Origin of the sequence: Mesorhizobium loti (assembly GCF_003148495.1) — a bacterium.
Classification (GTDB): domain Bacteria; phylum Pseudomonadota; class Alphaproteobacteria; order Rhizobiales; family Rhizobiaceae; genus Mesorhizobium; species Mesorhizobium loti.
In genome coordinates, this window is the sequence record NZ_QGGH01000017.1 from 1 (window position 1) to 57,671 (window position 57,671).

A 57,671-nucleotide genomic window follows, 5' to 3' on the forward strand; every position below is an offset into this window, starting at 1 on the left:
TGCGCATTGGTCTCGTTGGGCACGCCATGCGTCGCCCAGCGTGTGTGACCGATGCCGATCGTGCCAGCGAGTGGATCGTCCTTGAGCCGGCGCTCGAGATTGATCAGCTTGCCTTCGGCGCGGCGGCGGCCAAGCTCACCATGCTCGATAGTGGCGACGCCGGCCGAGTCATACCCGCGATATTCCAGCCGCTTCAGCGCATCGACGATGAGCGGCGCAACCTGCGAATGGCCGACGATTCCAACAATACCGCACATGCAGACAGTCCCCGATTCCCCGTGGAAAACCAGCGCTATTTAGGGATGGCCGGCCTGCCGCGAAAGTCACATTGCATTTCGTCCCGTATAACGGAACGATTTGTGCACGCATGCACTATGACAGACCGCTCTTGCAATCGGGTTACCCAAATTGTTCGGCTTTTCACCGCTGCGGTGGTCGACCATTCATCTTTTGCGGTAGCCTTGCTCGTCGTCTAATGGTCGGAGCCGGTAGCCTTCTTCTTCGCAGCCGCGGCCGAAGCAAAGCGCTCGCGCAATTCTTTGCCCTTGCCAGGAATTGTCTTCTGGCGGGCACGGCCGAAGGCCAGCGCGTCTTCTGGCACGCTCTCGGTGATGACACTGCCCGAGGCGATGTAGCCGCCCTTGCCGATGGTGACAGGCGCCACCAGCGACGAATTCGAGCCGACAAAGGCGCCCTCGCCGATGTCGGTGAAGAACTTTGAATAGCCGTCATAATTGCAGGTGATGGTGCCGGCGCCGATATTAGCGCCCGCGCCGACGCGGGCGTCGCCGATATAGGTCAAATGGTTGACCTTAGCGCCCTCCTCGATAACAGCCTGCTTAACCTCGCAGAAATTGCCGACCTTGGCCTTCCGCTTGAGATCGGCACCCGGCCGCAGCCGCGCGAACGGCCCGACATCGCAATTCGAGGCGATGGTGGCGCCCTCGATATGGCTGAAGGCATGGATCTTGGCTCCCGTGGCGATCTTTACCCCCGGACCGAACCAAACATTGGGTTCGACGATCGTGTCGGCGCCGATCTCGGTGTCGTGCGAGAAGTACACGGTCTCCGGCGCGATCAGCGTCACGCCCGATAGCATCACTTCGTGGCGGCGGCGCGCCTGCCAGATGCCCTCGGCTTGCGCCAGTTCGGCGCGGTTGTTGATGCCGAGCGCGCTCTCGAAACTGGCTTCGGTGGCAATGACATCGAGGCCTCGCGCGCCGGCGATCTCGACAATGTCGGTGAGATAATACTCACCCTTGGCATTCTTGTTGCCAACCGCGTCGAGCAGCTTCAGCGCGTGGGCACCGGCCACCGCCATCATGCCGGCATTGCAGAAGGTTATTTTCCTCTCCTCCTCGGAGCAATCCTTCTCCTCGCGGATGGCGACCAGCTTGCCGTCCTTCTCGATCAGCCGGCCATAACCGGTCGGACTGGGCGGGCGGAAACCGATCACCACGACGGCAGCGCCTTCCGCCAGTTTCAGCCGCGCCACGGTCAGCGCATCCGCGTCGATCAGCGGCGTGTCGCCAAACATGACGAGAATATCGTCATAACCCTTTGATATCGCATCGTGCGCGGCCAGAACGGCGTGCGCAGTGCCAAGGCGCTTTTCCTGCACGAAGGTCTCGGCCTTTGGCGCAAACTTTGCCGCCGCCTTGCGCATCTCGTCCGCGCCATGGCCAATCACCAGCGCCTGGCTGCCGGCGCCGGCTGCTTCGGCTGCCTTCACCACATGGGCGACCATCGGCAGGCCGGCGATCTGGTGCAGCACCTTCGGCAGCACGCTCTTCATGCGCGTGCCTTCGCCGGCGGCGAGGATGACGGACAGGCAGGATCTCTGGCTCATGGATGGACAACCATATGAAAGGGTTGGGAATCAAAACATGCTAGCAGTGGCGCCATGCTGCACCAATGCGGTTAAATTCCGATGAGATCGGATGAGCAACTTACTTTTAATCAGTAGTTCAACGATCCATTCGAACGCAGAAAATGCGTTCGGCATCCGAAAAAAAGCTACCCCAGCCGCCCCAGCACCGGAAAATTCTCCAGCAGCCAGTAGGACACGGTCTGCACGCCACCGGTGAGGAAAAACACGCCGGCGACCACCAGCAGCGCACCGATGGCCTTTTCGACGCGGCCGAGATGGACGCGGAATCTGCTGAGAAAGCGCATGAAGGCGCCGGAAAACAGCGCTGCGATCAGGAACGGGATGCCCAGCCCAAGCGAATAGGCGGCTAGCAGCAACGCGCCCTCGCCCACCGTCTCGCGGCCGCCGGCCAGCGTCAGGATCGGCCCCAGCACCGGGCCGATGCAGGGCGTCCAGCCGAAGGCAAAGGCCAGTCCCATGACATAGGCCGCGATCGCACTTGCCGGCTTGCCTTGCGACTGGAAGCGCGCCTCGCGCGACAGCAGTGGGATGCGCAACACGCCGAGGAAATTCAGGCCCATCAAGATGATCAGCACACCGGCGCCCATCGCCAGCGGCTCCTGCCAGACGCGCAGCAGCCGGCCGATGGTCGAGGCGCCGGCGCCCAGCGCGACAAAGACGGTCGAGAAGCCGAGCACGAAGGCGATCGAGGAATAAAGCAGCGCACCGCGCGCGCCTTCCCTCGCCGTAGTTCCCGCATTGCCGCGGAAATCGTCGACCGAGACGCCGGCCATATAGCAGAGATAGGGCGGCACCAGCGGCAGTACGCAAGGCGACAGGAACGAGATGGCTCCCGCCCCGACCGCGCTGACATAGCCGATGTCCAATGCCATTTCCAAGAACTCCAATACCGTTACGCCGATATAGCGACGCGCAGCCTTGTCCACCAATCACCATTGTGTTGGCAAGATCATCCCTTGATCATCCCTGGCCGACGCACCTGCCGGGGAAGAAACGGCAGCCCGCAGGCGTTGATACAGTGAGGCCGCGATTTCCCGCGCGTCTCCAGATATCAGTCAGGGAGATTTCCATGAAAACCATAACCGTAGGGCTGGCAGCGCTTTTGCTCAGCACCGCCGCATCTTTCGCGGCCGACGCGTGGAAGGAAGCCGAGGTCAATGGCACCAAGATCTACACCGATGCCAACGGCATGACGCTTTATACTTATGACAAGGACGAGAAGGGCAAGACCAATTGCTACGACAAATGTGCCACCAATTGGCCGCCGCTGAAGGCCGAAGCCGGCGCCAAGGCGGACGACGAATGGAGCGTTGTCGACCGCACCGACGGCACCAAGATGTGGGCCTATGACGGCAAGCCGGTCTATACCTTCATCAAGGACAAGAAGGCCGGCGACGTGGCCGGCGACGGTGTCGGCGAGGTCTGGCATATCGTCAAGGCCAACTAAATACGCCATTCCCGCATGGTGGCGGAACAAGGGCTGGTCGCCGGGCATCGCTCCATGCAGCCGGCGGCCAGTATCAATCAGCCTGTTATAATGTCGCCCGTTACGGATCGGGGCAGCATTTCAGCGACTCGGTGGAAAAATGAATCGGGTCGTTTCCGCTGGTTCAGGCCCACCATCTCCCTTTCCCAAAATTCTGTGATTTTCTCCATACACTCTAAGAGTGTATTGCTGCGGACAGCCTCGCAATTTGGGCGCTTCCCCTTGACCGGATGCAAAAGCGCGGCCATGTGAGCAACAAATAGAACGAGATTTCGTCGCGCGCAGCGGAATTCTTCTGCCGCACCACAGCTGATATGAGACCTCATGGACGTCGTCGTCGTCGAATCGCCGGCCAAGGCGAAGACAATCAACAAATACCTCGGCAAGAACTACAAGGTTCTGGCCTCGTTCGGCCATGTCCGCGATTTGCCGGCCAAAGATGGTTCGGTGCGTCCGGATGAGGATTTCGCCATGTCCTGGGCGGTCGACACCGCCTCTGGCAAGCGCCTCGCCGACATCGCCAAAGCGGTCAAAGATGCGGACGGCCTGATCCTCGCCACCGACCCGGATCGCGAGGGCGAAGCCATTTCCTGGCATGTGCTGGAAGTGCTGAAGCAGAAGCGCGCGCTGAAGGACAAGCCGGTTAGCCGCGTCGTCTTCAACGCCATCACCAAATCGTCGGTGCTGGAGGCGATGGCCAATCCGCGCCAGATCGATGCGCCGCTGGTCGATGCCTATCTCGCCCGCCGGGCGCTGGATTATCTCGTCGGCTTCACGCTGTCGCCGGTGCTGTGGCGCAAGCTGCCGGGCGCCCGCTCGGCCGGCCGCGTCCAATCGGTTGCGCTACGTCTGGTCTGCGACCGCGAATCCGAGATCGAGCGCTTCATCCGTGAGGAATACTGGCAGATCGCAGCTCTGCTGGGCACGCCACGCAACGAGAATTTCGAAGCGCGGCTGACCGCCTTCGATCGCAAGAAGCTGCAAAAGCTCGACATTTCCAACAAGGCACAGGCCGACGACATCAAGTCGATGCTTGAAGGCGCGACCTTCAAGGCAGTGTCGGTCGAAGCCAAGCCGACCAAGCGCAATCCCGGCCCGCCCTTCACCACCTCGACGTTGCAGCAGGCCGCCTCGTCGGGCCTCGGCTTCTCGGCCAGCCGCACCATGCAGGTGGCGCAGCGGCTCTATGAAGGCATGGAGATCGGCGGCGAGACCACCGGCCTCATCACCTATATGCGAACCGACGGCGTGCAGATGGCGCCCGAGGCAATCTCGGCCGCCCGCGACGCCATCGCCAAAGAATTCGGCGCAAAATACCTGCCGGAAAAGCCGCGCCAATATACCGCCAAAGCCAAGAACGCCCAGGAGGCGCACGAAGCGATCCGCCCGACGGATTTCATGCGCACCCCGGCATCGGTCAGGCAATATCTCGATTCCGACCAGATGCGGCTCTATGAATTGATCTGGAAGCGCGCCATCGCCAGCCAGATGCAGTCCGCCGAGATCGAGCGCACCACCGCCGAGATCGAGGCGGTCAATGGATCGCGCACCGCTGAGCTTCGCGCCATCGGTTCGGTTGTCCGCTTCGACGGCTTCATCGCCGCCTACACCGATCAGAAGGACGACGATGCGGAAGACGAGGAAAATCGCCGCCTGCCCGAAATCCGTGCCGGCGAACAGCTTGCCCGTCAGTCGATCAACGCCACCCAGCACACCACAGAGCCGCCGCCGCGTTATTCCGAAGCCTCGCTGATCAAGAAGCTGGAAGAGCTCGGCATCGGCCGGCCTTCTACCTATACGGCGATCCTGAAGACGCTCGAAGACCGCGACTACGTCACCATCGACAAGCGCCGGCTGGTGCCGCAGGCTAAGGGCCGGCTGCTGTCTGCTTTCCTCGAAAGCTTCTTCAAGCGCTATGTCGAGTACGACTTCACCGCATCCCTCGAGGAAAAGCTCGACGAGATTTCCGACGGCAAGCTCGCCTGGAAGGACGTGCTGCGCGATTTCTGGAAGGATTTTTCCGGCGCCGTCGCCGACATCAAGGAACTGCGCGTCACCGATGTGCTCGACGCGCTGAATGAAGAACTGGCGCCGCTGGTGTTTCCGGCGCGCGAAGACGGTTCGAACCCGCGCATCTGCCCGAAATGCGGCTCCGGCAACCTGTCGCTGAAGCTCGGCAAGTTCGGCGCCTTTGTCGGCTGCTCCAACTATCCCGAATGCTCCTTCACCCGCCAGCTCGGCGACGCCGCCAACCCGAATGGCGAGAATGGCGGCGGCGAGGACGGCACCAAGGTGATCGGCAAGGATCCCTACACGTCAGAGGAAATCACGCTGCGCAGCGGCCGCTTTGGCCCCTATCTGCAGCGCGGCGACGGCAAGGAAGCCAAGCGTTCCAGCCTGCCCAAGGGCTGGACGGCAGAGTCGATCGACCACGAGAAGGCGCTCGCCCTGTTGTCGCTGCCGCGCGATGTCGGCCAGCATCCGGAAACGGCCAAGATGATCTCGGCCGGGCTCGGCCGCTACGGCCCGTTCGTGCTGCATGACGGCACCTATGCCAATCTCGAAAGCATCGAGGATGTGTTCTCGATCGGCCTCAACCGCGCCGTGTCGGTGATCGCCGAGAAGCAGCTGAAGGGCAAGGGCGGCCGCAATGGCGGCACTGCCGCTGCGCTGAAGGAGCTTGGCGACCATCCCGATGGCGGCGGCAAGATCGTCGTGCGCGACGGCAAATACGGGCCTTACGTGAATTTCGGCAAGGTCAACGCCACCCTGCCCAAGGGCAGGGATCCGCAGTCGGTGACGATCGAGGATGCGCTGGCGCTGATTGCCGAGAAGGAAGCCAAGGGCGGTGGCGGCAAGAAGCCGTTCCGCAAGGCGGCAGCGGCTAAGGCACCTGCTGCCAAGAAAACCACAGCCAAGAAAACGGCGGCCCAAAAGCCGGCTTCGAAGAAGCCGGCCGCGAAGAAAAAAGGGTAGGACAGCGTGGCGCGCAGGATCACCGGTAGGAGCCACGGCGATCCGCGCACCGCCGACACGAGGGCCAAGGTCAAGGACGACTATCGGCCATCGCGTGACGAAATCCTGCGCTACATCGCCGAAAATCCCGATCGCGCGGGAAAACGCGACATTGCCAAGGCGTTCGCGCTGCGCGGCGACGACCGCATCTGGCTGAAGGACATTTTGCGCGACCTGCAGGACGAAGGCGTCCTGACCAAGGAGCGCAAGCAACTGGCCCGCGTCGGCGCCCTGCCCCATGTCGCCGTGCTCGACATCTTCGGCCGCGACGGCGATGGCATTTTGCTGGCACACCCGGCCGAGGCCGTGGGCACGGGCGAACCGCCCGTCGTCTCGATCCGCGTGTCGCGTGGCGGCAGCGGCCCGGCGCCCGGCATCGGCGACCGCGTGCTGGCAAAAACCTTTCCGACCAACGAAGCGACCGGCCCCGCCTACACCGGGCGGGTGATGAAGATTTTCGAGAAGCGCACCGATGCCGTGCTCGGTGTCTTTCGCATCCTGCAGGACGGCACCTTCCGCATCGAACCGGTGGAACGGCGTCAGCCCGAACTGATTGTCGACAAGGAATTCCAGAACGGCGCCAAGAACGGCGACCTGGTCGAGGTCGAGCCCGCAAGGGCCTCCCGCTATGGCTTGCCGAGAGCCAAGGTGCTCAACGTGCTGGGTTCGCTGACCAGCGAAAAGGCGGTCTCGATGATCGCCATACACGCGCATGACATTCCGCATATTTTCCCGACCGACGTCATCGCTGAATCCGAAGCCGTCAAGCCGGCGACGCTTGATCACCGCGAGGACTGGCGCGACCTGCCGCTGGTCACCATCGATCCGGCCAACGCCAAGGACCATGACGACGCCGTCTTCGCTACACCCGATCTCGACGAGAAGAACCCGGGCGGCGTGGTCGCCACTGTGGCGATCGCCGACGTCGCCGCCTATGTGCGCTATGGCACGGCGCTCGATCGCGAAGCGCTGAAGCGCGGCAATTCGGTCTATTTCCCCGATCGCGTCGTGCCGATGCTGCCCGAACGCATCTCCAACGATCTCTGCTCGCTACGCGAGGGCCAGGACCGGCCGGCGCTCGCCGTGCGCATGGTTTTTTCGGCCGAGGGCCGCAAGCTCAGGCACTCCTTCCATCGTGTCATGATGAAGTCGGCGGCAAAGCTCGCCTACCAACAGGCTCAGGCGGCGATTGACGGCGTGCCTGACGAAAAGACCGGTCCAATCCTCGACACGGTGCTGAAGCCGCTGTGGGACGCCTATGCGATCCTCAAGCGTGGCCGCGATGGCCGCCAGCCGCTCGAACTCGATCTGCCGGAGCGCAAGATCCTGCTCAAGCCGGACGGCACCGTCGATCGCGTCATCGTGCCGGAACGGCTCGATGCCCACAAGCTCATCGAAGAATTCATGATCCAGGCCAATGTTGCCGCCGCCGAGACGCTGGAAGCGAAGAAACAGGAACTGGTCTACCGCGTCCACGACGCGCCGTCGCTCGCCAAGCAGGAATCGTTGCGCGAGTTCCTGCAGACGCTTGGCCTGTCGCTCGCCCGCGGCGCGCAGATGCAGCCAAGCCAGTTCAACGGCATCCTGGAGCGCGTGCGCGGCGCCGACAATGAAGGCTTGGTCAACGAAGTGGTGCTGCGCTCGCAGAGCCAGGCCGAATACTCGCCCAAGAACATCGGCCATTTCGGTCTCAACCTCAGGCGCTACGCCCATTTCACCTCGCCGATCCGCCGCTATGCCGATTTGATCGTTCATCGCGGACTTATTGCCGCACTCGGCCTGGGCCCGGGCGGGCTGACGCAGGACGAAGCGGCACGGCTCGAAGATGTCGCGGTGCTGATCTCAGGCACGGAACGCCGCGCAATGGCGGCCGAGCGCGACACGGTCGACCGTCTGATCGCCGCCTATCTCGCCGAGCGCATCGACGACCGGTTCGATGCCCGCATCTCCGGCGTCACCAAATCAGGACTATTTGTCCAATTGCCGCAGTACGGCGCGGATGGTTTCATCCCGGTGTCAACATTGAACGGCGATTACTATATATACGACGAAACGGCCCGCTCCCTGTTCGGAGAACGCTCGGGCAAAGGCTACCAGCTCGCGGACCGCGTCGAAGTCCGACTCGTCGAGGTGGCACCGATGGCCGGCGCGATGCGCTTCGAGATGTTGACCGACCCGAAGCCTTTGCCGGGCTCCAAACGGTCGTTTCACAAGGCCAAGGGCCGCGCCCGCGCGTCGCAATCGCGACCGGGTTCGCGCGGCAGGAGACGATGATGACAACAGCCATTGAAGAACAGGTTTTCGGCGGAGAACATCACTCGGGCCGGGTCGCCCGCCCGCTGTGGACGGCGATGAAGCGCGGCCTGCTCGGCCGCTGCCCGCATTGCGGCGAAGGCAAGCTGTTTCGCGCCTTCACCAAGACCGTCGACACATGCAGCGTCTGCGGTGAGGAACTGCATCACCACCGCGCCGACGACCTGCCTGCCTATCTCGTCATCGTCATCGTCGGTCACATCGTGCTCGGCGCTTTCATGGGCGTCGAGGCGACCTCCACCTTGTCCACATGGCAGCACATCGCCATCTGGGTGCCGCTGACCATCCTTCTGTCGGTCGCACTGCTGCAACCGGTCAAGGGTGCCGTCATCGGACTGCAATGGGCCTTCTATATGCACGGCTTCGGCGACGAACACGACGTGATCGAGCCGCATCCCGGAGCCTGAGTCGCAGCCAAGAATGCGCCCTGGCGCAACATACCGACCGTGAAAGGCCACTTTCGCTTGCCAGAAGTTTCCGCTAGGTCCTGCGCATGGACGGTATGACCAAGGCGGAAGTCGACAAGATCGAGCGGAGCATCATCGCTCATAGCGACCGGCCAATTCGGCCGCGCGACGCGGCAACCCTGATCCTGCTCGACCGCAAGGGCGATGACGTGCTGGTTCTGATGGGCCGCCGCCATGCCGGCCACGCCTTCATGCCGGGCAAGTTCGTCTTTCCCGGCGGCCGCACCGATCCGGCCGACAGCCGCATCCCGGTCGCCGCTGCATTGCACCCGGAGCAGGAAGCCAGGCTGATCGCCGGGCCGGGGCGCATAAGCGCCGCACGAGCCCGCGCCATCGCCTTGTCGGCCATCCGCGAGACCTATGAGGAAGCCGGATTGCTGATCGGCCGCAAAGGCGCTTTCGCCACCGTCAGGCCCGATTGGCAAGGTTTTGCCGAACACGGCGTGCAGCCCTCTCTGGACATGCTGCGCTTCGTCGCGCGCGCCATCACGCCGCCCAACCGGGTGCGCCGCTTCGACACGCGCTTCTTTAGCGCCTGGCGCGACGACGTCGCAGTCGAACTGCCCGGTGGCGGCCCGACCAACGAACTCGAAGAGCTGGTCTGGTTGCCGCTTGCCAAGGCCAGGGAAGCCGACATACCCGACATCACCCGAATGATCCTGGACGAGCTGCAAAAGCGCCTCGCCCATGATCCGCTGTTGCGTCCGGGCGGTCCCGTGCCCTTCTACCGGCTTGTCCGCAACCGCTTCACCCGCGAACTTCTGTAGAGTATTCAGCATCCCCATGACGGTCGATACCCAACCACAGGGCGACGAACGCGTACACTGGCTGCCGATGGTGGCGGCGATCTCGTCGATCAGCGTCGTCGGCATCGCCATCGGCCTTGGCATGCCGCTGCTCAGCGTCATCCTGGAAACACGCGGCCATTCGGCCTCGATGATCGGCCTCAACACGGCCGTCGCCGGCCTCGCCTCGATCGCCGGCGCGCCGCTGGCGACGCCACTCGCCATGCGCTTCGGCGTTGCCTGGACCATGATTGCGATGATCGCGACCGGCGCGCTTGCCTTTGTCGGCTTTCATTTCGCGCCCGATTTCTGGATGTGGTTTCCGCTGCGCATCGTGCTGCACATCGCGCTGACGGTGCTGTTCATCCTGTCTGAATTCTGGATCAGCACCTCGGCGCCGCCGCACCGGCGCGGCCTTGTGCTGGGCATTTACGCAACGGTTCTGTCGCTTGGCTTTGCCGCCGGGCCGTGGCTGTTCGCCCATCTCGGCAGCTCAGGCTTCAGGCCGTTCGGCGTCATCATCGGTCTGGTGACGCTGGCAGCCATACCCGTGCTGGCGGCGCGCAACGAGAGCCCGTCGATCGCCTCCGACGGCGAGACCAGCAATTTCCTGCGCTACATCTGGCTGGTGCCGTCGGCGACCGCGGCCGTGCTGGTGTTCGGTGCGGTGGAAACCGGCGGCTTTGCGCTGTTTCCGATCTATGGCAGCCGCATCGGCTATTCCGAGGCCGACGCAGCCCTTCTCCTGACCATGATCGGTCTTGGCAACGTGCTGCTGCAGATCCCGATCGGCATGATCAGCGACCGCGTCAGCGACCGCCGCTATCTGCTGATTGCCTGCGCCACGGTCGGTCTTGTCGGCACCGTCTTCATGCCCTTCTTCGCCCAGAACTGGCATTTGATGGCAGCACTTCTGTTTGTCTGGGGTGGCGTCGTCGCTGCCATGTACACGATCGGCCTTGCCCATCTCGGCTCGCAGCTTTCGGGCCACGAACTGGCGTCGGCCAACGCCGCCTTCGTGCTGTGCTACGGCGTCGGCATGGTGCTCGGCCCGCAAGCGATCGGCATCGGCATGGATGCGTTCGGTCCGTCCGGCTTCGGCTGGTCGCTAGGCCTGTTCTTCGCCGCCTACATTGCTTTGGTCGCCGTCAGGCTGGTCCGCAAGATCCTCCTGTAGCGCGACTGCTACCGGCCCTGCATTCGCATTGGCCGATGACAGGCTGCTGACAGAACCGTGTCAGGAGCACAGGGCTAAAAGGGTGTCCCAAAACACTTGAGGACACTTCCATGATCGACAGCGGCTTTGAAACCACATCGCTACGAATGACACTGCTTCTGCTTGTGACCTTCCAGGCCCCGGCCGCCGATGTCGACCGCATCATGGACGCGGTGGTCGCGATCGCACCGCTGGCCATGGGCAAATATGACCGTAATGCCTATCAGTCGGCGCACGGCATCGAACGCTACAGGCCGCTTGACGGTGCGGCCGCCAGCGCCGAAACGGAATTGCGGCGGCGCCCCGGCACGGTTGAGGTTTCCTTCGAACTGCCGGACGACCAGACGCTGGCCGCCCGCGTCGTCGAGGCGATTTTCCAGGCCCATTCCTACCAGGAACCGGTGATCCGCATTCAGCCGATCCTTGCCAGCCGTTCCAAAGGGCTGGACGACCGCGCCAATCCGAATCGCTGGTGGAACACGACCGGCGACTGGAAGAAGGTTGCGGCATCGGCGACAGAAACCGCATGATTTCCGCTCACCAGTCGGCTCAGGCGGGTCGCACAGGACCTACCGGGCTTGACTTTCCGGGCGCGTTCTTTATGTGTCGCGCCAAGTTTCCCGCGTCCGGGTGTTTCCCCGTGCTCCAGCGGCCAAAACCCCACGAACAAACGGACTGATATCATGGCCAAAGCCGCAAACATCAAGATCAAGCTTCTGTCGACCGCCGACACCGGTTTCTTCTACGTGACCAGCAAGAACAGCCGTACCAAGACGGACAAGCTGTCGTTCCGCAAGTACGACCCGGTCGCCAAGAAGCACGTCGAATTCAAGGAAACCAAGATCAAGTAATCTGGGTTTTCCTTCTGCAATGCCGAAACGCCGCCCAGTGGGCGGCGTTTTTCGTTTATAGCCAATTGATGTCATTGCATCCGCGCAAAGCCTCCAGCCAAAAGGATTGACCGTCGCCATGGTTGCGGCACCCTCGGTCGTGTGGGCTGGCAGGGTGTCATGAACAGGGCCCCTACGGATGTCGAAGAAGTTGAAAGCTGCAATCATTGCAGCCCTTGTTGCTCTGGCTGCTGGCTTCGCTGTCAGCAACGGGCTGATAAGCAGCAGACGGCCGACGAGATCAAGGCCAGGACTGACCAAGTTCTGACCGAGGAGGCAGCCCAGCCTGCACCTCAGCCTGCCTCCGATAATCCCCCTGCACCTTCTACGGAACCTGCGCCGCAAGCTCCGAGCCCGCTTGCCGCAGCACAGCAGCAAGAGTCTCAACAGGGTCAATGAAAAAGCCCCCCGCACGAGCGAGCCTCTCTCGCAATCACCACACCTACGGAGTGTATCGTTTTAATACAATCGCCAATTGGTAGACTCGCACGATGGATAGGCAGTTAGTTTCAGCGTCAGGCTAAAAGGGGGAAATGCCTCGACCTGGGAGAAAACGATGTCCATTCAAAAAGGTGACTATCGAACAAACAGAGCCGACTACGCGATTGCCGCGACGCATGGCGATGTGCTCGCCGAAGACAGCGTTCGAGACGAGATTCTGGCAAGAAGAAAAAAGTCCCTGTGGCTAAAGGAGCGGCGATCAGCCAAGTCAGCTGAGAACCCAATGGACAGCTCGCCGCTGCCTAGAAGAAACCCTCGCGGTTAGACGCCACGGCCACCTTCCGCGATCGCACCATACCCGCACACCACCGATTCGCCCATATTTCCGGAGGCAGCCGCCGGTATTGACCTCTCGTATGGCGGCCCTACTTCGTGACGAAATGGCTTCCGTTCTTTTTAGAAGACGGCGGGACTAAAGTCTTGTGCCCTACACGCAAAGGTCTGAGGGGTCCTGTTCGGTTCCGGAAATGTCTGCTGGACGTTCCATTATTTTAGTCAATCGAGATATAACCTTCCCTTCTACTTCCCACCCGACATCCGCGCCTGATGCGGCCGTTCGTATCCGCAGGTCCTGCAGTTCCGCAGATTCAGCGCCTTGTGTAGACATGCAACTGGTCGATCGCGTCCCGAGTGCCCTCAGCCCGGGCCGAGTTCCCTCAGCCGACGCGATCACCGTTTTTCGGATCGAACAAATGCAGCGACTCCGGATCGGCCGCCAGCCGCACCACGTCGCCGGGCTTCACGCCGGCGCGGCCCATGGCAAAGACGCAAAGCTGCTGGCTGGCCAATTTGACGTAGAACTGCGTCGAAAGCCCGAGTGGCTCCACCACCCCCACCTCGCCCTTCAACGCCCCGTCATCCGCCAGCCGGATATGCTCGGGCCGCAGACCGACGGTGATGGCGTCACCGTCCTTCAGCGGCAGGCCTTCCGGCAGGCGCAGCGCCTGGCCATCGGCCAGTACGGCCTCCGACGTACCACGCTGACGAACCGTCGCCGGCAGAAAATTCATGCCGGGTGAACCGATGAAGCCAGCGACGAACATGTTGGCCGGCCGGTCATAGAGATCGAGCGGCGCGCCGACCTGCTGGATCAGCCCGTCATGCATGACGACAATCCGGTCAGCCATGGTCATCGCCTCGATCTGGTCGTGCGTGACGTAGACCGATGTCGTCTTCAGTTGCTGGTGCAGTGCCTTGATCTCGGCGCGCATATGGACGCGCAGCTTGGCGTCGAGGTTCGACAGCGGCTCGTCGAACAGGAAGACCTTGGGGTCGCGCACAATCGCACGGCCCATGGCGACGCGCTGACGCTGGCCGCCGGAAAGTTGCCGCGGCAAGCGCTGCAGGAACGTGTCGAGCCCGAGCCGCTTGGCGGCGCCGTCCACCCTCGCGTCGATCGTCGCCTTCTCCGCCTTCTTCAAGAGCAGGCTGAAACCCATGTTCTTCGACACGTCCATATGCGGATAGAGCGCGTAGGACTGGAACACCATGGCGATGTCGCGGTCCTTGGGTGCTACATCATTGACCAGCCGCTCGCCGATGCGGATCTCGCCGCCGGAAGCCTCCTCCAGCCCGGCGATCATGCGCAAGAGCGTGGACTTGCCGCAGCCTGACGGCCCAACCAGGACGACGAACTCGCCATCGGCGATTTCAAGGTCGACCGCGTGCAGGACGCGGACGGCGCCATAATCCTTGCGGACTTTTTCGAGCGTAACAGAGGCCATCGATCTATCCTTTGACGGCGCCGGCGGTCAGGCCGGTGACGAGATAGCGTTGCAGGAAGGCGAAGAAGATGCAGACCGGGATCAGCGCCAGGACGGACGCGGCCATCATCTGTCCCCAGTCGACGGCGAACTTGCCTATGTAGGTGAGCAGCCCAACCGCGAAGGTTTTCTTGTCATCGCTGGAAATCAGCATCAGCGCGAACAACAGCTCGCTCCAGGCAGCTGTGAAGACGAAACCCAGTGTCGCACCCATGCCGGGCAGCGTCAGCGGCACGATCACCTTGCGCATGGCCTCAGCGCGCGTGCAGCCGTCGATCATTGCCGCCTCTTCCAGGTCCTTTGGGATACCATCGAAGAAGGACTGCATCAGGAAGGTGGCGAAGGCTGTGTTGAAGGCAGTGTAGATGATGATCAGCCCGATCAGGCTGTTGGTGAGGCCAAGCTCGCCCATGACGCGGTAGATCGGCGGAATGACCATCACCAGCGGGAAGGTTTGGGTCAAAAGCAGCATGATGGCGAGCGCCGCCTTGCCGCGGAAGGTGAAGCGCGACATGGCATAGCCGGCGAGCGTGGCAATGACCGTCACCAACGCCGCCGTCGCCATCGAAACGATGACACTGTTCAGGAAATAGCGTGGGAAATCAGAGACTTCCAGAACGGTATAGAAATTCTGAAAGGTCGTCTGCGACGGCCACAAGGTGATGCCTTCGGAATAGAGCAATCGCTCCGGCGTGACCGATATTTTCAGTGTCCAGAAGATCGGGAACAGCGCGAAGATCATGTAGGTCGCGATGGCGCCGTAGAGGCCGATACCGCTGAGAAAGCGTGAAGAGGTGGAGCGCCCGGCGATCATCAGACGTGCCTCACGATTGAGCGCCGAATGCCGATCAGCGCCACGGCATAGACGATGAGCAAGACGAGCAGCAGCACCGCCACCGCCGAGGCGTAGCCCTTGTCCAGGGACTTGAAGGCGCTGACATAGATGTAGACCGGCACGGTGCTTGTCGACCCGGCGGGACCGCCTGCCGTCATCACAAAGATCAGGTCGGCAAATGTGGCGATCCAGATGGTGCGCAGCATGACGGTGATGGCGATGGTTGGCGCCAGGAACGGCAGCGTCACCTTGGTGAAGCGCTGCCACGGCGAGGCACCGTCGATGGCAGCGGCTTCATGCAGTTCCGACGGGATCGACTTGAGCGCCGCGAGCAGCGTGATGGCGAAGAACGGGATGCCGAACCAGATGTTTGCGATGATCGGCCCCCACATCGCGGTGGCCGGGTCGGACAGGATGCTGGTGGTCGACTCAGCCCTGAGCCCCAATGCGAAGAGCCAGTGCGGCAGCGGTCCGATGATCGGGTTGAACAGCCATGCCCAGGTCAGGCCCGACAGGAACGAAGGCACGGCCCATGGCAGAAAGACCACAGCCTGGACAAATTTGCGTCCGACGAACGGTTTGTCGAGAAGCAGCGCCAGGCCAAGGCCAAGGAAGAACTGGAAGAAGAGGCTGGCGACTGTCCACCACAGCGTGTTGACCAGCGCCTGCCCGAGCACCTGGTCCGACAGCATCGCCTGATACTGTCCGAGCCCGACATATTCCGATTTGAAAGCCGAGAATTTGCGGAAGGAGTAGCTGATGCCGATGATGAGCGGCACCAGAAGCACCACGACCAGCAGGATGATCGCCGGGCTGAGATACAGCCATGGCTCGATTGCGGCGTTCGAGAGCCGCTTGCGACGCGGCTTGCCGGCGGATCGTATTTCGGACACGGCGTAGGTCATTGGGTGAGGATCGGCTCCCTGGAGCGGCGTCGGGGACAGCGTCCTTCTCCCCGTCACTATACGGGGAGAAGATGCCGGCAGGCAGATGAGGGGCAGTGCTGAGCTGACAGAACTTGGCGCCGCCCCTCATCCGGCCCTATCGGGCCACCTTCTCCCCGTGAAACGGGGAGAAGGAAAAAAGGCGGCTACTTCTTGTTCTTGGCCAGCCAGTCCTGCTGTTCCTTGGTCAGGAACGTGGCCCATGCGTCGGCCGCTTCCTTGGCCGTCTTCTGGCCAAGCAGGACTTCCTGAAAATTCTTGATCGCCACCTGGTCGACGAAGTTGCCGAGGTTCTCCAGATGCGTCGGCGGGGTCACCATTTCATATTTGGAGGTATCGCTGAGCTCCGTGAACCAGCCCTTGAACTGCTCGGTCTTGAAATGGGCATCCTGGTCGGCGCCCTTGTGGATCGGGACGACGCCGACTTCCTTGGCCCATTCGAGATTGTCCTTCGGCGACAGCAGCGTCGCCATCAGCTTCCAGGCATCGTCCTTGTGCTGCGAGTTGGCAAACATCGCCCAGCCGGCATAGCCCAGCGTCGGATAGGACTTGCCGCTCGGCCCGACCGGCATCGGCGCCACGGCGAAGTCGTCGGCGCTCATCTTGTCGGCGATGCCGAGCAGCGCGTCCGGATCCTGGTTGAGCATGGCGCAGGTGCCGGAGTAGAAGCCGGTGACCGTTTCGTTGAAGCCCCAGCTCACCGCATCTTTCGGCGCCAGGCCGTCCTTGTACATGTCGGCCAGCATCTGCAGGCCCTTGACCGAGCCTTCGTCGTTGATCGTCGAGGTGCCGTCCTCGTTGAAGTAGCCACCCTTGCCGGCGGCGATGTTCATGAACATGTGCATGCCGTTGAAGGCGCCCGGCCCGCCGCGCAGGCAGTAGCCGTACTTCCCCGGGAGCGCGGAAATCTTCTTGGAATCGGCAATGAAATCATCAAGCGTCGCCGGCGGGCCATCGAGGCCGGCCTCTTTGAACAGTTTCTTGTTCCAGAACAGCGCGTTCACATAGTAGCCGTAGGGGATCATGAACTGGGTGTTGTTGACGGTCGAGCCGAACTGCTTGGCGCGGTCGCCGAGCGTCTTGGCGTCGTCCCATTTGGCCATATACGGGCCGAGATCCTCCAGCTGGGCATTGTTGGCATAGAGGCCCATCCAGCGTTCCGGCATCTCGACGATATCGGGCGTATCGCCGGCCTGCACCATGGTGAGGAATTTCTCGAAAGCCTGGCCCCAGGGCAGCGAGATCAGCTCGACCTTGACGCCCGGATTGGCCGTTTCGAACTCGGCAATCTGCTTCTTCAGGAATTCGGTGCGTGGCGGGCTGGTGATGACTTCGACCATTTTCAGGGTCGAATCGGCCATAGCGCTTCCGGCGAAAATCGCCAGCCCCGCAACGGTGGCAAGCATGACGGTCAGTTTTTTCATGTTCAAGACTCCCATTTTGAACCCGCTTGTTATTTTCTGGCTTTTTCGAAGGCTTGGGCGACATCAGCCCACAGGTCTTCGACACTCTCCAATCCGACATTGAAGCGGATGGTTCGGGGGCTGACGCCGAAGCGCGCCATCGAATTCAGGCCCGGCGTCTGCTCCAGCGACGCCTTGGCCGGCACGACCAGGCTTTCATGCCCGCCCCAGCTGACGCCGATGCGGAAATATTTCAGCGCATCGACGAAAACGGGGATGTCGATATCGTCCGTCACCTCGAAGGAGAACAGACCGGCATAGCCGGCCAGTGTCGCCTTGCCTGGATGGTTCGAATAGACGGGATGGTTGACCCGCTCGACATTGGCATGCGCCTTCAGCCGTTCGGCGATGGTCAGGCCGCTCTTCATGTGGTGCGGCAGGCGCAGCGCCAGCGTGCGCAGGCCGCGCAACAAAAGCCACGCCTCGAACGGTGACAGCTTGCCGCCGAGATAGGAATAGGTCTGCTCGTTGATGTGCTTGATATGGGCGGCCGAACCCGCCACGACGCCGGCGACGGTGTCGCTGTGGCCGCCGAGATATTTCGAGGCCGAATGCAGCACGAGGTCGACGCCATGCGTGATCGGCTTCTGGAACACTGGCGTCGCCCAGGAATTGTCGATCGTGGTGACGATGCCCTGCTCCTTGGCCAACCGCGTCAGATGCGCGATGTCCTGCAGCTCGAACATCATCGAGGTCGGGCTTTCCAGGTAGAGCAGCTTGGCGCCGGGAAGTGCCGCCGCAACCGCGTCCGGGTCGGAGCCGTCGACATAGTCGACCTTGATGTTGAGCCGCGGTAACAGCCGCTCGAACAGCCGGTAGGCATCGCCATAGCAATTGCGCACCGCCACAATGCGCTCGCCTGCCCCAACGAAGGCAAGCACCGTGGCGCTGATCGCCGCCATGCCGCTGGAAAAGCCGCGCGCTGCCTCGGCACCTTCGAGCGCGGCGACACGCGCCTCGAACTCCATCACCGTCGGATTGTCACCACGCGAATAGATCGGCTGCCGTCGTTTGCCGGCAAAAGTGTCTGCCATCTCGGCATAATTGGCGAAGGTGAACAGCGAGGTCTGGTAGATCGGCGGCACCACCGCACCGCCGGGAAACGGTTCGTCATGCGCCAAGAGTGTCGCCGCCTCGGCAAGATAGTCGTGATCGAAACCGGATGGATGCTCGTTCATGTCTGGCTCGAAAGTTTGAGTTTGGCGGCACCGCGCTTGAGGTCGTCCTCGACGGTGGCGATCAGCTTGAGCGCCTCGTCGCGGGCTCCCTGCGGGTCACGCGCGGCGATGCATTCGTAGATGGTGCGGTGGTAGGGAAAGCTGGCGTGGCCAAAATCGCGCACGCCGAGCGGATGCTCCCAGAAGCGATGGAACAATTCGTACATGGCGGCGATGATCTGCTCGAACAACGGATTGCCCGAGGCCCGGTAGATCGCCTGGTGGAACTCCCAATCCTCTTCCGACGACATGCCGTCGCGCGTGCGGAACGCCTGCTCCATGATGTCGAGCTTGCGCGCGATTTCGGTGATATCTGCCTGGCTGGCGCGTTCGGCGCAAAGAGCTGCGGCCTCCGCTTCCAGCGCGCGGCGGATCTCCATCGTCTGCATCAGGCTGGTGAAATCATTGCCGCCCGCCAGCGTCAGCGGCATGTGCAGCATGTCTGGCGAGACGGCAACCTTGAGATAGGTGCCGCTGCCTTGCCGGCGCTCGACGAGGCCAAGCCCTTCCCAGCGAGTCAGCGCCTCGCGCACCGTGTTGCGACTGACTTTCAGCCGCTCGGCCAGAATACGCTCGGTTGGAAGCCGCTCGCCCGGCTGCAAAGCCTCGGCGCGGACAAAGCCCACCAACGCCTTCAGCACGGCGTCATCGCGCGCCGTCGTCTGAATGGGTGGCAGGCTGTTCTGGTCCACGTCACCTCCAAGTGGTCCAATGGTCCAACCAATTTCTGCATAGATGGAACCTCCTGTCAATCGGTTGTCAGGAGAACTGTCGAAGGTGGCGACGCAATGCGTTTCGGGCGCTCGTGTGAACCAGCATCGACCGTGTCTGCTAATCAGCGGCAGCGGGCGGTCCGAACCAAGTGGTCAGCGCGTCCATCAGGCCTTGTTGGGTTCCCACCCCAACCCAAGCCACATAGCCATCGGGCCGGATCAAGACGGCGTCGGTCGCGGCGACCGTCCCCAAGACCGGGAGCTTCCAGGCACCGGCGTACCCGGCGTCGATCTGCCGGACCCGATCGGCCCAGGGGGCGATGTCCAGCCTGCCGGGCTCACCGAGGTTGAGGAGCACCGGCCGCGCGTCGTGCAGCAAGGTGAAGAGCCGCAACGGCCCGTTGGCGGTGATCAGATCGAGGTCCGGCATTCGCCGCCCAAGCAGTGGGTGCCCCTCGCCGAGGTCGTAATGGACACCCAGGCCGGACATCTCAGCGGCGATCCGTTTGCGAGGCTCTTCCATGCCGAGCAACTCGGCAAAGATGTCGTTCAATGCCTTGGTGCGGGCATCCATGCGACGAAGCGCAACCTGTGCCATCGCGTTGCGCAGTACGCGGGCGGCAATCGGATGACGCTCGGCGTGATAGCTGTCCAGAAGGCTTTCCGGTGATATCTGCTTGACCACCTGGGCCAGTTTCCATCCAAGATTCACCGCGTCCTGCACGCCAATATTGAGCCCCTGTCCGCCCATCGGCGGATGCACATGCGCGGCGTCGCCGCCCAGCAGCACGCGTCTGTCGCGGTAAGAGGCAGCCTGTCGCGTCATGTCCGTGAACCGGGAGAGCCAGGTCGGGTTGTGGACCCCGTAATCGGTGCCGTAGACGGCGACCAGCGCCTCGCTGAGATCGCGCAGCGTCGGTTCGCCTCCGATGGTCAGTTGCCTCTCGGTCAGCACGACACCGATCCGGCCGCCTTCCTCGATCTTGCCTATCGCATGGATACCGTAGGCGTCGCTGCGAAAGCCCCATGCCGGCTCCTGCACCATCTCGACCTCGGCAATCATCCAACTCATCGTAGGATCCTGCCCAGCGAACTCGATGCCCGCCGCCTTTCGGATCACGCTGCGTCCTCCGTCGCAGCCAACGAGATACCGCGTCCGCAATCGTTGGCCATCGGACAGCTCCACATCGACGCCGCCATCGTCCTGTGCGAAACCCGTAACGTCCTGTCCGCGATAGATCGGCACCTGCAACCCGCTGATCCAGTCGGCCAATATCCGCTCGATATGGTTTTGCCGCAGCGCCAGCAGATAATTGTGCCGCGTGGGAAAATCGCTGATGTCCAACCGGATCATGTGGAAGCCCACGGACGGCGATGGCTGTCCCTGCGAGAGGAAACGATCGGCGATTCCGCGCTGATCGAGCACCTCGATCGTGCGTGCGTGCAGGCCGCCTGCGCGTGAGCCAATGAGTTCCTGAGTATCGCGCCGCTCGACAATGGCGACATCGACGCCCGCCAATGCGAGCTCGCCTGCCAGCATCAATCCCGTCGGACCGCCCCCGGCGATCACCACTGCATGATCCCGACGCGATCCGTCTGCCGGCAACATCACACCCATTCTCGTCACTCCCGTTTCCGTTGGCCTGGACCGCGGTTTTACGGGAGGAGCCGGGTCTTGCCGCAAGCCCCTTGTGCGCCATATCTATGAAATGGAGGGGTACTCTTCCTAATCGTTGGCAGCCACGTGACAGCGCACGGAACGTGCCGTCGCCGTCGCAGTCCTAAAAACGATATCCGGATTTTCACATGCAAAAAACGCAGAGTCTTCCGTGCTTTGGCACGGAGCTCTGATGCTCATTGGAAAGAAGGGGGCCGGTCGGCGTTTGGCAGCGGTACGAGGAGGCCACTATGTGCCAGCGCCGGCCGGCCGACCCCACGGACCCAGGAGATGCGGCGGACCTGAGCATCATGGGGTATTCTGGGGATCGAGCCGGCTGTCTATCCTCGTGCCGGCTTCGTCTTGGCCTGCACACTTGCGCAAGAGCTTATGAAAATCAACAGTTTCTTAACCAAGGCTCGCGAATCGCTTGGATTAAGGTAAACGGGTAACCCTGTCGGGTTGACAGGATAATCGGGTCTGGACCGGTTATGCCGCCTTGGCGACGACGCGGTTGCGGCCACCGCTCTTGGCTTCGTAGAGTGCGAGATCGGCACGCTTCATCAGCGCCGCCACCGTATCCACACCCTTCAGCACCGACGACACCCCGACGCTGACCGTGACTTCGATCGTCTTGCCGTCCTGGCCGATGGCAAAAGGCGCCTGGGCAATTTCGGCGCGAATGCGCTCGGCCACCTTCTCGGCAACCGCACCTTCGGTGTCCGGCATCACCACGACGAACTCCTCGCCGCCAAAGCGGCAGGCAAGGTCGATACCCCTGACATTCTTGCGCAGCCGTCGCGCAAATTCCCGCAACACTTCGTCGCCGCCGTCATGGCCATGCGCGTCGTTGATGGCCTTGAAGCGGTCAAGGTCGGTGATCATCACCGACAGCGGCCGGCGCCGTGCCACGGCGCGATCGAACAGCGTCTGTAGATGGCTGTCGAGATAGCGGCGGTTATGCAGCCCGGTCAGGCCGTCGGTCACCGCCATTTCGATGGTCTGGGTGACGCTGGCGCGCAGCTGGTCGTTGTAACGCTTGCGGCGCACCTGGGTACGCAGCCGCGCCGTCAGTTCCTGCTGGTCGATCGGCCGCATCAGATAGTCGTTGATGCCGAGTTCGAGGCCGCGGATGATGCGCTCCTCCTCGCCCTCCTCCGCCAGAAGAATGATCGGCACGAAGCGGGTGCGATCCAGCGAGCGCAACTGCGAACAGAGCCTGAGCGGATCAAAATCGGCGAACGCAGTCGAGATCATCACGCATTCATAGGACGTCTCGGCGGCCTGGAAGAAGCCGGCATGCGGATCGCTGGAGACATCGAGGTCGGCGCGGTCGCGCAGCATCTTCTGGATGCGCTCGACGGATGATTTGCGCTCGTCGATCAAAAGCACTTTCGGTGTCGTGTCCTCGGACGCGAAATTGCGGCTCAAAAGCTCTTCGATGCCGATGTTGCGCGTCGTCGAGGCACGCAGCCGCAACTCATCGGTCAGTGACTTTAGGCGAACCAGGCTCTTGACGCGCGTCATCAGCTGCAGGTCGTTGACCGGCTTGGTCAGGAAGTCGTCGGCGCCGGCCTCGAGCCCGCGTACGCGGTCGGAAACCTGGTCGAGCGCGGTGATCATCACCACCGGAATGTGCGATGTCGCCGGATCGCTTTTCAGCCGCCGGCAGACCTCGAAGCCGTCCATGTCAGGCATCATCACGTCGAGCAGCACGACATCGACCTTGCCATTCTCGCAGGTTTCGATCGCATCCGGCCCGTTGGTGGCGGTCAGCACCTCGAAATATTCGGCCAGCAGCCGGACTTCCAGCAGCCGCACATTGGCAGGGATGTCGTCGACGACGAGGATCCGCGCAGTCATTTCACAAGGCTCCGGCTCGGCTGAAAGGGTACATCACGCATCACCCAAATAGGATTTGATGGTTTCGATAAAACGCGGCACCGAGATCGGCTTCGAAATATAGGCCTCGCAGCCACCCTGGCGGATGCGTTCCTCGTCGCCCTTCATCGCGAAGGCGGTCACCGCAATGACTGGGATGACGTGCAGCTCGTCGTCCTCCTTCAGCCATTTGGTCACCTCCAGCCCCGACACTTCAGGCAGCTGGATATCCATCAGGATGAGATCCGGCTTGTGCAGGCGCGCCAGATCGAGCGCTTCCAGACCGTTGCGGGTGCGCACGGTCTCGTAACCGCTTGCCTCGATGAGGTCCCGAAAGAGCTTCATGTTGAGCTCATTGTCCTCGACGATCATGACCTTCTTCGGCATCGATATCCCGTCCCGGTCGTCCTTCCGCTCGAAGGCGACCGTCATGCGCCCATGTCTAGACGCACCAAACCCTGCTTCACTTTACGGCAATATGATTGACGAAACGGAAATCCGCGGCTGGAAAACAACGCAAATTCCACCTCGTTCCCCTGCGCGTCCAAAGGGCGCGCCACGCTCTAATGGCTTGCCGCAAGCAATTCTTGCCATTACTGCGGGAGAGACTCATTCCACACACCGAAGGTAGTGATGGCAAACGCAGCGTCAATGCGTGAAGAAGCGGAATCGATTGCCGTGAAGGCCCTGGGCTTCGTCGCCTCCGATCCGGAGCTGCTGCCGCGCTTTCTGGCAATCACCGGCATAGAGGCGCATTCTATCCGCAAAGCCGCCAGCGAGCCGGGTTTTCTGGCCGGTGTCCTGCAGTTCATTCTCGCCCACGAGCCGACGCTGATGCGCTTTGCCGAGGAGACCGGCACGCCGCCGGCTGCCGTCGGCAAAGCCTTGCGGGCGCTGCCGCTGGGCGACGACAACCATGAGCATTCGATATGAGCGATGACCCCGAAACCGCGCGCCAGATCGCGGAACTTGCGGCCGACGACCGGCCGCTGCTGGTGCTCGACGTCGACGACGTCGTGCTCGAATTCATCCGCCCGTTCCCGAATTTCCTCAAGGCGCGCGGCTTTGGCCTGACGCTGGCCTCCTTCCGGCTGACCGGCAACATTGCCGAGACGGCGAGCGGCCGGCTGATCGAACAGCCTGAAGTCACGGCACTCCTGGGCGATTTCTTTGACGCGCAAGCCGATTGGCAGAGCATTACCGACGGCGCAGCAGAGGCCCTGGCAGGGCTCGGCGACCGCGCGGAAATCATCTTGCTGACGGCCATGCCGCACAGACACCGCGCCGTGCGTCGCGCCCATCTCGATGCCCTCGGGCTGAGCTACCCGCTTCTGACCACTGAAATGGCCAAGGGACCGGCAGTGGCCAAACTTCGCGGCAAAGCCGGCCGGCCGGTGGTCTTCGTCGACGATCAGCCGCACAATCTAGCGTCGGTGCGGGGATCGGTCGCCGACGCCGAACTGTTCCATCTGATGGCCGACAATTCGCTGCGCGCATTCCTGCCGCCGGTGACGGACGACATCGTCGTCGTCCAGGACTGGCACGAAGCCGCGCCGAAGATCGCGAGCGCGCTGGGGCTCTAAAGCCCTAGCCCCTCAAGGGTTCAGTTTCGCTCCCGCCCCGCCATTGTCGCTACCGCCACTGGCGTCTCCACCGTCATCATCCCCGCCGTCACTATCATCCACGCTGTCGTCCACGGCCGGATCGGCGGGCTTCAGCATGACACCATTGACGGTGACCGAACCATCGGCCTTGGCGTTGACGACCCATTCCAGCCGGCCATCGGGCAGCGTCTTGCCAAAACCTTTCGCCATGAGGGCGACAGGCACATATTGCGCCACCTCCGGCTCCGACTTTGCCGCCTCCTGCAGGCCTTCGACAAGCTTGTCGAAGCCGGCGACATCGACCGACACGTTTCCTTCGGGCTTTTCGCCGGGGAACGTCATCTCGCCTTCCAGCGCGATCTCCGTGTCCTTGTTCTTCACGGTGCTGTGGCCAAGGACGACCTTCGGCGTCTTGGCCATGAAGTCGACTTTGAGCTGTTCGCCGAATTCGGCCGACAGCGGCGGATCCTGATTGAGATCAAAGGCTTCGATCGCCTTCTTCGCCATGCTGTCGAGGTCGATGTTGGCGCCGCCGAAGTTCAGGTCGATGTCGGTGGGCAGGAGCGCGACGCTCCAGCTCGGCACGAGCTGCTGCGGCACGGTCAGCCCTGACGCCTTGATGCCATAGGTGATTTTGCCATTCTGGGCGACTCCGTCGGCGCCGAACGCAGTGCTGAGTTGCGTGGCGCCGAAATTGCCGACCGGACTTTCCACCGCGAAATCCTTAAAGCCGTAGGTTCCCTCGACACGCTCCCAAAGCGGCAATGCGGCGAGCAGAAGCGATTTGAGTTGCGCCTGGTTGGCCTTCAGCGTCGCCTCGTCTTCATTGGCCACGCCAAATGCCAGCAAATCGAGCAACGGCTTTGTCCGTACGCCCTTGCCGCTGGCTTCGACCGACAGTTCCGGCGACCTGACGGTGACCGGGAATTTCAACCCGCTCTCCGGATCGTCGAAGTTGATCGCTTCGACAAAGCTCGACACCTTTTGCGAGGTGGTGAAATCGACGCCGCCGGTCGCGGACTTGGTCGCGGCAATGGTCGCAGTGCCAGCCCCGGTGCTGGCCTCCATGTGCTGCTTGGCATCCTTCGATGCCATGGTCATGCCGGCCATTGAACTGGTGCCGCTGGTGAAGGCCGCCAGATTGGGATCGTAGACGCCGGAGCCCTTGCCATCCTTGATCGAAAACTGCGTGCTTTGCAGCCCCTCGGGCCCGTTGAACTCGACGGAGGCGCTTTGCGAAAAATCCATCGAGACATCCCAGGCCCCATCGCTGCGCGGCTTCACCATCAAGGCATAGGGCGCAAAATCGAGCTTCAGCAGCTTCTGGTCCGGGAATGATGCGGCAAGTGCCTTGAAATCAAACAGGATCTTGTAGGCGCCGCCTTCGAGCGAAACCTTCAGGATGCCTTTGTCGATCGCCTGCTTGCCGACATAGCGGGACAGGTCATCGGACAATTGCTTCGCACCATGGCTGTCGACGGTCTGACCGAAAGCAGGTGCACTCAACGCAAGAAGGAACACGAATGGCAGGGCACGGTTCACGCGAATTCTCCGTTTTGGCCTTGAAGGAACGCTTCGTTCGTCTGGTATGAAATTACCACTGCAACCGCAAGGTGAGATCAACAAGGCTTCCAGTGCGAAAAGACTCGTCAAAGTACCAGCCGCATCAACGGCCGGCCCGCCTTGCGTTCCACAAGCCTCTCGAAACCAGCCTTCTCGAAAACCCGCGACGAGCCGACGAACAGGCCGATCGAGCGCGAATCGCGCGACAGGTCTATCGGGCAGGCCTCAACCAGCCGCGCGCCGTTCCGGCGGGCGAAATCGATGCCGCCTTCGACGAGGCGATGCGTGATGCCCCTGCCTCGCACCTTGCTCCGGATGAAGAAGCAGGAAATCGCCCAGACGGCCGGATCGGCGGCGTCGGCGGGATCGACCGGTGCCGACCCCCTGCCCTGATTGTTCCATTCGGGCACGTCGGCGCGCGGTCCGATCTGCATCCAGCCGACCGCCTGACCATCCTCGAATGCCAGCAAACCCGGTGGCGGACCGGCTTCGATGCGCGCCCTGATGTGGTCCTTGTTGCGTTCTCGGCTGCTCTCGCGGCGCACCGCCGGAGCCAACCGGAAATGCGTGCACCAGCAGCCGTAGCAGGCGCCCTGCTTGCCGAACAGGTCCTCGAATTCAGCCCAAAGCTCAGGCGTAAGCGGCGCTATGGTCGTGCTCATGAGTTCTCCCCAGGCCAGCCTTGTCGCTGGCCTTGCACTGTCGTACCATTGCCTCTGTTCTCTTTATGTTCGCAGCGATGGCGGCCCCTGTCAACAATCCCGATCACGGTTTTTGCCGCGACTGCCTGACGTTTCAGCGCAGCCAGACGCGCCGCTGCGAACACTGCGGCAGCCCCCGGCTTGCGCGTCATCCCGAGCTCTACCGGCTGCATCTGGCCCATATCGATTGCGACGCCTTTTATGCAGCGATCGAAAAGCGCGACAATCCGGCGCTCAAGGACAAGCCGCTGATCATCGGCGGCGGCAAGCGCGGCGTCGTCTCCACCGCTTGCTACATCGCGCGCATCCAGGGCGTGCGCTCGGCAATGCCGATGTTCAAGGCGCTCGAAGCCTGCCCCGAGGCGGTCGTCATCAGCCCCAACATGGAAAAATACGTGCGCGTCGGCCGCGAGGTGCGCGCCATGATGCAGGCGCTGACGCCGCTGGTCGAACCGCTCTCGATCGACGAGGCATTTCTGGACCTCGCCGGCACCGAACGGCTGCACGGCCTGCCGCCGGCGGTGGTGCTGGCGCGCTTTGCGCTGGCGGTCGAGAAGGAGATCGGCATCACCGTTTCGGCAGGCCTGTCCTACTGCAAGTTCCTCGCCAAGATAGCCTCCGATTTCCGCAAGCCACGCGGTTTCTCGGTCATCGGCGAAGCCGAGGCAGTCGGCTTCCTGGCGGCGCAGCCGGTGACCATGATCTGGGGCGTCGGCAAAGCGTTCAACGCTACGCTTGAGCGCGACGGCATCCGCACCATCGGCCAGTTGCAACAGATGGATCGTGGCGACCTGATGCGCCGCTACGGCACGATGGGCGACCGGCTCTACCACCTTTCGCGCGGCGAGGACGTCCGCCGCGTCGATCCGGACCAGGATGCCAAGAGCGTATCGGCCGAAACCACCTTCGACACCGATATCGCGTCGCTGGACGAGCTGGTCGCGGTGCTGAGAGGGCTTTCGGAAAAGGTCTCGGCGCGGCTGAAAAAATCGGGCATTGCCGGGCGCACCGTGGTGCTGAAGCTGAAGACCCAGGATTTCAAGCTGCGCACGCGCAATCGCCAGCTCGGCGACCCGACCCGGCTCGCCGACCGCATCTTTCAGACCGGGGTGGAGCTTCTGCGCAAGGAAACCGACGGCACCAAATATCGGCTGCTCGGCATCGGCGTCAGCGACCTCTCGGACGACGACAAGGCCGACCCGCCCGATCTGGTCGACGTCCAGTCGCGCAAGCGCGCCATGGCCGAAGGCGCCATCGATGCCCTGCGCGACAAGTTCGGCCGCAAGGCGGTGGAAACCGGCTACACCTTCGGCAAGGGCCGCGATGCCCACCCGCCTGAGCCGCTTGAAGACTGATCTTCGCTAAGTACGCTGCAGATCGATCCTGCTCGTCACCACGCTCTTGCCGGTTTTCGGATCGGTGTCGATGACCGTCAGCCGGATGCCGTTCTCGCCTCGCTTCTCGACCGTCATCTGGGCCTTGCGGTCACCATTGACCTCTTTGGCCCAGCGGATGCCAAGATTGATCGCGTTGCCCGAACGACTGCCGGTCAGCTGTGCCGGCCCGGTACGGGAGCCGACATAAATGCCGCTGTATTTCGCACCCGTGACCTTCAGATTGGCACTGATGGCCCGCGACACCACCACGAGACCGCGGCAATTGCCATCCAGCGAGAGCGAGGTTGAGGTCGCGTTCGACTTGAAGCTGCAAGATACTCCGACGTTCGGCACATCCGTGGTCACCTGGACAGTGCCCTTGCCGGCGAAATTGCCCTTGAACGACTGGAGAAATTTGGTCTCGTCGGCATGCGCCGCGCCTGCCCCAACCAATAGAACGCCAGCAAGCGCGACTAGCGCGAATGATCTCATCGAAGCTCTCCTTGTTGATTTTGAAAAGGCAGGACGGCCTGCAACGCACGGCTGACTATCGGGACTCAACGCCCCTTGCCGTGTCAGGTTCCGCTCGCCACATGACTGTTTTTGCGGCGTCCAGTAGCTGCGACTGGCCCAGAAGAAGGCAACGGCTAGCGATTGCGGCAGAAGCCCTGGCCTGCGACATAGCGCGGATGACACCTACCCCCTCGATTCCCAAGGCCGCGTTCTGGATGGCGCTGTCGATTGCCTCGTTCCTGGCGATGTCGGTCGCCGGCCGCGCGACGACTGCCGAGCTCAACGTCTTCCAGGTGCTGGAACTGCGCTCGGTGATTGGCTTTTTGATCCTTCTGCCACTGGTGATGATGAGCGGCGGCTTTGCAGCCATGCGCACGCAGCGCCCCATCGCCCATATCGCCCGCAACGTCATCCATTATACCGGCCAGGCGGCCTGGCTCTACGCGCTGACGCTGATCCCGCTGGCCGTGCTGATCTCGATCGAATTCACCACGCCGATCTGGACGGCTATCTTGGCGGTGATTTTTCTCGGCGAGAGGCTCTCCCGGCCAAGGCTTGCAGCGATCGTGCTGGGGCTGATCGGCGTGGTCATCATCGTGCGCCCCGGTATGGGCTCGGTCGATCCGGGACATCTCGTCGTGCTCGGTGCCGCAGCCTGCTTCGGCATCTCGGTGGTCACGGTCAAGTCGCTGACGCGGACGGACAGCGTCGTGAGCATCATTTTCTGGATGCTGATCATCCAGTCGGTGGTCGGCCTCGTGCCGGCACTCTACACTTGGCGCAACCCGCCGCTGGAGCTGTGGCCATGGATCGTGCTGATCGCCTTCACCGGCATGTCTTCGCATTTCTGCATGGCCCGCGCGCTTGGCTATGCCGACGCGACCATCGTCTCGCCGATGGATTTCCTGCGCGTGCCGCTGTCGGCGCTGATCGGCTGGCTGCTCTATAGCGAGCAGATCGACGCCTTCACCGCCGGCGGCGCGCTGCTGATCCTGATGGGCAATCTGCTCAACCTTCAGCGCAGGCCGATAAAGCCGGCTGAAGTGGCAGCGTCGTAACCCCGCCGCGGGTCAGTTCCCTTCGTCGGGTATGTTGAGAAGATGGCCGCAGGCCTTGCAATGCACGGCATCCGGCTCATGCCGCTGCAAGCCGCACTGCGGACAGGGAAAGAACACCTTGGCCGGCCGGAAGATCGCCTGCGCCAGCCTGACGAACAGCGATATGCCGATGATCATGGTGACGATAGCCGTCAGCTTGCCAGCCATGCCCGGCAGCACGATGTCGCCGAAGCCGGTCGTCGTCACCGTGGCGACGGTGAAATAAAGCGCGTCGATATAGTTTTCCAGGCCGGCGCCGGTGCGGAAGAAGAACGTGTAGACGAAGCCGGTGATGACGAACAGGAAGGTCAAAAGGTTGATGACCGCGTGGCTGGCCTCTCGCCATGGCCGCAGGCCGCGCATCTCCAGATGCCGCCAGAGCGAACCGCTGCGCGACAGCGACCACAGCCGCAGAATGCGCAGGAAGGCGAGATTGGCGAACGCCGTCGGCATCAGCAGCGTCAGCAGGATGAAGACATCGACCCACGACGTCGGCTGCTTCATCAGCCGCAGCATGTCGTTTGAGGCGAGCAGCCGGGCAACCAGGTCCGCAGCGACGAGAGCCGCCGCCGAATAGTCGAGCCAGAGGAATGACGGCTTGTCCTGGAGAACCGGCGTCGCGATGAAGAAAGCGATGATGGCGAGGTCGATGACGACAGCCACCAACTGGAACCGGAAAGCAGCCGGCGTGCGCCCGTGATAGAGCTTGCGCAGCCGGTCGCGCAGCCGCGCTATCGCCGAATTCTCCTGCAATCCGTCCTTGCCCGCCGTTTTCATGACGATTGCGTAGCGTCCGCAGCCAAGGCCGTCCAGTGGCTTAAGTTGCCGGAGCTCTCAGCTTTGCACCACTGTGCCGTCGGGTCCGACAAGGCCCCAGGCGGTGGCCGTATCATAGAAGAACTGCTCCTTGGCAATGCGGTCACCGCGCCACTGCTGAAGCGCCACCTCTTCCAGGCGCCGGACAGTGCCGTCCTTGTCGATCCTGTCGAATGTCCAGCGGATGGCGACGTTGTCGCCGTCGACCAGAAAGATCTGGACCGGATGCGTATGCATCTTCTGGATTCGTTCCAGAACCGATTGTTCGCGTGCCATCAGCGCTTCCCTGCCGCTACGCGGAACGCCGAGGTTCTCCTGCATGGTCGCATCGTCATGGTAGAAGTCGGCGATCGCCGTAACGTGGCTGCCTTCGACCACTTCCTTGAGGAAGGCTTCAACGCGTTCGCGGCTGGGCATGATGGCGAATTCCTGTTTTTTGACCGCGGCCGCATCGCCGAGGCTCGGATTGGGGCTGATTTCGAAATGGCGAGTTCATTTCGAGCGTGCTCGCTGCATGTGGTTCAAGCGACAACAACTTCAACCGCAGCTAACATCCTGGCCCTATCGGACAGGATGCCAGGCCTAGCGCGAACTCAATCCGCGATGTGCTGGCCGACAGCCGCGAAGATCGTCTAAGGTGTGTTGAGATTCAGGTCAGGCCGAGTCGAAAACGGTGGGTTTCGAGAACCGGAGCGGAGCGGACATCTGGGTCCGTGAGCACCGGAAGCGCAGAAAACCATCGTTTGCAGGCCGGCATCACCTGATTATCAACGCAACTTAGACCAGTTCCACTTCAACCACGCCCGGCACCGCGCGCATCGCCGAGGCAATCTGTGGCGAAATCCGGTAGCGGTTGGGCAGCTCGATCTCGATTTCCCCCTCGCCTTCTTCCTTGATCAGGACGAAGCTGACCTGGCCCTCGCCCCTGACGGCCAACTGGCCGGCCAGCGTGTTGATCGGCGCGGCGTTGCGCACGAAAATGCGCAGTGCCTTCTGGATGCGACTTGCCTCGTCCTCCAACGATTGTACCGAGTTGATGCGCAAATTGACGCCTTCCGGCCTGTCCTCGGCCGCAACGGTGATAACGACGGAGCGGCCGGCCTCGAGCAGGTCGCGATACTGCGCCAGCCCTTCCGAAAACAGCACGGCTTCGTACTGGCCGGATGTATCGGAAAAGGCGATAACGCCCATCTTGTTGCCGGTGCGCGTCTTGCGCTCCTGCTTGGATGTTACCGTGCCGGCCAGACGGCCGGCGGCGGCACCGCGCTTGACGGCCGCCGAAAACTCGGCCCACGTCTGTACCCGCATCTTCTGCAGCGCCGCCTTGTACTCGTCGAGCGGGTGCGCCGAGAGATAGAAGCCGACCACCTGGAATTCACGGTGCAGCCGGTCGGCAGCGAGCCAAGGGTCCGTCGCCGGCAGATTGAGTGCCTGCGACTGGGCGCCGAGCGAGGCGCCGAAGATATCGTGCTGGCCGGAAACAGCGTTCTGTTGCGCCAGCGATGCCAGCCCCATCATGCGTTCCACTCCCGCCATCATCGATGCGCGGTCGTGGCCGAAGCAGTCGAGCGCGCCGGCCATGATCAGGCTTTCGAAGACGCGCTTGCCGACGATCTTGGGATCGACCCGCTCGCAGAAATCCGCGAGGTTCTTGAACGGCTTTTCACCACGCTGGGCAACGATGTGCTCCACTGCAGCATCGCCGACGCCCTTGAGCGCGGCCAGCGAATAGTAAATGCGGTTCTCACCGACCTCGAAGGGACGAAAGCTCGATATCACCGACGGCGCCAGAACCTCTATGCCGAGACGCAACGCATCCTGGCGGAAATCGGCGAGCTTGTCGGTATTGCCCATGTCGAGCGTCATCGACGCCGCCAGGAATTCGACCGGATAGTGCGCCTTGAGATAGGCGGTCTGGTACGAAACCACCGCGTAGGCGGCGGCGTGCGATTTGTTGAAACCATAGTCGGCGAACTTGGCCAGCAGGTCGAAAATGAAGTCGGCTTGCGGCTTGCCGACGCCACGCTCGACCGCGCCGGAGACGAAGCGCTCGCGCTGCTTGTCCATCTCGGCGCGGATCTTCTTGCCCATGGCGCGGCGCAGCAGATCGGCTTCGCCGAGCGAATAGCCGGACAGCTCCTGCGCGATCTGCATCACTTGTTCCTGGTAGACGATGACGCCCTGCGTCTCCTTCACCAGATGGTCGATCTTGGGATGGATCGAGGCCATCTCCTCCTCGCCATGCTTGCGGGCATTGTAGGTCGGGATGTTCTCCATCGGCCCCGGCCGATACAGCGCCACCAGGGCGATGATGTCCTCGATGCAGTCGGGCCGCATGCCGATCAGCGCCTTGCGCATGCCGGCACTTTCCACCTGGAACACGCCGACCACCTCGCCGCGCGACAGCATCGCATAGGTGTCGGGATCGTCGAGCGGGATCGTCGCCAGGTCGATCTCGATGCCGCGCCGGCGGATCAGCTTCACCGCCGTCTCCAGAACGGTCAGCGTCTTCAGGCCGAGGAAGTCGAACTTCACCAGCCCGGCCTGCTCGACATATTTCATGTTGAACTGGGTGACCGGCATGTCCGAGCGCGGATCGCGGTACATCGGCACCAGTTCCGACAGCGGCCGGTCGCCGATGACGATGCCGGCGGCGTGTGTCGAGGCATGGCGGTAGAGGCCTTCCAGCTTCTGCGCCATGTCGAGCAGCGTCTGGACGATCGGCTCCCTCTCGGCCTCTTCGGCAAAGCGCGGCTCGTTGGCGATGGCGTCGGCAAGTTTGACCGGATTGGCCGGATTCTGCGGCACCATCTTGGAGAGCTTGTCGACCTGGCCGTAGGGCATCTGCAGCACGCGGCCGACGTCGCGCAGCACGGCGCGGGCCTGCAGCGTCCCGAAGGTGATGATCTGGCCGACCTGGTCGCGACCGTATTTCTGCTGGACGTAGCGGATGACCTCCTCGCGGCGATCCTGGCAGAAGTCGATGTCGAAGTCGGGCATCGACACGCGGTCGGGATTGAGGAAGCGCTCGAACAGAAGCGAGAAGCGCAACGGATCGATGTCGGTGATGGTCGTCGAATAGGCGACCAGCGAGCCTGCGCCCGAACCGCGTCCCGGCCCGACCGGAATGCCCTGTGCCTTCGCCCATTTGATGAAGTCGGCAACGATCAGGAAGTAGCCGGGAAACTTCATCTTGGTGATGATGCCGAGCTCGAAATTCAACCGCTCGCGATACTGCTCGACCGTGTAGCCGGCTGTCGGGCCATGCGCGGCCAGCCGCGCGTCGAGCCCCTCATGCGCCTGGCGGGCCAGTTCGTCGGCTTCCGCCTGCACGGCTGCGTCATTGTCGGCGACATCGCCGCCGGTGAAGCGCGGCAGGATCGGGTTGCGGTTCTTCGGGTAGTAGGAGCAGCGCAGCGCGATCTCGACGGTGTTGTCGATCGCTTCCGGCAGGTCGGCGAACAGCCTGGCCATATCGGCCTGGCTGCGCAGGAAATTGTCCGGTGACAGCCGACGACGATTGTCGGCGGCGACGACCGAACCCTCAGCAATGGCGATCAGCGCGTCATGCGCGTCATAGTCGTCGCGGGCCGAGAAGAACGCCTCGTTGGTGGCGACCAGAGGCAGTTCATGGGCATAAGCCAAATCGACCGAGGATTTCTCGATCACGCGATCATAGCCGGATACCCGGTCCAGCTCGACATAGAGCCGGTCGCCGAACATCGCCTTGAGGGTCAAAAGCCGTGCCTCAGCTAGATCGCGGCGGTCTTCCTTGAGCGCAATGCCGATCGGGCCGCGCGGTCCACCGCTGAGGCAGATCAGCCCGTCACAATAGCCTTGCATCATTTCGGTGGTAAGGTGCACGGCCTCGCCGGGCGGCGTTTCGAGGTAGACGCGGCTGACCAGCCTGACCAGATTGGAATAGCCGGCTTCGGTCGCGGCAAGCAGGACGACCGGCCGCATATCGGGACCTTGCCGCCTGCGATCACGCTGGCCATCGATGTTTTCGCCGGAAAAGGCGAGCGCAGTCTGGCAGCCGATGATTGGCTGGATGCCGTCCTTGACCGCCTTCTGCGCGAACTCAAGCGCGCCGAACAGATTGTTGGTATCGGTGACGGCAATGGCCGGGGCTTCGTCCTTGACCGCATGAGCCACCACCTTGCCGATCTGCAAGGCGCCTTCCAGCAGCGAATAGGCCGAATGCACGCGCAGATGGACGAAGGGCCGCGCCGGCGCCTCCGGCCGCGCGGCTGCTATCGCGGCTTCGCGCTTCAGGGGGTCGCGGGGAAGTTTTTCGTCGGCCACCGGGTCCTTGCTTTCAATCTGATCCGCGAATCTTGACTTGCCGCCCTAATCTAGGCTCCCGCGCTTTGACCTGCCAGCGTTCTCGGTCCCGCCGCCTTGCCCATACCCGGAAACCTCGTGGCCGCCGGCCGCCAGGCCGATCCGGGACCGGTGTGAAGCGCTTCATGGTCGACGGAGCGCGCCAATCGCACACTGCCATTGTGAAATCGTCTTTCAACAGGGAAATTCTCATGGCTAGCCGTTTTGTCGGGATGATGTGCTGAACATGTGGCGCGCTCTGGCAGATATGAAACCGGTTCCAATCAGCCCCAAGCTCGTCGACGGGGGCGAAAAGTCCTGCCCGAGCGCTCGCGCCGAAGCGGGAGCGCTGCTGATCGGCGTGGTCGGGCCGGACGGCATCGTGCGGCCGATCCCGAAGCGGTTCGAAATCGACGCCGAATTCGTCGAACAGGCAAGCGAGGCCGGCGCCCCGGAAGCGCGCTTCCGCTTTGCCAGCCGTTGCGTCGAGGGCAAATGCAAGCAATGGACCGGCAATTCCTGCGGCGTCATCGAAAAGGTGCTAACCGGCATGGCCGAGCAGATGATTGCGCCGGCTGAAAACCTGCCGAGCTGCGCCATTCGCGGCTCCTGCCGCTGGCACAGTCAGCACGGCGCCGACGCCTGCCGCGCCTGCGTCTACGTCATTACAGACCAGAGCATGGTGACCGCGCCCGCTTGACCCCGAGATCGAGGAGCGGCTGCCTGCCCGTCCTCGATTGCGGCGCAAAAAATCAGGCGAATTCCATGATCACCGCGTCAACCGCCAGGCTGTCACCCGGCCTGGCGTTGAGTTTCGAGATCACCAGATCGCGTTCGGCGCGCAGCACGTTTTCCATCTTCATCGCCTCGACCACCGCCAGCGTCTCGCCGGCCTTGACTTCCTGGCCTTCGGCAACGGAAATCGACACGACAAGGCCAGGCATCGGACAAAGCAGCAGTTTCGACGTGTCCGGCGCTATCTTTTCGGGCATCAGCCTTTCCAGCTCGGCGGTGCGCGGCAGCATGGCGCGCGCGGTCACCGACATGCCCTTCCAGGCAATGCGAAAGCCATTGGCAACCGGCCTGATCTGAGCCGTAACCTTGCGCTTGCCGACCTTGCCGCGCCAGATCAGATCGCCCGGCCGCCAGTCGGATGCAACGGTCAGCGCCTTGCCGCCCTCAATCGACAGATCGATTTCCATCGGGATGGAAATCATGCCCTCGAGGATCGACGCCAACAGATAGTCATCGCCGATCTTCACCACCCAGTCGCGCTTCAGCGCTCCCGAATGCGGCGCCAGCCGCCCGCCCAGCCGGTCGAGCCGGTCGCGGCGCAGCAGTTCCACCGCGGTCGCGATCGACGCCAGCACGGCTTTCTCATCGTTGTTCGGTACGACCGGCGCGAAGCCGTCGGGATATTCCTCTGATATGAAAGCGGTCGATATCTGCCCTTCCCGCCAGCGCGGATGCTGCATCAAGGCAGCCAGGAACGGAATGTTGTGCTCGATGCCGTCGACGACGAAGCTGTCGAGCGCTTCCGACATGGCATCGATCGCTTCCAAACGCGTCGGCGCCCAGGTGCATAACTTGGCGAGCATCGGATCGTAGAACATCGAGATTTCGGAGCCTTCGGTGACGCCGGTGTCGTTGCGGATGACGACATCGCCGAATTGTCCTTCATCCGGCGGCCGGTAGCGCGTCAGCCGGCCGATCGAGGGGAGGAAATTGCGGTACGGATCTTCGGCATAGAGCCGGCTTTCCACCGCCCAGCCGTTCAGCTTGATATCACTTTGCTTTAAGGCGAGCTTTTCGCCGGCGGCGACGCGGATCATCTGCTCGACCAGATCGATGCCGGTGACGAGCTCCGTCACCGGATGCTCGACCTGCAATCGTGTATTCATTTCAAGGAAATAGAAGTTCTTGTCCTTGTCGACGATGAATTCGACCGTGCCGACGCTCTGATAGTCAACGGCCCTAGCCAGCGCCACTGACTGCTCGCCCATGGCCTTGCGTGTCTCGGCATCAAGAAATGGCGACGGCGCCTCTTCCGCCACCTTCTGGTTGCGGCGCTGGATCGAGCATTCGCGCTCGCCGAGATAGAGCGCGTTACCATGCGCGTCGGCCAACACCTGGATCTCGATATGGCGCGGATCGACGACGAATTTCTCGATGAAGACGCGGTCGTCGCCGAACGAGCTCTTGGCTTCCGAACGGGCTCGGTCGAAGCCGTCGCGCACTTCCGACTGGCTCCAGGCGATACGCATGCCCTTGCCGCCGCCGCCGGCCGAGGCCTTGATCATCACGGGATAGCCGATCTCGCCGGCGATCTTTTCGGCATGGTCGGCATTCTCGATGACGCCGAGCCAGCCGGGTACCGTGGAAACCTTGGCGGCGTTGGCGAACTTCTTCGATTCGATCTTGTCGCCCATTGCCCTGATCGCCTTGGGCTTCGGGCCGATGAAGGTGATGCCTTCCGCTTCCAGCGCCTCACAGAAGGCCGCCCGCTCGGACAGGAACCCGTAGCCGGGATGCACAGCCTGAGCGCCTGTCTCCTTGCAGGCGGCGATGATCTTTTCAGGGATGAGATAGCTTTGCGCCGCGGGCGAAGGCCCGATATGCACCGCCTCGTCGGCCATCTCGACATGCACGGCATCGCGGTCGGCATCGGAATAGACGGCAACCGTGGCGATGCCCATCTTGCGCGCCGTTTTGATGACGCGGCAGGCGATCTCGCCACGGTTGGCGATCAGGATTTTGGTGAACATGCGGAATGTCATCCCTCGGGTCGGCCGTTCCTTTTATGGCCTGTGCTGGCGTGGTCAAGCCGGCCGGGTCAATCGCGGTCTTTCAATCGATTTGGATTAGAATTCTCCATGCTGGCCCAAGCCTGGAACCAGCTAGCTGTTGATCGCCAAGGCAAAACCTGAAAGCTTGCGCAAAAATCGCCTCTGGAGGAATTGCCTGATGAAAACCCGCGCCGCTGTCGCTGTCGCCGCCGGAAAGCCGCTGGAGATCATGGAGGTCGACCTCGACGGTCCGCGCGAGGGCGAGGTGCTGGTCGAGATCAAGGCGACCGGCATCTGCCATACCGACGAATTCACGCTGTCGGGCGCCGATCCCGAAGGCCTGTTCCCGGCCATCCTCGGCCATGAGGGCGCCGGTGTGGTGGTCGATGTCGGCAAAGGGGTCACCTCCGTCAAGAAGGGCGACCATGTCATCCCGCTCTATACGCCGGAATGCCGGCAGTGCCCGTCCTGTCTGTCGCGCAAGACCAATCTGTGCACCGCTATCCGCGCCACGCAGGGCCAGGGCCTGATGCCCGACGGCTCGTCGCGCTTCTCGATCGGCAAGGACAAGATCTTCCACTATATGGGCTGCTCGACCTTCTCCAACTTCACCGTGCTGCCCGAGATCGCGCTGGCCAAGGTCAACCCGGACGCACCCTTCGACAAGATCTGCTACATCGGCTGCGGGGTGACCACTGGCATCGGTGCGGTCATCAACACTGCCAAGGTCGAGCAAGGCGCGACTGCCGTGGTCTTCGGCCTCGGTGGCATCGGCCTCAACGTCATCCAGGGCCTGAAGCTTGCCGGCGCCGACATGATCATCGGCGTCGACCTGAACAACGACAAGAAGGCCTGGGGCGAGAAATTCGGCATGACGCATTTCGTCAATCCGAAGGAGATCGACGGCGATGTCGTCCCCCACCTCGTCAACATGACCAAGCGCGGCGCCGACCAGATCGGCGGCGCCGACTACACATTCGACTGCACGGGCAGCACCAAGGTCATGCGTCAGGCGCTGGAAGCCTCGCATCGCGGCTGGGGCAAGTCGGTCGTCATCGGCGTCGCCGGCGCCGGCCAGGAAATCTCGACGCGGCCGTTCCAACTGGTCACCGGACGCACCTGGATGGGCACCGCCTTCGGCGGCGCGCGCGGCCGCACCGACGTGCCGAAGATCGTCGACTGGTACATGGACGGCAAGATCCAGATCGATCCGATGATCACCCATTTGCTGAAACTGGAAGACATCAACAAAGGGTTCGACCTCATGCATGAGGGCAAGTCGATCCGAAGCGTCGTCGTTTACTGAGGAAAGCCACAAGCCGCCGACCGACCGGCCAGCGACCTCTGTGGTTCACAACTGGGAGGAGAAAAGAATGGCGGAGAAACTGCATCCGAAAATCGACAACGGCCTGCCCAAGGAGAGCGCGAGCTTTGCCGGCGGCACGCTGGTCTGCGCCTGCACGAGCAAGCCGGTCAAGGTGAAGGTCAAGGGGCAGATCGCCCACAACCACGCCTGCGGCTGCACCAAATGCTGGAAGCCGGAAGGCGCGGTGTTCTCGGTGGTTGCCGTGGCGGGCACCGGCGACGTCACCGTCACAGAGAACGGCGACAAGCTCAAGGTGGTGGACCCCTCGGCGTTGATCCAGCGCCATGCCTGCACCGGCTGCGGCGTCCACATGCACGGACCGGTCGAGCGCGACCACCCGTTCAAGGGCCTGTCCTTCATCCATCCCGAGCGCTTCGAGGAGGACGGCTGGTCGCCGCCGGGCTTCACCGCTTTCGTCTCGTCGATCATCGAGTCCGGCGTCGATCCAAAGCGGATGGACGGCATCCGTGCGCAGTTGAAGACAATCGGACTGGAGCCCTATGACTGCCTCAACCCCGGCCTGATGGACTATATCGCGACCTGGACGGCGAAGAAGTCCGGCGCACTGCCGGCCTGACAGTCGTGAGATTTCAGGTATGGGGCCGGACAAGTTTCCGGCCCCTGCTCGTTCTGGAGAGACAATGCCCTCACCCGCCATTCTCGTCGACGCAGACGCCTGCCCGGTCAAAGCCGAGGTCGAAAAAGTCGCCGAGCGCCATGGCGTCGTCGTCACTTACGTCTCCAATGGCGGCTTGCGCCCCTCCCGCGACCCGATGATCCGCAACGTCGTGGTGTCCAAGGGCGCCGACGCCGCCGACGACTGGATTGTCGAAAACGCAAAATCCAACGACATCGTGATCACCGCGGACATTCCGCTTGCCGCCCGCGCGGTGGCACTCGGCGCGCACGTGCTTGGACCGACCGGGCGCCCCTTCACGCCGGAAACGATCGGCATGGCGGTGGCGATGCGCGATCTCAAGCAGCATTTGCGCGAGACCGGCGAAAGCAAGGGCTACAATGCCAGCTTCGCCCCGCAGGACCGTTCGCGGTTTCTCGGCGAACTCGACCGCATCTTGCGGCGGGCGCTCAAATCCGCCACACCGCAATAGAAACCGAGCGCCATCCAAGGTTGGAACCGCCATGGCTGCCGAAACCCCGATGAAGCCTCCCATGCAGCGCCACATGCTGTTCGCAGTATCGGCCTGCTTCGGCGTTTTGGCGCTCCTCACGGCGTTGCTGCTGCACGCCCCGCTCGCCTATTCGATCGGCGCCAACGCATTCTTTGCCGCCTACGTCATTCTTGTCGTTGCCCAGATGCCGAAATTCACCGGCAGGTATCTGAGCAAGAATGCGCGCGCCACCGACCAACCGGTGCTGGTCATCTTCGCCGTGACGCTCGTCGTTGTCGGTTTTGCCACCTTCTCGCTGTTCCAACTGATCAACCAGAAAGACAGCGCCCACCCTGTCGAACTCACCTTCGCGCTGCTGTCGATCCCACTCGGCTGGTTCACAATCCATGCCATGGCCGCGCTCCATTATGCCCATGTCTACTGGATGGACGGCGATGCGGTCGATGCCGAGACCAAGAAGAAGATCCCGGTCGGCGGACTGCTGTTCCCAGGCGACAAACGGCCGGAAGGCTGGGATTTCCTCTACTTCTCGACGGTGATCGGCATGACGGCGCAGACCGCCGACACCAACATCTCGACGACGCATATGCGTTGTGTCGTGCTGGTCCATTCGATCCTGTCGTTTTTCTTCAACACGGTCATCGTCGCAGCCGCCGTCAATCTCGCCGTCAGCTTGGGCGCTCCGTAATAAATCCGTGATCGGATGAAACATTGGTTTGGATCGCGACGTATCAGGAGGACAATGAACGCGCAGGCCACGCCGCGAGGTCGGGAGACGAGACAAGATGGAATCCGTTGCCAGAAGCCAATCCGCCGGCCCAGGCGCTTCTGCGTCGAACGACACAACGCTGATCTACCGGCAGTCGCGCTGGACCCGGCTGACGCATTGGCTCTGGGCCATCTCGCTGTTCTTCATGCTGCTGTCCGGCCTGCAGATCTTCAATGCCCGTCCGCAGCTCTATATCGGCAAGCAGTCGGGCTTCGACTACAACAACACCATCTTGGCCATCGGCGCCGAGAACACCAACGCCGGGCTACGCGGCTACACCGAAATCTTTGGACATCGCTTCGACACCACTGGGGTGCTAGGCTGGTCGGGGCCGGCAGGCCAGGAGACGTCCCGCGCCTTTCCGTCCTGGGCGACGATCCCGTCCTACTATGATCTCGGCACCGCCCGCGTCATCCATTTCTTCTTTGCCTGGATACTGACCACGACCTTGATCGTCTGGCTGGTCGCCAGCACTGTGAACGGCCATCTGCGGCGCGATCTCGCGCCACGCCTCGATGATCTCAAGCGGCTGCCGCAAGACATCATCGACCACGCAAAGCTCAAATTCCACCACACGCGGGAATACAACACGCTGCAGAAGATGGCCTATGGCGGTGTGCTATTCGTGCTCTTGCCGCTGATGATCATCACCGGCCTGGCGATGTCGCCAAGCATGAATTCGGTGCTGCCGTTCCTCAACGATCTGCTCGGTGGCCGGCAGACGGCACGCACCATTCATTTCACCGTCATGGTGCTTCTGGTCGCCTTCTTCGTCGTCCATATCCTGATGATCCTGGCCGCCGGCCCGATCAACGAACTGCGCTCGATCATCACCGGCTGGTATCGCACCGATCCTCCCGCACAGGACGACAAACCCGTCGAGAGGAGTGCCTGACATGGCGAAGTTTGAGATCAGCCGCCGCAAATTCCTCACCGGTGCCAGCCTCGGCGCCTCCGGCATCATGCTGTCGGGCTGCGACGCTTTCGACAGCCAGCTGAGCATCGGCAGCGGCCTGCGCAGTTTCCTGGAAAACGCCAATGGCCTGACATACCGGGCGCAACGCTTGCTTGCCGGACGCGATACGCTGGCGCCCGAATTCACCGAGGCCGACATCCGCCAGCCGCAACGGCCGAACGGGGTCACGGCACCGGACGACGATATCTACAAAGGTCTGCTCGCCAACAACTTCGCCGACTGGCGGCTGGAGGTTACAGGCCTGGTCGAAAAACCGCTGTCGCTGAGCCGCGAGCAGCTTCAGAACATGCCGAGCCGCACCCAGATCACCCGCCATGACTGCGTCGAAGGTTGGAGCTGCATCGCCAAATGGACCGGCACGCCGCTGTCGCTGGTGCTGGACCAGGCGGTGGTCAAACCGCAGGCGCGCTATGTCATGTTCCATTGCCTCGACACGATCGACCGCAGCCTCTCCGGCGACATCAAATATTACGGCACCATCGACCTGATCGATGCCCGTCACCCGCAGACGATCCTCGCCTATGGCCTGAACGGCAAGCCGTTGCCGGTCGAGAACGGCGCGCCGCTGCGTGTCCGCGTCGAGCGCCAGCTCGGCTATAAGATGCCGAAATATCTCTACAAGATCGAACTCGTCGACGGCTTTGCCACTGTCGGCGGCGGCAGGGGCGGCTATTGGGAAGACAATGGCTACGACTGGTACGGTGGCATCTGAACCGCAGCCGCAAACGCTGCGCCTCTAAAGATGGCCAGGCCTACAGCGAAACAGCTCGCCTTTTCCGGCAATCTGCTCGCCAATGCCGCCAAGCCGCTGCGCCTCTAAAGATGGCCAGGCCTACAGCGAAACAGCTCGCCTTTTCCGGCAATCTGCTCGCCAATGCCGCCAAGCCGCAGCATATGCCAGGCAAGTGCATGGTTGCTCGAGGTGACCGGTTTCCCCAATTCCTTCTCGACCTCCTCGATGATCCGGGCAACGCGCATGCTGGTGCAGGAAACGAACACGGCCTCACAGTCGCTCGACGCACCGATCTCCAAGATGGCCTGCTTGACCGATGCCGGCGTGATGCGTGCAACGACATTGTCGTCCGCCTCGTTGAAGGAGCCCATGACCGGGATATCCATTCCTCGCGCCATCAGCGATGCACGCAGCGAGTGATTGATTTTCGCCAGGTAAGGGGTGAGCAGCGCGATCCGCGAGACGCCTAGGGCCTTCAGCGCGGCCCGTGCCGCCGTCACCGGGTTGGTCACTTGCACGCCTGGCAGCACCTCGTGAACGCGCGCGGCGACCTTGTCCTCGCCGATGACAAGCGCTCCCGAGGTGCAGGCAAAGCCGATCACATCGAACTTGACGTCGGGCAGCAGCCCGACCGTTGCCGGGATCACGGCCGACATCTTCATCAGGTTCTCCGGCGTGATCTCGACATCGCTGTAGAGCCGCGCCTCATACAGCGCGATGTCGCGTGCGGGCAGCGCATAGCGGAATTCATCCTCGATGGTCTGGTCGGTCCGCAGCACGAGCAGGCCGAGATTGGCGCGGGTGCCAATACCGTCGTCGGTCTTGAAGGGAATGTGTTCCTTGTCGAGGACAAGCGTTTCGTCGGCGCGGGTAACCGGGGCGTCCATGGTGTAGTCCCCTTCCTGATGTCAATCAGAATTGTCGACAATAGAAAACGGCAACATTGCCGAAGGTGTCAAGGGCTCCGTGCGGATTTTGGAAACCGGAAACGCCTAAATTCTACGCTTAGGTGGATCACTTGTCAGTCGCCGCCCTTGCGCCGTTGACAAGGATCGGCGTCTTCCTATTGAATTGTCGACAATAGGAACGACAGCCATTGGAACGGCAATGCGCGTATTGATCTTGGGCGGGGGCGTGGTCGGGATCACCACGGCCTATCAGCTGCAAAAGGATGGCCATCAGGTCACCGTTCTCGAGCGGGCACCGCAGGTGGCCGAGGGCGCAAGCTGGGCAAATGCCGGCATGATCGCGCCCGGTCACTCTTTCGTCTGGTCATCGCCAGCCGCCCCAAAAATCCTGCTGAAGTCGCTGTTCCAGAAAGACCAGGCGCTTCGTTTCAAACTCTCCGCCGACCCGCATCTCTACTCGTGGTCGCTGCGCTTCCTGAGGGAGTGCACGGCCGCAAGGGCGCGTCGCAACACGCTGCTCAAACATCGGCTTGCAGTCCATTCCCAATCGGTCCTGCAGGCGGTCGTCAGGGAGGAAGCGATCCAATACGACAGGACCTCGGCCGGCATTCTTTACTTCCACCGCAGCCGTCAGGCGCTCGACAAGGGCGTTGCCAACATGTGCCTGCTGGAGGCCGACGGCCAGGAGATCCGCATTGTCGACGCGCAGGAAATCGTTGACCGCGAGCCGGCGCTGACTTCGTCGCGCGGCGGCATTGCTGGCGGCATATTGTGTCCGACCGACGAAACCGGCGACGCCGCCAAGTTCACGCGCGCACTGGCGGCCATCGTCGAAACGAGGGGCGGCAAGATCCTGACAGACACCAGGATCGTCGGGATCGAACGCAGGAACGACGCGATCACCCGGGTCGTCACCGACAAGGGAGAGGTGTTGGCCGACACCTACGTTCTGTGCCTGGGCGCGGAAAGCCCGATCCTTGCCCGCAAGATCGGCCTCGGTCTGCCGATCTACCCGATCAAGGGATATTCGCTGACCATTCCCATCGTCGACCAGGCCCTGGCTCCAAAACTTCCCGTGATCGATGAGCACAACCTCGTTGCCATCACGCCGATGGGCGATCGCATCCGCGTCACCGCCACCGCAGAGTTTGCAGGCTATGATCTTAGCCACAAACCCTCCGATTTCGCGTTCATGAAGCGTGTCACGCAGAATCTTTTTCCACGCGGTATCGCCTATGATCGTGCCGAGATGCGGGCCTGTCTGAGGCCAATGACGCCCGACAATCTGCCGATCCTCGGCCGGCGCAACATCAAAAACCTCTGGCTGAACACCGGCCACGGCCATATCGGCTGGACCATGGCGCATGGATCGGCCCGCATCGTCGCCGATCTGATCGCCGGCCGGGCCGCGCCAATCGCCCTCGATGGTATCCTTCCCACACAGGCGCGGTTCGCCGAACCAAGCGCCGCAAAGGCTTGACCGACGCCATGCTCCGACCCACCAGGCAAAGCAACCAGGACAACAATGCGGCGTCGGCATCCAAGCCAATCAAGACCGGCCCGCGTGTCTATGAAGAGATCCGTCGGATGGCGATGGACTATCGCTTCAAGCCGAACGAACGCATCAACGAAGTGGCGCTTGCCGCGAGGCTGAACGTCAGCCGCAGCCCGATCCGGGAGGCCCTCCAGCGGCTGGTCACGGAGGAACTCATCACCTTCCAGACCAATCGCGGCTTCTTCTGCCGCGGCTTCGATGTCGACGAAATCGTCAATCTTTCCGATGTGCGGGCCGTGCTCGAGGACCGCTCCCTCAGGCTGGCAATCCAGCGCGCGACCAATGAGGAACTCGCCGCGCTCGTCGACTGGTGGACGCTGACCATGGCGCGAGCCGACTCATTTTCCAGCGCCGAACTGACCGCCAGGGACGAGGAATTTCACATCCGCATCGCCAGGCTGTCAGGCAATCCCGAACTGGCGCGCATGCTCGAAGGCATCAACACGCGCATCCATTTCGTTCGCAAGATCGAAGTGGAGAAGCACCGGCGACTGTCGACGACTTACACCGAACACAGCGAGATCGCCCGGGCCATGGTCGCCCGCGATGCCGACAGCGCCGCCAGGCTCATGCATGACCACATCGCCATCAGTGTCGCCGATGCCATGTCGACCGTTCGGGAAGGCCTCGCCCGGATATACATCGATGTAGGCCAGATCTGATCAGGCAACCTTTGCCGGTCAGGCGACCTTGTCGAGCAGCGGCCTCAGCGCCGGGTGGATTTCCGGCGAGGCGTGCTTGATCAGCGTCAGCAGCGCGCGTTCGTTCTCGTACAGAGGCCGGTCCGCGCCGATATGCTCGATCAGCCAGCCGGCTTCGCCGGCATCGATCGTCTCGGCGCGGCGGGCCAGGGCCTCGGCCGCCCTGTTCTTGGCTTCCCACTCGGCCTCGATGTCGCCTGGAGACCGATAGGCTTCCATGATGCCGGCAAGACCGCCGGAGATCATGCGGCTGAAGAAACCGCCGATTTCCGGATCGGCGTGTTCGAGGAAGACATCACGGCGCAGCGCCACATCGCGCGTCGGCGCTTCATAGCCGGCCGAGCACATGACGAAATTGGCGATCGCCTTGACGAACAGGTCGTTCCAGGACGGATCGTTGTGTCCTTGAGCGGTCCGCTCATTGATCCTGAACAGCACTTCGGCCTCGGCGCGGGTGATGGCGATGTTGCCGTCGCCGCCATGGGCATGGAGGATCCGGCGCAGCAGCTCGACCTCGGCCTTGGCGATCAAACCGGGAACCAGTGCGCCGCCGAGCATCAGCGGCCCCTTGCCGTCGATAACGGCATGCGCCACCTGCTCCAGCGCATAGACGCAAAGCTGACCCGGCGACGATCTCGCCTCTTCCAGCACATGGACCAGCAATTCGAGTTCGGTCCGGCTGTCGACCATGCCGTCACGCGAGATCGTACGGATCAGCCAGTCGGCATTGTCCTGCGAGATATAGCCCGACGGCTTTTCCTGGTGGACGATGTAGTCGGTGACCGCCTCGATGAAGAAGGGCGGCCATTCCTGGCATTTGTCCTTGGCCGTGGCGTCGAGCGCGAACAGCGCCTCGGCCTCGCCGCGCGTCACCACGCCATCGCCGAACACCTCATGGCGCAGCATCGCCACATCCTCCGCGGCGATGCTGCTTTTCGAGGTCAGCCCGGCCACCGGCGCACTCATGATCAATTCGCCCATTTGTCGTCCCCGTCCGCCGCCGGCAATACCAGCCCCAAAGCGTCATGCCTGCCACCATATCAGCAGTGTCTTGAAAAACCGGCAAACGGCGTGGTTAGCGAAGACTTGTCGGCCAATGCATGTCGCCCAAAAGTGTGCCGCGGGTTTGGGCGAACGACATGCATCAAAACAGAGAGCTAAAGTGCGTCGCCTGACTCCGTTTCAGCGCGACGCGCTTTAGATGTCGCTGACAGGTGACAAGCCGTCGCGCACAAGCTATGGATGGCGCGTCGAGGACTCAGGGTCCGAGTCCTACCTGTTTGCGGGAGAGAGCAGCGAAAGCTGCCGCCGAAGGGGAAATCGCCCGAAATCTCTCAGGCAAAAGAACCGTAGACGGGAAAGACACTCTGGAAAGTCGGGGCTTGCCCCCGCGCCGAAGGTGTAAGCGCCGCTGACAGAGTTCCGGCAGCGCGAGTCTCTCAGGCTTCAGACAGAGGGGCACGGACTGGTCGCCATTCGCGACCGATTGCGTGCGACTCTGGAGACGACATGACGGGCGACACAAAACACCTCCCCCTAGAAGATATCCACATGGCCGCCGGTGCGCGCTTTGGCGCCTTTGCCGGCTGGTCGATGCCGCTGACCTATCCGGCCGGCGTCATGAAGGAACATCTTCACACCCGCGAACGGGCAGGCCTGTTCGACATCTCGCATATGAAACTGTTCGAGGTCAGCGGACCGGAGGCGGTTGCGCTGCTCAACCGTGCTTGCCCGCTGGACGCCGGCGCGCTCGAGATTTCGCAGTCCAAATTGTCCTTCTTCCTGAATGAGGCAGGCGGCATTCTGGACGATCTGATCGTCACCAGGCTTGGCGATATCAGATTCATGGTGGTCGCCAATGCCGGCAACGCCGTGGCCGACGAAAAGCATTTGCGTGCGCTTGCCGCGGATTTCGACGCCAAGGTCGAGCCGCTCGACCGCGTCTTTCTCGCGATCCAGGGTCCGGAGGCCTGGGCTGCTCTTTCCCGCGCCGGCATCGAGACCGGCTCGCTGCTGTTCATGCACGGTGTGGAACCGCGGAAGAACTGGTTCATGAGCCGCTCGGGCTATACCGGCGAGGACGGTTTCGAGATCGGGCTGCCGGAGGCCGATGCGCGCGATCTCGTTGCGAAATTGCTCGACGATGAACGCGTGCTGTGGATCGGGCTGGCTGCCCGCGACAGCCTGCGGCTGGAGGCAGGGCTCTGCCTGCATGGCCAGGACATCACGCCGGAGACCGACCCGGCCAGCGCCGCCTTGATGTGGGCCATCCCGAAGGACATCCGCGCTTCCGGCGCTTTCATCGGCGCCGATGCGCTCCGCGCCGCCGTGGAACGAGGACCCGCGCAAAAGCGAGTTGGGCTTAAACCGGAAGGCCGCCAGCCGGTGCGCGGCGGTGCCGCGCTCTTTGATGCCGACGGCAAGCCCGCTGGCCATGTCACATCGGGCGGCTTCGGCCCCTCGGCCGGCCATCCGGTCGCCATGGGCTATGTCGCGGCACCGCTGGCCAAGCCCGGAACGCGGGTCTTTGCCGATGTTCGCGGCACGAAAATCCCAGTCGACATCAGCTCCCTGCCCTTCACTCCGCATCGCTACCGCAAAGGATGATTTCCATGGCAACGACCTATTTCACATCAGATCACGAATGGCTCCGCGTCGAGGGCGGCATCGCCACTGTCGGCATCACCGACTATGCGCAGGAACAGCTCGGCGATCTCGTCTTCGTCGAATTGCCGGAGACCGGAAAGAAATTGACCAAGGGCGATACCGCCGTCGTGGTCGAATCCGTCAAGGCGGCTTCCGACGTCTACGCGCCGGTCGATGGTGAGATCACCGAAGCCAACGGCACGCTGTCGTCGGACCCGTCACTGGTCAATTCGGCGGCAACCGGCGCCGGCTGGCTGTGGAAGATGAAGCTTGCCGACGAAAGCCAACTCGCGGGCCTCATGGATGAGGCCGCCTACAAAGCCCATATCGGCTGATATCAGGACGTATTGACATGACCGCAGCACTCACTCCCTTCTCGGCCCGCCATATCGGTCCGAGCGTCAACGATGTCAGAGCCATGCTTGCCGTGATCGGCGTTCCGTCCGTCGAGACGCTGATCAGCCAGGCCGTGCCGCAGTCGATTCGCCTCGACGTGCCGCTGGCCCTGCCCGCGCCGGCCAGCGAAGCAGAAGCGCTGGCCGAATTGTCGGCGACCATGGCGAAAAATACGGTGCTGAAAAGCTTCATCGGCGCCGGCTATCACGGCGTCCACGTGCCGCCGGTCATCCAGCGCAATTTGTTCGAGAACCCGGCCTGGTACACCGCCTACACGCCCTATCAGGCCGAGATCAGCCAGGGCCGGCTCGAAATGCTGTTCAACTTCCAGACGCTGGTCACTGAACTGACCGGCCTGCCGGTGGCATCGGCCTCCTTGCTCGATGAAGCGACCGCCGTCGCCGAAGCCGTCGGCATTGCGCTGCGCCACCACCGCGACAAGCGCACCAAGGTGGCGCTGGCCGGCACGCCGCACCCGCAGACGCTGGATGTCGTGCGCACCCGCGCCGAGCCGCTCGGCATCGAGATCGACGGCGAGACGATCGACGACAACACCGCCGCTTTGCTCGTCTCCTGGCCGGATACGTTGGGCGTCTATGGCGACCACAAGGCGGCGATCGACAAGGCTCGGGCGACCGGTGCCATCGTCGTCTTCATCGCCGACCCGCTCGGCCTGACCTTGACCGATGCGCCGGCAAAACTTGGCGCCGACATTGCCGTCGGCCCAATGCAGCGTTTTGGCGTGCCGATGGGCTTTGGCGGGCCGCACGCCGCCTATTGCGCCGTCTCCGACAAGTTGACGCGACTGATGCCCGGCCGTCTGGTCGGCCAATCCACCGATAGCAAGGGCCGGCCCGGCTACCGGCTTGCCTTGCAGACCCGCGAACAGCATATCCGCCGCGACAAGGCGACCTCCAACATCTGCACCGCGCAGGCGCTGCTCGCCAACATGGCGACCGCCTATGCCATCTGGCACGGCCCCGCCGGGCTGCAGGCGATTGCCGGGCACATCCATGCGCTGGCCAATCGTCTGGCAAGCGGCCTCGAGGCGGCAGGCGTATCGGTAATCGGTGCCAGCCGTTTCGACGGGGTGACAGTGGAGACCAAGGGCAAGGCGGCGCAGATCGCCGCTGCGGCTGAAAAGACCGGTCGCCTGCTGCGCGTCATCGATGCGGACCATGTCGGCATCAGCTTCGACGAGACCTCGACGTATGCCGATCTCGATGCGATCGCGGCCCTGTTCGGTGCCAAGGCTGGTTCCTCAGCCGGCAGCACAGTGCCCGGCAAGCCGCGCGGCAAGGAGTTCCTGACCCAACCTGTGTTCCATGAGAACAAGTCGGAAACCGACATGATGCGCTTGCTGCGCCGGCTGGCCGACAAGGATCTGGCGCTCGACCGCAGCATGATCCCGCTGGGATCCTGCACCATGAAGCTCAACGCCGCGGCGGAAATGATGCCGGTAAGCTGGCCTGAAATCGCCAATTTGCATCCCTTCGCGCCGGCAAGCCATTCGGCCGGCTATCGTGCCATGATCGACGAGTTGGAAGGATGGCTGTCGGAGATCACCGGCTTCGATGCGGTCAGCTTGCAGCCCAATGCCGGCAGCCAGGGCGAGTATGCCGGCCTGCTCGCCATCCGCGCGTATCATCGCTCGCGCGGCGAAGGCCATCGCACCGTCTGCCTGATCCCTTCCTCCGCGCATGGCACCAATCCGGCGAGTGCGGCGATGGCCGGCATGAGCGTCGTCGTCGTGCGCTGCCTGGAGGACGGCAATATCGACATGGACGATATGAGAGCCAAGGCCAACGAGCATTCCAAAAATCTCGCGGCGCTGATGTTCACCTACCCCTCGACGCATGGCGTCTACGAGGAAGGTGCGCGCCACCTCTGCGCCCTCATCCACGAGCATGGCGGCCAGGTCTATTTCGATGGCGCCAACCTCAACGCCCTGGTCGCCTTGGCGCGACCCGCCGATATCGGCGCCGACGTCTGTCATATGAACCTGCACAAAACTTTCTGCATTCCCCATGGCGGCGGTGGCCCGGGCATCGGCCCGATCGGCGTCAAGGCCCATCTGCAGCCCTATCTGCCGGGACATGTCACCGAAGGTTCGGCGCACGCCGTGTCGGCCGCACCATTCGGCAGCGCCTCGATCCTGCCTATCACCTGGATGTATATCCGCATGATGGGCGCGGCCGGACTGAAGCAGGCGACGGAGACCGCCATCATCTCGGCCAACTACGTGGCGACACGGCTCGCGCCGCACTTCCCGCTTCTCTACAAGGGTAGGCACGATCGCATCGCGCATGAATGCATCCTCGACACCCGCGTGCTCAAGGACAGCGCCGGCATCAGCGTCGACGACGTCGCCAAGCGTCTGATCGACTACGGCTTCCACGCGCCGACCATGTCCTTCCCGGTTGCCGGCACGCTGATGGTGGAGCCGACCGAATCCGAGCCCAAGCGGGAACTCGACCGCTTCTGCGAGGCGATGATCGCCATCGCAGGCGAGGCAGCGAAAGTCGCCAGGGGCGAATGGCCTTTGGCCGACAATCCGCTGGTCAACGCGCCGCACACCGCCGCCGAGGTGTTGGCCGCCCAGTGGACCCATCCCTACTCGCGCCTGGAGGCGGCCTATCCCGCCGGCGACGCCGACACGGCAGCCAAGTACTGGCCGCCGGTGTCACGCATCGACAATGTTGCCGGCGACCGCAACCTGGTCTGCTCGTGCCCGCCCCTGTCGGACTATCTGGGTGCAGCGGAATAATTAAGCGGAGCGCAAGGCCGGCTTGACCGGGTCGGCCTTGTCTAGTGCCGTCCGACCGATGACGCAATTTCGACCGGCGCGCTTGGCGGCGTAGAGCGCCGCGTCGGCCTCGGCAAGCACGTCATCGAGGGTGCGGCCGCTTGCCTCGCCAAAGCCGATGCCGCCGCTGACCGTACTGCGCAACTTGCCGAGTTGGGTGGCGACGATCTCGGTGCCGAAGGCCACACAGATCTTGCTGGCGAGATCATGGGCCTTCTCTTCCGTCATTCGCGACATGACGACGGCGAATTCCTCGCCGCCCAGGCGAAAGGCGTCGACGCCGGTCCTGGCATATTTCTTGATCACCGCGGCGAAGCGGCACAAGACCTGGTCTCCGACCGGATGACCATAGACATCGTTCGTCCGCTTGAAGTGGTCGAGGTCGAACATGACGACGGACATGAACGGACCGAAACTCCGCTCACCGTAGAGCGACGTCAACGCCCGGCGGTTCATCAACCCCGTCAGCGGGTCGGTCATGGTCTCGGCCTTCAGCTCGATCTGCGCCTGCAGATGGTGGAGGGAGAGCGTCAATGCGCCGAGCCCGGTCATGCAGGCCACCGCCACGACGGAATTCAGTCGTTCGGCCCAGTTGTCGGGCGCGGTCGCGAGCGTCCATTGCCCCTTGGTCAGCAGAACCATGCCGCAGAGCGCAAACGACACCGCGCAGGTGCCGCTCAGAAACGAAACCACCAGCAGGATGCGGCGATCATGGCTGCCGTTGATCCAGAACATGGCGCCGATCGCCGACAGCAGCGCCGTCACCGTGGTGTAGGTGATGATGAAGCCGACGCCATCAAGGCCCAGAAGGGTCACGGCGGCACAGATAGCCATGGCGGCAAGCGCCGGTGCAACGGCACGTCTGTAGCCGTGCACGCCCAGATATTGCATGGCCGACACGCAGAGGATCAGGAACCCTAGAGTGAGCAACGCAAGCACGATCTGACAGAGCAGCGGATCGGGATCCTTGGTGTATCGCCAGAACAGGATCACATGCGCGACGAGCACCAGAATGCCGCACGCCACCGTCAGCACGAAGCCTGCCTTGGGCGCGGTGAACCAGATCGCAAACATGGTGACGCTGAGGCAGATGCCCGACAGCGCGGCTGCGAGCAGGAGCGAACTGAAGTCCAGCATATCGGGCAAGGGCCTCTCGAGCGTCGGCGGTTACGCCGCATTCTAGGTCAGCGGCAGCCCTCAGGCATGGTTTTCAGCCGATCTTTCGACGCAACCTGCCGATAGGGTTTACAAAGCGTCGATGTCTTATGTCCCGAAACCGACCCCTGTGGCGCGACGACCGGATCAACCCTTGTTCAAGAGAGCGAGGTTGGCGTTGACGACAGTGGGATCGGCCATGCCGGCCTTCGCTTCGAGCAGCAGCGCCTTGGCCTTCTTGCGATTGCCGCGCAGCAGTTGCGAATAGCCCATGTTGTTGACGATCTGCGGCTTGCGGCCGGCGACTTTCAAAAGCTGGCCGTAGGCACGGTCGGCGAAGTCGAAGCGGCCGAGCTCATCATAGGACGCAGCGAGCCCCATCCAGGCCTCGGCATTGTCGGCCTTCAACTCGACGGCCTTGCGAAAGTGCTTTTCGGCGAGGCCGTAATTGGCGTCGCGAAACTGCGCCTTGCCTTGCGCCAGATCGGAGGTGTCGATGCCTTTTGCCGCCGGTTGGATAGCGGTGGTCTTGGTCGTGTCGACGCCACCCGTCGTACAGCCAGACATCATCAAGACGGCCGCCAGCGCGGCCATTGCCGTGAACTTACTGTGACGCATGCCCCTGCCTCATCGCCCGATTTGCCGGGTCGTTCTTCAGGAAACACATTACATGAGCGGCGATTAAACTTCGGTGCCGAAACGCCGCTAAAATTTGGTTTCGGGCACACCAGCCATTAACCACCAGGCACAAGACGAAGACTTATTCCCGAGCGAACCCCTGCAGCAAGGGCGTGAGCGGCCTTTTCACGGTCCCATGACCTTGAGCGCTTCCGGAACCGGGTAGCGGCTGCCGTCATAGCGCAGCCGGTAGGTCCGGTTCATCGGCTTGCCGGGATGGGGTTGGCACTCGCCATCCTTATCGGGAGACGGGTTGTCCGTATCCGTCCGCTCGGCCACCGAGATATCGTGATAGCCGCGATGGCTCACCGGGCTCATCGCCAGGCTGACCTGGCTCGAATGGAAGGATCCCGCACAATTGGCATCGCCTTCGCCGCCATTGCCGGCCACGACGAGGCCGTCGAGAACCAGCCGCAAGGTATCGCCGGCGAGGGCATAGAGCCGCAGGTCGGTTTCGCTGAAGGGGTTGGCCTGCGAATGGTTTGCGATTTCGATGCGCAGGCCGAAGGCGGAGACCTCGGGCGCCAGCCTATAGCGGCCGGTATCGAGGTCGATCTTGCGGATGGCTAGGGCATCATCGGTGATCAGCCCTGGCTGGAGCAGGCGCTGGCGCACCTGCAGGCTGTTCCTGTCGACGACCAGAAGCTCGATATCTCCGACATGTCCGTCGTCGCTGGATTGGGCGCTGTCGGTCAGCGGCACTGCGACCAGCAGCAGGTCGTCATGGGCGGGCCATATCCTGCAGACCAGGACAAATGGCGAATCGGCATCCGCCAGGGCGATGCTGATATGGGGTTCAAGCGTGAACGAGGCGCCGTCGGCGCTCTTTCGAGCCTTGGGATAGGCCTGCTGCACCAAGGCGGCAGCATCGCCGCAATCGCCCGCCGCGGCCCAGGCGGGCGACAAACTGACCGCTGCGAGGCCAAGGAAGAGGGTGCGCAACAGCATTCGCATGGGCTTCTCACGTCGCAGGGGCAGAGTGCAGGCAGAACAATGGGTTGTCAGCCCCTCGATGGGGCTTTCGTGGGGCGCTCGCTAGTGCGCCGTCATTTTGACGATGACTGGAATCGCCGCAATCATCAACACCACCGGCAGGATGCACACCACCACCGGCACCGACATCTTGGCCGGCAGGGCGTGCGCCTTTTCCTCGGCCAGCGACATGCGCTTGTGGCGCATATCGTCGGAAAAGACGCGCAGCGCTCCTGACAGGCTGGTGCCGAGTTCCTTGGACTGTTGCAGCAGCGTGGCGAAGGAACGCACCTCGTCCAGGCTGAGGCGGTCGGCGAGCGCCTTCAGCGCATCGTCAAGGCTGCGCCCTGCCCTCAGCTCCAGCGACACCAGCTGCAGGTTCTGGCTGAGCGCGGGGTAAGTCTTGGCGAGTTCCTTCGAGACGCGCTCGATGCCGGCCTCCATGCTCATGCCGGCATCCGAGCAGACGATCATCAGGTCCATGAAATCGGGAAAGCCGTTGCGGTACTCACGCCTGCGTTCCCGCACTTTCTGGCTCAGCACGAGGCCGGGCAGGAAATAGCCGGCCGCTCCCGACAGGATGACGAATGTCCAGCGGCTGGCCATCGTCGCGTCCGGGCTGGCCATCCACCGGTTGAGCACAAACACGCCGATTGCCGTGCCGATCATCGCGGTGAACCGGATCAGGAAGAACATGCCGACAGCGCGCGGCTCCATATATCCTGCCTGGATGAGCTTCATGCGCAGCCGGGCGACATTTTCCGGATCGCTCCTGGCGTAGAATTCCTGCGCCCGCTTCACCGCCTTCTCGCGCACGACGCCGGTATTCTTCTTCTGTACCGGCTCGGGCTTTGCGGCCACGGGACCGTTGTCGACCCTGAGCCGGCGCATGACCTCATTGCGATCGCCCTTCGCCGCCATCATAGGCCATGCAACAGCGGCAGCGCCCGCGGCCAGCAGCAGGATGGCCACCGGCATCAACGAGGTCGGGGCGAGCGAGGCGAGGAATTCGATGAAGCCCTGCATGTCAGAACTTGAAATTCGACATCTTGAACATCATAAAATTGCCCAGCATCAGCCAGGTGATCGACCCACCAAGCAGGTACCAGGTCTTCGGCTCACCCCAGACGTCGCGGTAAAAGCTCGGCATCAGCGCCATGATGGCGGCAAACAGCAAGGCCGGCACCGCCGTCAGGATGTAGGCCGACATTCGGCCTTCTGTCGCAATGGCGCGCACCTTGCGGCGCAGCTTGCCACGCTCGCGGATTGTCGTCGCCAGGCCGTCGAGGATCTCGCGCAGATTGCCGCCCGAACTGGTCTGGATCGAGACGGCGGTGACGAACAGCGGCAGATCCTCCTGTCCGACCCGGTCGAACAGCGAGTTCAGCGCCGAAACCAGATCGGAGCCATAGGTCACTTCGTCGGCGATGACGCCGAACTCGGTGCCGATCGGGTCCGGCATCTCGCGCGCGACCATGGCGATCGCCACCGGCACTGGGTGGCCGGCCTTCAGGCCACGCGTGATCAGTTCCAGTGCCTCCGGCAGCTGCATGCCGAACCGCTTCAGCCGGCGCTTGCGCTTGAAACGCAACGTCAGCACCGGCAGCACCGGCACAAGCACCACAAACAGGACAAATCCCATCAGCGGTGGCAAGCCGTACCAGATGGCGACCAGACCAGCGGCGAATGCGACACCGCAGGTGATCATCAGGAATTTCGACAGCGGCATGATCATGCCCGACTGGGTTCGCAGAGCGCGGAACCGGTCCGGCGAAAACAGCGGCGTGCCAGCGTCAAGGCCCCGCTCCTTGCGCAATTGGACGAGCACCTGCTCCTGGCTGATCTTGTGTTCCTGCAGCTTCATGCGCCGGTTGATGGCGGTGCGCTTGTCGCTGCGGCCGGCATAAAGCAGGTAGCAGGCCTCGGCGATCAGGATGCCGGTAAGGGCAGCCGCGGCATAGACGATGTAGATCGCGCTGAGCCCGTCGAACACTTCGCTACTCCTGCGGCCGACCGGGTTCGAAATATCGTCCGGGGAACTCGATGCCCATGGCGCGCAGATCCTCGAGGAACCGCGGCCGGATGCCGGTCGCCTCGTAGTAGCCGAGGATCTTGCCGTCGGCCTCCATGCCGGTACGCACGAAGCGGAAGATCTCCTGCATCTGGATGACATCGCCTTCCATGCCGGTCACCTCGGCAACGCTGGTCACCTTGCGCTTGCCGTCGGACAGGCGCGTCAGCTGGACGATCAGGTCGAGCGCGCTGGCGATCTGGCTGCGGATCGACTGCACCGTCATCGGCATGCCGGTCATGCCAAGCATCTGCTCAAGCCGCGAGATGGCGTCGCGCGGCGTGTTGGCATGGATGGTCGCCATCGACCCTTCGTGACCGGTATTCATCGCCTGCAGCATGTCGAATGCTTCCTCGCCGCGGCACTCGCCGAGGATGACGCGGTCGGGGCGCATACGCAGCGCGTTCTTGACCAGGTCGCGCTGCTTCAGCTCGCCATGGCCTTCGATGTTGGCCGGACGTGTTTCCATGCGCGCGACATGCGGCTGCTGCAATTGCAGCTCGGCCGCGTCCTCGATGGTGATCAGCCGCTCATCTTCCGGGATGAAGGCCGACAGCGCATTGAGCATGGTCGTCTTGCCGGTACCGGTACCGCCCGAAATGATCGTCGTCTTGCGGGCATGCACCGCCGCCGCCAGCACTTCGGCCATGTTCTGGGTGATGGCACCGAATTCAACCAGTTTGTGCAGGCCGAGCTTGTTCTTGGAGAACTTGCGGATCGACACCAGTGGTCCATCGACCGCAACCGGACGGATGGCCGCGTTGAAACGCGAGCCGTCCAGCATGCGAGCATCGACCATCGGCTGCGATTCGTCGACGCGACGGCCGACCGCGGCAACGATCTTGTTAACGATGCGCAAGAGATGCGCCTCGTCCTTGAACGGAATATGGACCGGCTGCAGCTTGCCCTTCTTTTCGACAAAGCAATTCAGGTGGCCGTTGATCAGGATGTCGTTTATGTCGGGGTCCTTGAGCAGCGGCTCGAGCGGGCCGA

At 62.7% G+C, this 57,671-nt stretch carries 51 protein-coding genes, 1 pseudogene and 1 riboswitch (1 of these 53 running past the window's edge); of the genes and pseudogenes, 25 read left to right on the forward strand and 27 right to left on the reverse strand.

The window, feature by feature from the left end; translation table 11 throughout:
* The 3 genes and pseudogenes from C8D77_RS32220 to C8D77_RS32230 all read right to left on the reverse strand — a co-directional run.
* A pseudogene (locus C8D77_RS32220) lies at positions 1–257 on the reverse strand (glutamine--fructose-6-phosphate transaminase (isomerizing)); the annotation flags it as partial.
* 215 nt (positions 258–472) lie between these two features.
* Positions 473–1,849, reverse strand: coding sequence for a bifunctional UDP-N-acetylglucosamine diphosphorylase/glucosamine-1-phosphate N-acetyltransferase GlmU (gene glmU / locus C8D77_RS32225; RefSeq protein WP_109671469.1), 1,377 nt, complete (start codon positions 1,847–1,849; stop codon positions 473–475).
* Between the two features lie 167 nt (positions 1,850–2,016).
* On the reverse strand, positions 2,017–2,763 hold the full coding sequence (locus C8D77_RS32230) for a cytochrome c biogenesis CcdA family protein (RefSeq protein ID WP_109671470.1): 747 nt from the start codon (positions 2,761–2,763) through the stop codon (positions 2,017–2,019).
* Between the two features lie 197 nt (positions 2,764–2,960).
* Between C8D77_RS32230 and C8D77_RS32235 the strand changes: the two genes are divergently transcribed.
* The 9 genes from C8D77_RS32235 (at position 2,961) to C8D77_RS32280 (ending at position 12,829) form a co-directional block, all read left to right on the forward strand.
* Positions 2,961–3,338, forward strand: a complete 378-nt coding sequence (locus C8D77_RS32235) for a COG4315 family predicted lipoprotein (protein ID WP_109671471.1) — start codon at positions 2,961–2,963, stop codon at positions 3,336–3,338.
* Between the two features lie 363 nt (positions 3,339–3,701).
* Entirely contained in the window at positions 3,702–6,353 is a 2,652-nt protein-coding gene (gene topA / locus C8D77_RS32245; protein ID WP_109671473.1) for a type I DNA topoisomerase, read from the forward strand.
* Between the two features lie 6 nt (positions 6,354–6,359).
* On the forward strand, positions 6,360–8,666 hold the full coding sequence (gene rnr, locus C8D77_RS32250) for a ribonuclease R (RefSeq protein WP_109671474.1): 2,307 nt from the start codon (positions 6,360–6,362) through the stop codon (positions 8,664–8,666).
* Positions 8,666–9,112 carry a DUF983 domain-containing protein gene (locus tag C8D77_RS32255; RefSeq protein WP_109671557.1) on the forward strand — a complete coding sequence of 149 codons (447 nt, stop codon included), beginning with the start codon at positions 8,666–8,668 and terminating at the stop codon, positions 9,110–9,112. Before rnr ends, C8D77_RS32255 begins: the two co-directional genes overlap by 1 nt.
* 86 nt (positions 9,113–9,198) lie before the next feature.
* Complete coding sequence (locus tag C8D77_RS32260; RefSeq protein WP_109671475.1) at positions 9,199–9,939, forward strand: NUDIX hydrolase; 741 nt, start codon at positions 9,199–9,201, stop codon at positions 9,937–9,939.
* 16 nt (positions 9,940–9,955) lie between these two features.
* Positions 9,956–11,134, forward strand: coding sequence for an MFS transporter (locus tag C8D77_RS32265; RefSeq protein ID WP_109671476.1), 1,179 nt, complete (start codon positions 9,956–9,958; stop codon positions 11,132–11,134).
* Between the two features lie 110 nt (positions 11,135–11,244).
* On the forward strand, positions 11,245–11,703 hold the full coding sequence (locus C8D77_RS32270; protein WP_109671477.1) for a YqfO family protein: 459 nt from the start codon (positions 11,245–11,247) through the stop codon (positions 11,701–11,703).
* 153 nt (positions 11,704–11,856) lie between these two features.
* Complete coding sequence (gene rpmG / locus C8D77_RS32275) at positions 11,857–12,024, forward strand: 50S ribosomal protein L33 (protein ID WP_006201775.1); 168 nt, start codon at positions 11,857–11,859, stop codon at positions 12,022–12,024.
* Between the two features lie 595 nt (positions 12,025–12,619).
* Positions 12,620–12,829 (forward strand): hypothetical protein, encoded by a 210-nt coding sequence (locus C8D77_RS32280; protein WP_109671478.1) that lies wholly within the window; start codon positions 12,620–12,622, stop codon positions 12,827–12,829.
* A 391-nt stretch (positions 12,830–13,220) separates the two neighbouring features.
* On the opposite strand, the gene C8D77_RS32285 is transcribed toward C8D77_RS32280, so the two are convergent.
* The 9 genes from C8D77_RS32285 to C8D77_RS32330 all read right to left on the reverse strand — a co-directional run bounded on the left by C8D77_RS32285 (position 13,221) and on the right by C8D77_RS32330 (position 23,409).
* A complete protein-coding gene (locus tag C8D77_RS32285) occupies positions 13,221–14,288 on the reverse strand; it encodes an ABC transporter ATP-binding protein (protein WP_109671479.1) in 1,068 nt (355 codons plus the stop codon).
* Positions 14,289–14,292: 4 nt separating this feature from the next.
* Entirely contained in the window at positions 14,293–15,141 is an 849-nt protein-coding gene (locus C8D77_RS32290; protein WP_109671480.1) for a carbohydrate ABC transporter permease, read from the reverse strand.
* A complete protein-coding gene (locus C8D77_RS32295) occupies positions 15,141–16,067 on the reverse strand; it encodes a carbohydrate ABC transporter permease (protein WP_109671481.1) in 927 nt (308 codons plus the stop codon). Before C8D77_RS32295 ends, C8D77_RS32290 begins: the two co-directional genes overlap by 1 nt.
* Positions 16,068–16,252: 185 nt before the next feature.
* The gene (locus tag C8D77_RS32300; protein WP_109671482.1) at positions 16,253–17,530 is read right to left on the reverse strand and encodes an ABC transporter substrate-binding protein; all 1,278 of its coding nucleotides are present in this window, start codon (positions 17,528–17,530) and stop codon (positions 16,253–16,255) included.
* A gap of 29 nt (positions 17,531–17,559) precedes the next feature.
* Positions 17,560–18,747: a PLP-dependent transferase gene (locus C8D77_RS32305; protein WP_109671483.1), complete on the reverse strand. Its 1,188-nt coding sequence runs from the start codon at positions 18,745–18,747 to the stop codon at positions 17,560–17,562.
* Positions 18,744–19,478 (reverse strand): FadR/GntR family transcriptional regulator, encoded by a 735-nt coding sequence (locus C8D77_RS32310; protein WP_109671484.1) that lies wholly within the window; start codon positions 19,476–19,478, stop codon positions 18,744–18,746. The genes C8D77_RS32305 and C8D77_RS32310 overlap by 4 nt, the downstream gene beginning before the upstream one ends.
* Before the next feature lie 139 nt (positions 19,479–19,617).
* Complete coding sequence (locus C8D77_RS32315; protein ID WP_170136883.1) at positions 19,618–21,117, reverse strand: FAD-dependent monooxygenase; 1,500 nt, start codon at positions 21,115–21,117, stop codon at positions 19,618–19,620.
* A gap of 528 nt (positions 21,118–21,645) precedes the next feature.
* On the reverse strand, positions 21,646–23,019 hold the full coding sequence (locus C8D77_RS32325) for a PleD family two-component system response regulator (protein WP_109671486.1): 1,374 nt from the start codon (positions 23,017–23,019) through the stop codon (positions 21,646–21,648).
* A gap of 33 nt (positions 23,020–23,052) precedes the next feature.
* On the reverse strand, positions 23,053–23,409 hold the full coding sequence (locus C8D77_RS32330; RefSeq protein WP_276325614.1) for a response regulator: 357 nt from the start codon (positions 23,407–23,409) through the stop codon (positions 23,053–23,055).
* Between the two features lie 261 nt (positions 23,410–23,670).
* Between C8D77_RS32330 and C8D77_RS32335 the strand changes: the two genes are divergently transcribed.
* Positions 23,671–23,970, forward strand: a complete 300-nt coding sequence (locus tag C8D77_RS32335; protein WP_056582159.1) for a DUF3572 domain-containing protein — start codon at positions 23,671–23,673, stop codon at positions 23,968–23,970.
* Positions 23,967–24,620 carry a hypothetical protein gene (locus C8D77_RS32340; RefSeq protein ID WP_109671487.1) on the forward strand — a complete coding sequence of 218 codons (654 nt, stop codon included), beginning with the start codon at positions 23,967–23,969 and terminating at the stop codon, positions 24,618–24,620. Before C8D77_RS32335 ends, C8D77_RS32340 begins: the two co-directional genes overlap by 4 nt.
* A gap of 12 nt (positions 24,621–24,632) precedes the next feature.
* On the opposite strand, the gene C8D77_RS32345 is transcribed toward C8D77_RS32340, so the two are convergent.
* Both C8D77_RS32345 and C8D77_RS32350 read right to left on the reverse strand, forming a co-directional pair.
* The gene (locus C8D77_RS32345; protein WP_109671488.1) at positions 24,633–26,183 is read right to left on the reverse strand and encodes a hypothetical protein; all 1,551 of its coding nucleotides are present in this window, start codon (positions 26,181–26,183) and stop codon (positions 24,633–24,635) included.
* 107 nt (positions 26,184–26,290) lie between these two features.
* A complete protein-coding gene (locus tag C8D77_RS32350) occupies positions 26,291–26,866 on the reverse strand; it encodes a GNAT family N-acetyltransferase (RefSeq protein WP_109671489.1) in 576 nt (191 codons plus the stop codon).
* Positions 26,867–26,931: 65 nt separating this feature from the next.
* On the opposite strand from C8D77_RS32350, the gene C8D77_RS32355 reads away from it, so the two are divergent.
* Entirely contained in the window at positions 26,932–28,260 is a 1,329-nt protein-coding gene (locus tag C8D77_RS32355) for a DNA polymerase IV (protein ID WP_109671490.1), read from the forward strand.
* 6 nt (positions 28,261–28,266) lie between these two features.
* Here C8D77_RS32355 and C8D77_RS32360 read toward each other — a convergent pair whose 3' ends face one another.
* Complete coding sequence (locus tag C8D77_RS32360) at positions 28,267–28,773, reverse strand: hypothetical protein (protein ID WP_109671491.1); 507 nt, start codon at positions 28,771–28,773, stop codon at positions 28,267–28,269.
* A gap of 197 nt (positions 28,774–28,970) precedes the next feature.
* On the opposite strand from C8D77_RS32360, the gene C8D77_RS32365 reads away from it, so the two are divergent.
* Positions 28,971–29,852 carry a DMT family transporter gene (locus C8D77_RS32365; RefSeq protein ID WP_109671492.1) on the forward strand — a complete coding sequence of 294 codons (882 nt, stop codon included), beginning with the start codon at positions 28,971–28,973 and terminating at the stop codon, positions 29,850–29,852.
* A gap of 12 nt (positions 29,853–29,864) precedes the next feature.
* Here the strand turns inward: C8D77_RS32365 and C8D77_RS32370 are convergent, their stop codons facing one another.
* The 3 genes from C8D77_RS32370 to dnaE form a co-directional block, all read right to left on the reverse strand.
* On the reverse strand, positions 29,865–30,668 hold the full coding sequence (locus C8D77_RS32370; protein ID WP_109671493.1) for a potassium channel family protein: 804 nt from the start codon (positions 30,666–30,668) through the stop codon (positions 29,865–29,867).
* 57 nt (positions 30,669–30,725) lie between these two features.
* Complete coding sequence (locus C8D77_RS32375; RefSeq protein WP_109671494.1) at positions 30,726–31,124, reverse strand: nuclear transport factor 2 family protein; 399 nt, start codon at positions 31,122–31,124, stop codon at positions 30,726–30,728.
* A 360-nt stretch (positions 31,125–31,484) separates the two neighbouring features.
* On the reverse strand, positions 31,485–35,012 hold the full coding sequence (gene dnaE, locus C8D77_RS32380; protein ID WP_109671495.1) for a DNA polymerase III subunit alpha: 3,528 nt from the start codon (positions 35,010–35,012) through the stop codon (positions 31,485–31,487).
* Between the two features lie 286 nt (positions 35,013–35,298).
* Between dnaE and C8D77_RS32385 the strand changes: the two genes are divergently transcribed.
* On the forward strand, positions 35,299–35,730 hold the full coding sequence (locus C8D77_RS32385; RefSeq protein WP_245951942.1) for a hypothetical protein: 432 nt from the start codon (positions 35,299–35,301) through the stop codon (positions 35,728–35,730).
* A 52-nt stretch (positions 35,731–35,782) separates the two neighbouring features.
* Here the strand turns inward: C8D77_RS32385 and C8D77_RS32390 are convergent, their stop codons facing one another.
* The gene (locus tag C8D77_RS32390) at positions 35,783–37,795 is read right to left on the reverse strand and encodes an acetyl-CoA carboxylase biotin carboxylase subunit (protein ID WP_109671496.1); all 2,013 of its coding nucleotides are present in this window, start codon (positions 37,793–37,795) and stop codon (positions 35,783–35,785) included.
* A gap of 199 nt (positions 37,796–37,994) precedes the next feature.
* On the opposite strand from C8D77_RS32390, the gene C8D77_RS32395 reads away from it, so the two are divergent.
* The 6 genes from C8D77_RS32395 to C8D77_RS32420 all read left to right on the forward strand — a co-directional run bounded on the left by C8D77_RS32395 (position 37,995) and on the right by C8D77_RS32420 (position 42,769).
* Positions 37,995–39,122, forward strand: coding sequence for an S-(hydroxymethyl)glutathione dehydrogenase/class III alcohol dehydrogenase (locus tag C8D77_RS32395; protein ID WP_109671559.1), 1,128 nt, complete (start codon positions 37,995–37,997; stop codon positions 39,120–39,122).
* A 67-nt stretch (positions 39,123–39,189) separates the two neighbouring features.
* Entirely contained in the window at positions 39,190–39,759 is a 570-nt protein-coding gene (gene gfa, locus C8D77_RS32400) for an S-(hydroxymethyl)glutathione synthase (RefSeq protein ID WP_109671497.1), read from the forward strand.
* A gap of 64 nt (positions 39,760–39,823) precedes the next feature.
* Entirely contained in the window at positions 39,824–40,291 is a 468-nt protein-coding gene (locus C8D77_RS32405) for a YaiI/YqxD family protein (protein WP_109671498.1), read from the forward strand.
* 31 nt (positions 40,292–40,322) lie between these two features.
* Entirely contained in the window at positions 40,323–41,000 is a 678-nt protein-coding gene (locus tag C8D77_RS32410) for a DUF1345 domain-containing protein (protein ID WP_109671499.1), read from the forward strand.
* Between the two features lie 97 nt (positions 41,001–41,097).
* Positions 41,098–41,976, forward strand: a complete 879-nt coding sequence (locus C8D77_RS32415) for a cytochrome b/b6 domain-containing protein (protein WP_109671500.1) — start codon at positions 41,098–41,100, stop codon at positions 41,974–41,976.
* A 1-nt stretch (position 41,977) separates the two neighbouring features.
* Positions 41,978–42,769: a molybdopterin-binding protein gene (locus C8D77_RS32420; protein WP_109671560.1), complete on the forward strand. Its 792-nt coding sequence runs from the start codon at positions 41,978–41,980 to the stop codon at positions 42,767–42,769.
* 104 nt (positions 42,770–42,873) lie between these two features.
* Here the strand turns inward: C8D77_RS32420 and C8D77_RS32425 are convergent, their stop codons facing one another.
* Complete coding sequence (locus C8D77_RS32425; protein WP_109671501.1) at positions 42,874–43,677, reverse strand: maleate cis-trans isomerase family protein; 804 nt, start codon at positions 43,675–43,677, stop codon at positions 42,874–42,876.
* Positions 43,678–43,897: 220 nt separating this feature from the next.
* Here C8D77_RS32425 and C8D77_RS32430 point away from each other — a divergent pair, with 220 nt between their 5' ends.
* Together C8D77_RS32430 and C8D77_RS32435 are read left to right on the forward strand one after the other, a co-directional pair.
* Complete coding sequence (locus C8D77_RS32430) at positions 43,898–45,178, forward strand: D-amino acid dehydrogenase (protein ID WP_109671502.1); 1,281 nt, start codon at positions 43,898–43,900, stop codon at positions 45,176–45,178.
* 8 nt (positions 45,179–45,186) lie between these two features.
* Positions 45,187–45,915 (forward strand): GntR family transcriptional regulator, encoded by a 729-nt coding sequence (locus tag C8D77_RS32435; RefSeq protein ID WP_109671561.1) that lies wholly within the window; start codon positions 45,187–45,189, stop codon positions 45,913–45,915.
* Positions 45,916–45,933: 18 nt separating this feature from the next.
* On the opposite strand, the gene C8D77_RS32440 is transcribed toward C8D77_RS32435, so the two are convergent.
* Positions 45,934–46,935, reverse strand: a complete 1,002-nt coding sequence (locus C8D77_RS32440; protein ID WP_109671503.1) for a hypothetical protein — start codon at positions 46,933–46,935, stop codon at positions 45,934–45,936.
* 292 nt (positions 46,936–47,227) lie between these two features.
* A riboswitch (glycine riboswitch) is annotated at positions 47,228–47,314 on the forward strand.
* A 149-nt stretch (positions 47,315–47,463) separates the two neighbouring features.
* Here C8D77_RS32440 and gcvT point away from each other — a divergent pair.
* Genes gcvT through gcvP form a run of 3 tightly spaced genes read left to right on the forward strand, consistent with a single transcriptional unit; the run spans position 47,464 to position 51,763 of the window.
* Positions 47,464–48,561 carry a glycine cleavage system aminomethyltransferase GcvT gene (gcvT, locus tag C8D77_RS32445; RefSeq protein WP_109671504.1) on the forward strand — a complete coding sequence of 366 codons (1,098 nt, stop codon included), beginning with the start codon at positions 47,464–47,466 and terminating at the stop codon, positions 48,559–48,561.
* A gap of 5 nt (positions 48,562–48,566) precedes the next feature.
* Positions 48,567–48,935, forward strand: coding sequence for a glycine cleavage system protein GcvH (gcvH, locus tag C8D77_RS32450; protein ID WP_013531953.1), 369 nt, complete (start codon positions 48,567–48,569; stop codon positions 48,933–48,935).
* Positions 48,936–48,952: 17 nt separating this feature from the next.
* Positions 48,953–51,763: an aminomethyl-transferring glycine dehydrogenase gene (gcvP, locus tag C8D77_RS32455; protein ID WP_109671505.1), complete on the forward strand. Its 2,811-nt coding sequence runs from the start codon at positions 48,953–48,955 to the stop codon at positions 51,761–51,763.
* Here the strand turns inward: gcvP and C8D77_RS32460 are convergent, their stop codons facing one another.
* The 6 genes from C8D77_RS32460 to C8D77_RS32485 form a co-directional block, all read right to left on the reverse strand.
* Entirely contained in the window at positions 51,764–52,939 is a 1,176-nt protein-coding gene (locus C8D77_RS32460) for a GGDEF domain-containing protein (protein ID WP_109671506.1), read from the reverse strand.
* A gap of 165 nt (positions 52,940–53,104) precedes the next feature.
* Complete coding sequence (locus C8D77_RS32465) at positions 53,105–53,575, reverse strand: hypothetical protein (protein WP_109671507.1); 471 nt, start codon at positions 53,573–53,575, stop codon at positions 53,105–53,107.
* A gap of 186 nt (positions 53,576–53,761) precedes the next feature.
* A complete protein-coding gene (locus C8D77_RS32470) occupies positions 53,762–54,583 on the reverse strand; it encodes a PA3715 family protein (RefSeq protein WP_109671508.1) in 822 nt (273 codons plus the stop codon).
* Positions 54,584–54,670: 87 nt separating this feature from the next.
* Complete coding sequence (locus C8D77_RS32475; RefSeq protein ID WP_109671509.1) at positions 54,671–55,633, reverse strand: type II secretion system F family protein; 963 nt, start codon at positions 55,631–55,633, stop codon at positions 54,671–54,673.
* Position 55,634: 1 nt separating this feature from the next.
* Positions 55,635–56,600, reverse strand: a complete 966-nt coding sequence (locus tag C8D77_RS32480) for a type II secretion system F family protein (protein WP_109671510.1) — start codon at positions 56,598–56,600, stop codon at positions 55,635–55,637.
* Between the two features lie 4 nt (positions 56,601–56,604).
* Positions 56,605–57,671 carry the 3' portion of a TadA family conjugal transfer-associated ATPase gene (locus tag C8D77_RS32485; RefSeq protein ID WP_109671511.1) on the reverse strand. The gene runs 355 nt beyond the window's last position, so the window shows 1,067 of its 1,422 coding nt (coding positions 356–1,422); the start codon falls outside the window, past its right edge; the stop codon is at positions 56,605–56,607.

Bases quoted from the DNA above. Each gene is read 5' to 3' on its own strand.
- glmU (WP_109671469.1), bottom strand. From the start codon at position 1,849: ATGAGCCAGAGATCCTGCCTGTCCGTCATCCTCGCCGCCGGCGAAGGC.
- C8D77_RS32230 (WP_109671470.1), bottom strand. From the start codon at position 2,763: ATGGCATTGGACATCGGCTATGTCAGCGCGGTCGGGGCGGGAGCCATC.
- C8D77_RS32235 (WP_109671471.1), top strand. From the start codon at position 2,961: ATGAAAACCATAACCGTAGGGCTGGCAGCGCTTTTGCTCAGCACCGCC.
- topA (WP_109671473.1), top strand. From the start codon at position 3,702: ATGGACGTCGTCGTCGTCGAATCGCCGGCCAAGGCGAAGACAATCAAC.
- C8D77_RS32255 (WP_109671557.1), top strand. From the start codon at position 8,666: ATGACAACAGCCATTGAAGAACAGGTTTTCGGCGGAGAACATCACTCG.
- C8D77_RS32260 (WP_109671475.1), top strand. From the start codon at position 9,199: ATGGACGGTATGACCAAGGCGGAAGTCGACAAGATCGAGCGGAGCATC.
- C8D77_RS32265 (WP_109671476.1), top strand. From the start codon at position 9,956: ATGACGGTCGATACCCAACCACAGGGCGACGAACGCGTACACTGGCTG.
- C8D77_RS32270 (WP_109671477.1), top strand. From the start codon at position 11,245: ATGATCGACAGCGGCTTTGAAACCACATCGCTACGAATGACACTGCTT.
- rpmG (WP_006201775.1), top strand. From the start codon at position 11,857: ATGGCCAAAGCCGCAAACATCAAGATCAAGCTTCTGTCGACCGCCGAC.
- C8D77_RS32280 (WP_109671478.1), top strand. From the start codon at position 12,620: ATGTCCATTCAAAAAGGTGACTATCGAACAAACAGAGCCGACTACGCG.
- C8D77_RS32285 (WP_109671479.1), bottom strand. From the start codon at position 14,288: ATGGCCTCTGTTACGCTCGAAAAAGTCCGCAAGGATTATGGCGCCGTC.
- C8D77_RS32290 (WP_109671480.1), bottom strand. From the start codon at position 15,141: ATGATCGCCGGGCGCTCCACCTCTTCACGCTTTCTCAGCGGTATCGGC.
- C8D77_RS32295 (WP_109671481.1), bottom strand. From the start codon at position 16,067: ATGACCTACGCCGTGTCCGAAATACGATCCGCCGGCAAGCCGCGTCGC.
- C8D77_RS32300 (WP_109671482.1), bottom strand. From the start codon at position 17,530: ATGAAAAAACTGACCGTCATGCTTGCCACCGTTGCGGGGCTGGCGATT.
- C8D77_RS32305 (WP_109671483.1), bottom strand. From the start codon at position 18,747: ATGAACGAGCATCCATCCGGTTTCGATCACGACTATCTTGCCGAGGCG.
- C8D77_RS32315 (WP_170136883.1), bottom strand. From the start codon at position 21,117: ATGGGTGTGATGTTGCCGGCAGACGGATCGCGTCGGGATCATGCAGTG.
- C8D77_RS32325 (WP_109671486.1), bottom strand. From the start codon at position 23,019: ATGACTGCGCGGATCCTCGTCGTCGACGACATCCCTGCCAATGTGCGG.
- C8D77_RS32330 (WP_276325614.1), bottom strand. From the start codon at position 23,409: ATGATCGTCGAGGACAATGAGCTCAACATGAAGCTCTTTCGGGACCTC.
- C8D77_RS32335 (WP_056582159.1), top strand. From the start codon at position 23,671: ATGGCAAACGCAGCGTCAATGCGTGAAGAAGCGGAATCGATTGCCGTG.
- C8D77_RS32340 (WP_109671487.1), top strand. From the start codon at position 23,967: ATGAGCGATGACCCCGAAACCGCGCGCCAGATCGCGGAACTTGCGGCC.
- C8D77_RS32350 (WP_109671489.1), bottom strand. From the start codon at position 26,866: ATGAGCACGACCATAGCGCCGCTTACGCCTGAGCTTTGGGCTGAATTC.
- C8D77_RS32355 (WP_109671490.1), top strand. From the start codon at position 26,932: ATGTTCGCAGCGATGGCGGCCCCTGTCAACAATCCCGATCACGGTTTT.
- C8D77_RS32360 (WP_109671491.1), bottom strand. From the start codon at position 28,773: ATGAGATCATTCGCGCTAGTCGCGCTTGCTGGCGTTCTATTGGTTGGG.
- C8D77_RS32365 (WP_109671492.1), top strand. From the start codon at position 28,971: ATGACACCTACCCCCTCGATTCCCAAGGCCGCGTTCTGGATGGCGCTG.
- C8D77_RS32370 (WP_109671493.1), bottom strand. From the start codon at position 30,668: ATGAAAACGGCGGGCAAGGACGGATTGCAGGAGAATTCGGCGATAGCG.
- C8D77_RS32375 (WP_109671494.1), bottom strand. From the start codon at position 31,124: ATGCCCAGCCGCGAACGCGTTGAAGCCTTCCTCAAGGAAGTGGTCGAA.
- C8D77_RS32385 (WP_245951942.1), top strand. From the start codon at position 35,299: ATGAAACCGGTTCCAATCAGCCCCAAGCTCGTCGACGGGGGCGAAAAG.
- C8D77_RS32390 (WP_109671496.1), bottom strand. From the start codon at position 37,795: ATGTTCACCAAAATCCTGATCGCCAACCGTGGCGAGATCGCCTGCCGC.
- C8D77_RS32395 (WP_109671559.1), top strand. From the start codon at position 37,995: ATGAAAACCCGCGCCGCTGTCGCTGTCGCCGCCGGAAAGCCGCTGGAG.
- gfa (WP_109671497.1), top strand. From the start codon at position 39,190: ATGGCGGAGAAACTGCATCCGAAAATCGACAACGGCCTGCCCAAGGAG.
- C8D77_RS32405 (WP_109671498.1), top strand. From the start codon at position 39,824: ATGCCCTCACCCGCCATTCTCGTCGACGCAGACGCCTGCCCGGTCAAA.
- C8D77_RS32410 (WP_109671499.1), top strand. From the start codon at position 40,323: ATGGCTGCCGAAACCCCGATGAAGCCTCCCATGCAGCGCCACATGCTG.
- C8D77_RS32415 (WP_109671500.1), top strand. From the start codon at position 41,098: ATGGAATCCGTTGCCAGAAGCCAATCCGCCGGCCCAGGCGCTTCTGCG.
- C8D77_RS32420 (WP_109671560.1), top strand. From the start codon at position 41,978: ATGGCGAAGTTTGAGATCAGCCGCCGCAAATTCCTCACCGGTGCCAGC.
- C8D77_RS32425 (WP_109671501.1), bottom strand. From the start codon at position 43,677: ATGGACGCCCCGGTTACCCGCGCCGACGAAACGCTTGTCCTCGACAAG.
- C8D77_RS32430 (WP_109671502.1), top strand. From the start codon at position 43,898: ATGCGCGTATTGATCTTGGGCGGGGGCGTGGTCGGGATCACCACGGCC.
- C8D77_RS32435 (WP_109671561.1), top strand. From the start codon at position 45,187: ATGCTCCGACCCACCAGGCAAAGCAACCAGGACAACAATGCGGCGTCG.
- C8D77_RS32440 (WP_109671503.1), bottom strand. From the start codon at position 46,935: ATGGGCGAATTGATCATGAGTGCGCCGGTGGCCGGGCTGACCTCGAAA.
- gcvT (WP_109671504.1), top strand. From the start codon at position 47,464: ATGACGGGCGACACAAAACACCTCCCCCTAGAAGATATCCACATGGCC.
- gcvH (WP_013531953.1), top strand. From the start codon at position 48,567: ATGGCAACGACCTATTTCACATCAGATCACGAATGGCTCCGCGTCGAG.
- gcvP (WP_109671505.1), top strand. From the start codon at position 48,953: ATGACCGCAGCACTCACTCCCTTCTCGGCCCGCCATATCGGTCCGAGC.
- C8D77_RS32460 (WP_109671506.1), bottom strand. From the start codon at position 52,939: ATGCTGGACTTCAGTTCGCTCCTGCTCGCAGCCGCGCTGTCGGGCATC.
- C8D77_RS32465 (WP_109671507.1), bottom strand. From the start codon at position 53,575: ATGCGTCACAGTAAGTTCACGGCAATGGCCGCGCTGGCGGCCGTCTTG.
- C8D77_RS32470 (WP_109671508.1), bottom strand. From the start codon at position 54,583: ATGCTGTTGCGCACCCTCTTCCTTGGCCTCGCAGCGGTCAGTTTGTCG.
- C8D77_RS32475 (WP_109671509.1), bottom strand. From the start codon at position 55,633: ATGCAGGGCTTCATCGAATTCCTCGCCTCGCTCGCCCCGACCTCGTTG.